Raw genomic sequence first — 41187 nt, 5'->3', positions numbered from 1 at the left:
AAGGTCCCTTGGGGAACGATTCCAGCGGCGCCCCGCGAGTCAGCGGGTCGATCTGTCCGTAAAGAGAGTCCGGACGACGCGTTTCCGCTGAGGGTGCTTTTGCACCTCGGTTCCACCTCGCGGTTTTTTTGCAGGCTGACCGGTCGAAAAGGGGGGATGCGGGAACGGGGTTGTCGAGCTGGACGGGGACGCTACGACTTTTTCCTCTCGGCGCGGCCGTGGTCGTCTTGAAGGCGCACCACGTCGTCGAGGTGCGGCGTCGAGACCTCAAAAAGCACGCAATCTTCAAGCGCCGTGATGCGATGCACTTCGCCCGGCGCGACGCGCTGGGCGTCCCCGGCGGACATCTCCATTTCGCTTCCGCCTTGTTCATCCGCGCCGAGGTAGAGCATCAGCCGCCCCGAGTATAGGTAGAGGGTTTCGTCCTTGCGTTCGTGATACTGCAGGCTCAGGCGCTCTCCCTTGCGCACCGCCATAATTTTTCCCGCGTAATGCGGCGTCTCGGCGAAAAGGATTTCGTGGCCCCAGGGCTTTTCGATTTTTTTCATGGGATGACGCCCGCCGTCCCCGGCCGGGCCGCTCCGGGCCCTGAAGGGGCGGGCTGAGCACCGTCGGCGGCCGAGGCCCTTTCGGCAAGCAGGGCGCGAATCTCCGAAGCGTCGCTTTTGGAAAGAACCTCCCGGGCAAGCGCCTGCGCGTCCGAGATACGGATGCGGCGTACGGCGGCCTTGACTTCGTGGATGCGGCGCGCGTTCATGCTCAGATTCCGATACCCGAGTCCCACCAGGAGTTCCGTGAGGGCGGGATCGCTGGTCATCTCTCCGCAAAGGTGGAGGTCGATGCCCGCCGTGTGTGCGGCGCGGGCCACGCTGTCCAGCAATCTCAAAACGGATGGGTGTAGCGGCTCGTAAAGATAGGACACCGTGTCGTTTCCGCGCTCGATGGCCAGGGTGTATTGGATGAGGTCGTTTGTGCCGACGCTGAAGAAATCCGCTTCGCGCGCGAATGTATCCGCGGCCAGCGCCGTGGCCGGCACTTCGACCATGATTCCGAACGGGATGCGCTCGGCCACGGTTTTTCCTTCAAGACGCAGGTCTTTCCGGACGCTCTCGAGGAGAGCCTTGGTGCGCCGAATTTCGTCCAGGTTCACCACCATGGGGACCATGATGAGGCAACGACCGTGCGCGCTCGCGCGCAGGAGGCCCCGGAGCTGGGGCAGGAACACGGCTTCGTTTTGCAGGCAATAGCGGATAGCCCGGAGGCCGAGCACGGGATTGAAATTATCTTTTTGAAGGATGCTGTGGAAGAACTTTTCTCCGCCCAGGTCGAGCGTGCGGATGACGACGGGTTTTTCCCCCATGCTTTCCAGAACGGCCTTATAGGCCTGGTAGTGGTCCTCCTCGGTGGGAAGATTGGGCGATTTGTTGAGGTAGAGGAGTTCCGTGCGGTAAAGCCCCACGCCTTCGGCTCCGTGTTCGAGTGCTCCCTCGACATCGGAGGGAAACTCGATGTTGGCGGCGAGGTGCACCCGTTCGCCGCTCCGCGTCTCGGAAACGACATCCCGCAGAGCACGGTAAGCCTGCGAGCGGTCCGCGAGCTCCGCCTTTTTCGCCCGGTAGGCGTTCACGTCCGCCTCCGAGGGGTTCAGGATCACCTGTCCTTCGTCGCCGTCCAGTAGAACGGGCGTCTGGTCCACGACGGCGGCGCTCAGGTTGTGGAGGCCGATGACGGCCGGAATGGCGAGCGAGCGAGCGATGATGGCCGTATGCGACGTGATGCCGCCCACGTCGAGCACAAGGCCCAGAACGCGGTCGCGATGGAGTTGAATCGCATCCGAAGGCGCAAGCCGCGAGGCCACCAGGATGTGCGGCTCTTCGAGCGTCGAGAGGTCACGCGGCTTGGCGCCCATGAGGTTCCAGACAATCCGACGCGTCACATCCTCGATGTCCTTGGCGCGCTCGCTGAGATAGGCGTCCTTCATCTCGGCGAAACGCCTCGCAATCTGACCCGCGGAGTGATGGATGGCCCACTCGGCGTTCACGCGGTGCTCCCGGACGGTCGAGGCCGCGCGCTCGACAAGAAGCGGATCATCGAGAGCGCAAATTTGCGCATCGAGGAAATACGCGTGGTTTTCGCCGAGCGTTTTCGTGACCTTTTCCCGAATGACATTGAGCTGCCGCTTCGAGGAAGCCACGGCGTTTTGGAGGCGTTTGACTTCGAGGGGCACGTCGGATTCGTGGAGGCTTACGTGGAAGATGGAAATTTCTTCGTCGCGCAAAAGGAACGCCTTCCCGTAGGCGACGCCGCCCGAGGCGGCAATACCGCGCGCCACAAGCCGCGTGCTCATGAGTGAACCTCTTTTCTTAAAATGAGAGGTTTTCGGCTTCCATGCATGTTCTCAGCTAGGTAATGGCGGCGTTATTCCGCCTCCTCGAATCGGTTTGCAATGAGGGCCGCGAGGGAGTCGCAGGCTTCCTGCGCATCGCTTCCCTCGCAGAGAAGAGAGAGCTTCGAGCCATGGGCGGCGGCGAGGGAGAGGATTCCCAAAATACTCTTCGCGTTCACCCGCTCGCCGTCCATCGAGAGGTAAATGTCGCAAGCAAATTGGCTCGCGAGCCGAACCAGCCGCGCCGCCGCCCGCGCATGCAGCCCCAGCTTGTTGACGATTTCGACCTCACGCTCCACCATGCGGTTTGCTCCTCATGGGCTTTCCCGATTGCGGCTTCGAGCGCTGCTTGCGGTCGTATTCGGAAAGTAGATGAATGCTGTTCACGCCCTTGTCGACCAGGGAGCGCGCGATGTCGCGCACCGTGGCGTCGTTTCGATTTTGATGCGTTGCGAGTTTCACGAGGATGGGCAGGTTCACGCCCGTGACGACCTCGATGTTCGGACGCTTGCGCACGAAGGAAAGCGCGACGTTGGAGGGCGTGCCGCCGAGCAGGTCGGTCAAGACGAGGACGCCGTCACCGCAATCGACCGCATCGATGGCTTCGCCCACCTCGCGGCGGATGTCTTCAAATTGCCGGTTCCATCCGATGGTGAGGGTTTTGAAGGGAAGCGGCTCACCCGCAATGTTCTGAGCCGACTCGAGGAGCGCCTTCGCCAGATCGCCGTGTGTGATGATGAGAATACCTATCATGTCGTGCCTTCAGCATAGTTTAGCCGAATCGCGCGTAAAAATCATCTAAGGAAGGGCTTCTTTATGGGCAATGCGGGTATTTTGAACTTTTTTCGGGTTCTTGGGTTATCATGGAAAGATGAGCCTTGCCCTGAAGCGCGCGTTCTTTGCCTTTGCGGCGATATGGCTCGCGGCGGGAGCGGCCGTCCAGGCGGCGGATCCCGACGAGGGCGTCCCCGCCGGGCGGGAAGCCGCTGAGAGCGACCGTCTTCAAGACGAGCAGCCCATGGCCGACGAGCGTCTTGTCAATCCCGTCTGCCCCGAGGCCAAGCGTGACAGCCTTACCACCCCCGACATGACGCTCTGGGACAAGGTCGTCAAGGCGCACGTGCGGCGCGGCATCGTGAACTACCGCGCCATAGCCGAGGAAGCGAATTTCAAGAAATTCCTGGCTTCCTGGGACTGCATCAATCTTTTGGCCGCGCGTGAGCTCGGAAAAAAGGAGCGCGCCGCCATGTGGCTTAACATATACAACGCGCATGTCGTGGCCCATATTTTGAAGCACTATCCCGTTTCGAGCGTGGAGCGGATTCCCGATTTCTACAAGCAGCGCGTTGCCCGCATCGGGGGCCGCCACACCTCCGCGCTGCACCTCGCCGACGAGGTCAGATATTTATTAGAAGATGCGCGCGTCGGCTTCGCGCTGTGCCGTGGATCGCTCGGCGGCCCAACGCTGCGTGAGGAAGCCTATACGGCCGAGCGCCTGGATGCCCAGCTCGAAAACCAGACCAGGCGATTCTTTGCCGACCGGAACAAATTCCACCTAGATAAACGGGGGAAGTTTATGCGCCTTTCTAAGGTTTTCCGATGGGAGCAGCGGCACATCGTGCGCATCGAAGGCGCCATCTTGAAATTCTTCGCCCGTTACGTGCCGCCGGAGGACGCCGAGCTGGTGCAATCGGGAACGCTTTCCATCCGATTCTCCCCCTACGATGCTGACCTCAATGGTGAGACCTTGTATTGATTCGCCGAAGGGGGGCAGGAAACCGTGCGCCGTTGACTTAACGGCGCTCAAAAGGTATCTTTTCCGGACAACGTCAGTTGGAAAGCAGATGCATAATAGGATGCGTTCGAATCGGCACCTTCGATGGTGGGGCTTGCGCTTCTTGATGGGCAGGATCTTCCTGCTTGCGCCGCTTGCGCTGGTCGTGGGCCTCCTGGGGGCTGCGCGAAGTGTCGAAGCGGCGCAGCCGGACGGGACGATGCGGGCCTCCGATATCCTCTTCCGCTTCGACGCGGCGCAGCGAGGCACGACCACGCTGCGTGTCCGCTTTACGCAGGAGAAGCGGTGTTCCTTGACAAAGAGCGAGACGGACGTGTCCCGCGGCACGTTCTATCTTGAGAAGCCCAACCGTCTCCTTCTCTACTACGAGGAGCCGAAGCCGGCCTACTATCTCCTGACCGACGGCCGCCTTCTCGTCTACTACCCCGAGCTCAAGATCGCGCAGGAAACAAGACTTCCCAACCGCAGGGTCTTCAAGCGTTTTATGCGGTACTTCGGCATGGGCGAGGCGAGCGATCACATCGCCAAGTTCTTTGATGTGGCCGTCAAGGAAGGCAACCCCCTGCCCGGTACGTTCTACCTCGAGATGACGCCGCGCAAGCGCCGTATTGAAAAACGCGTCGCCGAGGCGCGCCTCTGGGTGGACCGCGAAACCTATCTGCCCCGTCGCGTGGAGATGGTTGAGGAAGCGGGAGACCTCCTGCGCATCACGCTCGATCACACGGAACGCAACGTGGATTTGCGCGACGCGTTCCTTCTCGAAATCCCCCCCGACGTCAAGGTCGAAAGAATCAAGGCAAGCGAGTTCGAGGGACTGTAGCCTCCTCACTTGTAAGGCTCTCCGTACGGTTCCTGGCATGTCCCCTGGCCTGCTCGCCGGGGCAGGCGCTAGGACAAGCTTGCCGGCGAGGAAGCTTACACAGGAGAAGCGAGGCCTGGGACCGCCCTGGTTTCCCGTTCATTCGAACCATTTTAGGAATTTCTTTTTCGATCGGCTGGCGCAGAATTCTTCAAGATGGCGCAGGCGCTTGCCCACCTGCCCCAGGCTCGCCTTGAGCATCTTGTTGTCCTTGGCGAGCTCCTCGCTCACCTTGAGCAGCAAATCGAGATCCTTGCGCATACGTTGAGGGTCATTGTCCGCCATGAGCGCATCGCGCACCGTGCTCAGGGAAAGACCCTGCTCGTGAAGCTGCTCTTTGAGGTATCGAAACTGTTCGATGTTGTAGTCGGTGTAACGGCGATGCCCGCCCGCCGTCTTTTCAATCCGAAGAAACGTCGGAAACTGACTTTCGTAGTAATAGAGGGTAGAGCGGGGAAGCCCAACCGCTTTTTCCACATAGCCGATGGAGTGGCGTTTCTCGTTTGCGGGCATCCCGGGGGCTACAGCCGGAAACGATGACCCTCGAACTTGTGCTCGCGCTGCAGGTTGTAGACGAACCCTGCCAAGTCAATGGGAACCGCGTATTTGACCTCGACTTTGAGACGCTTGGCGGTCAGCCGAATGCGGATGTCTTCGCCGCGAACGGGAAGATCGAGACGCTCCGCTTCCTTGAGAAGTCTTTTGCGTATGTCATCCTCCGTCGTCTGGCCCAGGGATGCCCCCCGGCGTGACAGGGTCTCGACCTTTTCCGCGAAATCGTACGTTTTAACGAGTACGGGAATGACCTTGAAAGCGGTGTACAGAATGGCCACTGCGATGAAGAGAGCGATCACCGCGCCGGTCTTTCCTTCTCCGCGCATGCTGGAATGCTTCTTGAACATTGCTTTTCCTTTTGGAGAAACAGTCTACCAAGGCCCGGAAGGCGAGTCAAGTGCAGCGCCTTGAAAAGTGTTGAGCGCTGCGCGGCTGTGTGCTACCCTAGGGTGAAATCCGATTTTTGTTTGTGTGGTTTTTGCAATTTCCAGACAGGAGGTTCGTATGGCGAAAAAACTCGAAGGTAAAAGAATTCTGATGGCCATCGCGAAGGAAAATTTCCGCGACGAGGAACTCCTCACCCCAAAGCGCATCTTCGGGGAGGAAGGTGCCGTGGTGGCCGTCGCATCGAACGAGCGCGGCACGTGCAAGGGCATGCTGGGCGCGGAGGCGACGGCGGAGCTTGCCATCCGCGACGCGAAGGCGGACGATTACGACGCCCTCGTCATCCCGGGCGGCCTGGGCTCGCCCGAGTACCTGTGGAGGAACGGCGACCTGCACGCGCTCATCAAGGCGTTCCGCGAAAAAGGCAAGCAGACGCACTCCATATGCCTCTCGCCGGCCGTTCTCGCCATCACAGGCGTTCTGAAGGGCCGCAAGGCGGCCGTCTATGCCACGCCCGAGTCGAAGGCCGAGCTCGAAAAAGGCGGCGCCGTCTATGTGGACGAGCCCGTGGTCGTGGACGGTGACGTGGTGACGGGGCGGGATCCGGACGCCGCCGAGCCCTTTGCGCGAAAAATAGTGGAAGTTCTCGGTAAAAAATAGTTATTTTTCAATAAGTTACGGTCGTCTTTCTAGAGTAGTTTTCAACAAGAATTTTTTGTTTTTCAACAGGGAGAAAAAATTTTTTTACCTATTGACTTTCACTTTATTTTCACCTATGCTGGGTTTTGTGATGACACCCAAGCGGAAGGCTGTTCTGGACTTTATTGGGCGCTACATGGCGCGCGAGGGCTGTGCGCCTTCGTACCACGAGATCATGAAAGAATTCGGTTACCGCTCGACGAATTCGGTGTTCAAGCATGTGCGGGCGCTCGCTGAGGAAGGATATCTCAAGCGCGCCTGGAACGCCCGCCGCGGAATAGTTCTCACAATGGATGCAGAGGATTCGGGGAACCTGCCCGACGACCACATTCACCCCCTTCCGGGGCAAGTTCCCCTCCTCGGCTCCATCGCCGCGGGGCGGCCGCTCGACGCCGTCGAGCACCGCGAGGAGGCGCCGCTTCCTGCGGGCAATGACAAGACCTACGCCCTGCGCGCTATGGGCGACTCGATGGAAGGGGAGGGCATACTCGACGGCGATTTTCTGCTTGTCGAGCCGCGCGGGGAGGTGCGCGACGGCGAGATTGTCGTGGCGCTCCTTTCTGGAGGCGAGGCGACGGTCAAAAAATTCTTCCGCGACCCCGGGCGCCGCAAGATTCGGCTCGAGCCCGCAAACGCCGACTATGAGCCGATCTACGTCGACGAGACCGACGTGCGGATCCAGGGCGTGGTCACGGCGGTGTGGAGAATGTTCCGGCGGGGCGGAAGGGGCGTATAATGGACATCATGGCGACGCGGTCTTCCATCGAGTGGACGGACTCTACTTGGAATCCGGTCACGGGTTGCACCAAGGTCAGCCCGGGCTGCAAGAATTGCTACGCCGAGCGCATGGCGCACCTGCTTCGGCTGATGGGCCAGCCCCGCTACCAAAACGGCTTTCGAGTAAAGCTACAAGAGGATATTGTCGAAGCGCCTCTATCTTGGCGGGGACGGCGCACCATCTTCGTCAACTCCATGAGCGACCTCTTTCACGAAGAGATTCCCCTCGAATTCATCCAGCGCGTGTTTGCGACCATGAACAAGGCACGACAACATATTTTTCAGATTCTCACGAAGCGCTCCGGGCGCCTTCTTGAGCTCCGCCATGCCGTCGAGTGGACGGAAAACATATGGATGGGCGTCTCCGTGGAGAGCGCGAAATACACATTTCGCGTTCATGACTTGCAGAAGGTGCCGGCCAAGGTTCGTTTTCTGTCCGCCGAGCCGCTCTTGGGGCCTATTCCGCAACTACCACTCTCCAGGATTCACTGGGTCATCGTGGGAGGGGAATCGGGGCCTCGCGCCCGGCCCATGCGTCCCGAATGGGTGCGGCAGATCCGCGACCGTTGTCGGGATTACGAGGTGCCGTTTTTCTTTAAGCAGTGGGGGGGGGTTAATAAGAAGAAAAATGGAAGAAAGATAGACCGACGTTACTGGAATCAACTCCCTCGTGTTGGAGGATATGAGCAGGCACCAAACTTGTTTCAATTGCATCTGTAAGATTTGCCAGCATGGCTGTTCCGACAACAAAAATTTGGAAAATCGAACCACATACTAAGGCAAAGCATGAGATCCTGCGCCGCTACCTAGGTGCCTGGTTTGGTATAGTCGGAAGCAGATTTCCTCGTTGTATGTACGTTGATGGATTTTGCGGGCCAGGAGAATATGAAAAAGAAGAAAAGGGATCGCCGATTGTAGCCCTTGAGGCGGCAGAACCTCATAGCAGGCGTCTGAAGGGCGAAGCAGTTTTCTGGTTCATTGATGAGGATGAAGACAGAATTCTTCATCTAAGGGAAAAGATTGCCAGTAGGAAATGGCCTGATTCTTTTACAATCAGGCCTCCAGAGTGCGGGAAATTCCATGAGAAGTTTTTACCCTTGCTGGAATCCATGGAAAAAAACGGGCTTGGATTAGCCCCCACGTTTGCTTTTATTGATCCTTTTGGCTTTTCTGGTATTCCTTTAAAGATAGTACATGGTTTATTAAAACACCGAAGTTGCGAGGCTTTTATAAACCTAAATGTCGATGGAATAAATCGTTTTCTTGAGCATCCAGAAGAAAGCATTGCTCGACATATAAGTGAGACGTTTGGCACCGAAGAAGTTATAGAGATTGCTCACTCCAGCGGAGATAGGAGGACTGCGTTACGAAAGCTTTATCAGCAACAACTCATGAAACAAGCAAAATTTGTGCGTTATTTTGAAATGAAAGATCATCGAGACAGAACACAGTATTATCTGTTTTTTGCGACGAACGATCGCCTTGGCCATGTCAAGATGAAAGAGGCTATGTGGACAGTGGATCCCAAGGGTGAATTTCGTTTCTCGGATGCTACGGATCCTAATCAAAGCATCCTTTTTGATGATAGCTATGTGCCGACCTTGTTAAAAATTCTGATAGCAAGATTTGGTGGAAAAACTGTGAATGCGCGGGATGTAACCCAATACGTGGAAGATGAGACTGCTTTTTTACGAAAACACAGGAACCGAGTCTTAAAGGCAGAAGAGGAGCGGGATAATGGTAAGGTCGAAGTTGCATCGCGAAAGCAAGATGGTAAGGTGCGGAAGAAAGGAACATTTGCTGATGGGACAATGGTGACTTTTAGGAGATGATGTATCTTGATCGAAAAAATTAATCTCCTCCTCCCCGAGACCCTGCCGCCGCCGCGGAGTGCAATGGCGGAGCGGGGAGCGGAGCCGAAGGACACGAGTGCCCGCAAACACCCCTAAATGAGGTCAACTCATGGACGTGAAAAAAGCAATAGAAGAAAGAGGCAGCGTAAGGAAATATGAGAAAAGAGAGGTACCGGACCGTTTACTCAGAAAATTGATTGATGCGGCAAGACTGGCCCCTTCCGGAAGGAATGCTCAGCCGTCGAAATATTTTATTGTAAAGGACGGTGAGACAAAGGCTAAATTAAGAAAGAACAAAGTTTTCGCGCAAGCTTTTGTTTATAAGGCACCGGCGATTATAGTATGTTGTGCAGAACCCGGTGCATACACGGAGCATGATGAAGAATGGGATGCGCCTAGAAAGATTCGTGCAATTAGGGATTTGTCGATAGCCTCTTCTTTCTTGGTATTGAGAGCGACGGAATTGGGCTTGGGAACTTGTTATATCGGTTGGGTTAAGAAGGAAAAAATAAAGGAAGTTCTCGGCATTCCGACAGAGAATTTTGTTCTGTTTGTCATAACGGTAGGTTATCCCGCCGAACAACCTGAGCCGACATCGAGAAAAAGCATAGAAGAAATTCAGTTGCAGCCTCACAAGTATTAAGAGAATTTGAGTGTGTCTGAAGCGCTGAAGCCCCTCATTCCCGAGGTAATGCCGCCGCCCGTCGTCGGGGGCGTCGTCGCGGAGAAGCACCGCTACCTGAAACCTGTCCTGAGCGGAGCCGAAGGAGACGTCTCGCGCGAAACGCTCGCGCCGCGCGACGTGACCTACGTCCAGATGAACGCCCGCTCCGTGCTCAACTGGTCCGCCGAGGGCGCCTTTGAGGGCTGCTACACCGTCAACCCCTACCGCGGCTGCGAGCTCAACTGCGCCTACTGCTACGCCCGCTACACGCACGAGTTCCTGGAGCACCTCGACACGAACGACTTTTCCCGCGTCATTTACGTGAAGCGGAACGCGCCGAAAGTTTTGCGCCGGACGCTCAGTCCCCCGCGCGTTCGGGACAAACGGATCGCCGTCGGCACCGCGACCGACCCGTACCAGCCGGCCGAGAGGAAATTCGAGATCACGCGCGGAATCCTGAAGGAGCTCGCCCGGCACGAGGGGCTGAACGTTTCCGTCACGACGAAATCCACGCTCATCACACGCGACCTCGATGTGCTGCGGGAGCTCGACCGTCGTTCAAGCTTGACGGTGTACCTGTCCCTCGTCAGCCTTGACCGCGCAAGAATCGCCCGGCTCGAGCCGAACGCTCCCACGCCCGAGGCGCGCCTTCGCGCCGTCGAGACACTCGCCAGGGCGGGCCTCCATGCCGGCATCCATATGATTCCCCTGCTTCCTCTTTTGACCGACCACCGCGCCAACGTGGAGGCCCTCGCAGCGCGCGCCCAGGATGCCGGAGCGGTATTTGTCCACGCAGGTTTCCTGTCCCTTAAGTCAACCACGAAGCGCCATTTCTTCTCGTTTCTTCAACGCGAGTTCCCGCACCTCCTGGCCCGCTACCGCCGCGCCTACGGGAGCGCCTCCCAGCCCCCGGAGGCCTACACGCGCCGCGTCCGCGCGATGGCGGACGCCGTGCTCGCCCGATACGGCTTTGCGGACGTTTCTGATGAGGAGGAGGAAACGTACGAGCCTGAGGAAGCGGGTGCGGAGCCGGCGCTGCCGTTCGGAAGGGCGGACTGAGGAAAAAGCATCCGGGCCGAGCGGGGGCGCCCCGCTGGGCCGAAGCGCGCCGCCTAGGGCTTGGCCGACTTTAGGTACTTGTAGAAGTCGCTGTCCGTGGTGAGGATGAGGCGGGAATTGCCCTTGACGGTGGTGCGGTAGGACTCGAGCGTCTGCAGGAAGGAATAAAACTCGGGCGCCCTGTTGTAGGCCGAAGCGTAGATGCGCGTGGCCTTGCCGTCGGCCTTGCCCTTGATTTCCTGCGCTTCGCGGTAGGCCTCGGAGGTGATTTTCTTGAGCTCGCGGTTCATCCCTCCCACGATCTCCGCGTGCTTGCCTTCGCCCTCCGAGCGGTAGCGCGCCGCGATGCGCTTCTGCCCGCTGATCATGCGGTCGTACACTTTCTGGCGCACCGACTCGATGTAGTTGATGCGCTTGATGCGCACGTCCAGGAGTTCGATGCCCATGGCCGCCACGAGAACCCTCGCGTTCTCCAGAATTTTCCGCGCCAACTCCTCCCGCCCGACGGAGATTTTTCCCACCTGCTCGGGGTCCAGATCGAAGCGCGAGTCTTCTTGATGGACTTCCAGGATGCGGTCGCTCGTGCGCACGGCGTCGATGAGCACGTGGCTCGCCACCATGTCGCGCGCCGCCGCGTCGATGATGTCGTCGAGGCGCGACTGGGCGCGGCGCTCGTCGCGCAGGCTCTGCAGGAAGAGGAGCGGGTCCACGATGCGCCACCGCGCCATGGTGTCGAGGTAGATGTACTTGTTGTCGTTCGTGGGAATTTGCTCCGGGTAGCCGTCCCATTCGAGAATGCGCTTGTCGAAGCGGAGCACCTGCTCGATGATCGGAATTTTTATTTTAAGGCCCGGCTCGAGCACGGTGCGCACGGGCTCCTGGAAGCGCGTCACCACGGCCTGCTCGTATTCCGACACGACGAAAAAGCCCCCGAACACCAGTACCAGGAGCACCACGAGCGCGATGAGAATAGCCGCGGGGTTCTTCATTTTGCCTGTCCCTCGCGCCCCAGGAGCTGAAGGAGCGGCACCAGCCCCTTTTGCGATTCGTCAATAACGTAGATGTCCTCGACGTGCGGCAGGATCTGGGACATCGTTTCCACGTACATGCGGCGGCGCGTGACGTCGGGCGCCTTGCGGTATTCTTCGTGGATGGAGAGAAATTTCGCGGCGTCTCCGCGGGCGCGGTTGACGCGGTCGGTGGCGTAGCCCTCGGCTTCGGCGATGACCTGCTGGGCCTTTCCCTGGGCTTTCGGAATTTCCTTGTTGTACATCTCCCACGCGTTGTTTATCATCCGCTCCTGTTCCTGGCGCGCCTCGTTGACCTCGTTGAACGAGGGCTTCACGGGGTCCGGCGGGTGCACGTCCTGCAGCTTGACCGTCACGAGCTGGATGCCCGTCTCGTAGGAGTCGAGAATCTCTTGCATCCGCTCATGAACCTTGACGGACACCTCGGCGCGTCCCTGCGTGAGCACCTCGTCCGCCGTGTAGTCTCCGACGGTGCTTCGCATCACGGCCTCCGACACGTCGCGCAGGGCTTCTTCTGGATTCCGGTTCTTGAAGAGGTACAGGTAGGAATCCGAGATCCGGTACTGCACCGCCCACTGCACCTCGGCGATGTTCAGGTCCCCCGTCAGCATGAGCATCTCCTCCTCGTAGCGCTTGCCCGGCTCGTACTGGGTGCGGACGCCGGCTTCCTGGGTGCGGTAGCCGAATTCCTGCTTGCGGATCTGCCGCACGGGCACTTTGTAGACTCGGTCCACGCCGAAGGGGATTTTGAAATGGAGGCCCGGCTCGACCGTTTTTATGTATTTCCCGAAGCGCAGCACCACGCCCACCGACTCGGCTTTCACGGTGTAGGCGGCCGTGAGGATGAGAAACACCAGGAGCAGCACGCCGATGAAGCCGCCAACGCCCCTGGCGAGCTTCCTGGGGTCGGGCATGTTGGGCAGGTGCTCGCGTATGTCCTGTATGTCGCGGATGTTGTTCATCGAGGCATCAGTTTATAGGAAAGCGGCAAGCGTATCAACAAGGGAGGGGCGGTTTTGCTTTGAGGCGGCACTCGCCGTGAAGCGGGCAGCTTAGCCGCCCCGCCCGTTGAACGGGCACCGCTTCCCGGTGATGTGCGCCTCGAACTCCGGGCGCCATTTGCGGATGAGGCTCTCGGGGGCCATGCAGGCACCGTCGCCGAAGGCGCATATGGTGTTGCCCTTCATGTTGTCCATGATGTCGAGGAGCAGATCCAGGTCTTCTTTTGCGCCCTTGCCCGCCTCGATGCGGCGGAGGATTTTCAGCAGCCAGCCGCAGCCCTCGCGGCAGGGCGTGCACTGGCCGCACGATTCGTGGTGGTAAAACTCCATGACGTTCACGGCGGCCTGCACCAGGCAAACCGTTTCGTCGAGGACGACGATGGCCGCCGAGCCGAGCATCGAGCCCGCCTCCATGACGGAGTCGAAGTCCATCGGCGTGTCGATCTGGTCCGGCGTCATGAACGCCGACGATGTACCCCCGGGGCAGACGGCCTTCAATTTTTTGCCGCCGCGCACGCCGCCGCCGTACTCTTCGATGATCTTGCGGAGCGGGATGCCGAGCTCGTCCTCGTAGACGCCGGGGCGCTCGACGTGGCCGCTCAGGCAGTAGAGCTTGGGGCCGGTGTTCCGCTCGTTGGTGCCGAGGCTCTTGTACCAGTCGACGCCGCGCTCGACGATGAAGGGCACGTTCGACAGGGTCTCGACGTTGTTCACGGTGGTCGGGTGGCCGTAGATGCCGCGCTGGGCGGGGACGGGCGGCCTCAAGCGCGGCATGCCGCGGTTGCTCTCGGTGGACTCCATCAGGGACGTTTCCTCACCGCAGATGTAGGCGCCCGCGCCCTTATAAAGAATCATGCGCAGGCTGTAGCCGGAGCCGAGGATGTTTTCGCCGAGGTAACCCGCGCGCTCGGCCTCGGCGATGGCTTCTTTCAATATCTTGTAGCCGTCCCAGAATTCTCCCCTGATGTAGATGAAGCAGGTGTCGGCCTGGATTGCGTAGGACGAGATGGCGCAGCCTTCGATGACGAGGTGCGGGTCCTTGTTCATGAGAACGATGTCCTTGAAGGTGCCGGGCTCGCCCTCGTCGGCGTTGCAAGCGAGGTAGTGCGGCCCCTTCTTCTCCTTCGGCATAAAATTCCACTTGACGCCGCACGGAAAGCCCGCGCCGCCGCGCCCGCGGAGCCCGGACGCTTTGACGGCGTCGATAACGTCCTGCGGCTTCATCTGCGTGAGCGCCTTCTTCAAGGCCTGATAGCCGCCGTTAGCCTCGTACACGGAGAGGCGGTGGCTGTCGGGGGTGTTGATGTTTTTTGTGAGGACGGGTTGCATTTATTTCAGTTCCTGAATCAGCTTCTCGGCTGCCTCCGGCGTCACCTTGCCGTACTGCGTCTTGTCAACGTGGACGACGGGAGCTTGGTCGCACGCCCCGAGGCACTCGACCACCTCAAGGGAAAATTTTCCTTCCGGCGTCGCCTCTCCGAGCTCTACGCCGAGTTTTTGTTTGAGGTGCTCGGTCACTTTTTCGGCCCCCAGGAGCCAGCACGAGAGCGTCTTGCAGACGCGAATCTGGTGCTTGCCCATGGGCTTTTTGTAGAACATCGTGTAGAAGGAAAGCACCTCCTTCACGTGGGCCGCCGTGCAGTCGAGAAGCGCCGCCAGCTCTTCGCACGCCTCGGTGGAGATGTAGCCGAACTCCTCCTGAACGCGCCAGAGGGCAGGGATGAGGGCGGAGCGTTTCTCGGGAAATTCGCCTTGCAGATTCCGTATGTCTTGTTTAAGCGCTTCGGGAAACATGTTACCGATCACAATCCCCCATCACGGGATCGAGGCCTGCGATGCAGGCGACGGCGTCGGCGATCATCCGGCCGCGCACCAGATGCGGAAGCGTTTGTATATTCGCGAACGAGGGCGAGCGCACGTGAAGGCGGTAGGGCTGCACCTCGCCGTCGCCCACGAGGTAGAAGCCGTGTTCGCCCTTGGGGTTTTCGATGCTGAAATAGCACTCGCCCGTCGGTTTGATGCCGTCCGTAATGACCATGAACAGGTGGATAAGCTCCTCCATCTTCGTGAGGACGCGTTTCTTGCGAGGGAGGAAAATCTTGTGGTCGTCCACGCCGATATCGCCTTCCGGGAGACCGTCGATCGCCTGAGCGATGATGCGGGCTGACTGGCGCATCTCTTCAAGGCGCAGGAGGTAGCGGTCGTAGGAGTCGCCCTTCGTGCCGACTGGCACGTCGAAGTCGAACTCGTCGTAGCAGTTGTAGGGACGGGCCTTTCGGATGTCCCAGCGCACGCCCGAGGCTCGGAGGTTCGGTCCCGAAAGGCTTAGGTTGACGGCTTCCTTGGTCGAGATGACGCCCACCCCTTGGTTGCGCTCCATCCAGATGCGGTTGTGCGTAAGCAGTCCCTCGACCTCGTCCAGGACCTGATTCACGCGCGGCAGGAATTGGGAAATTTCTTGAATCACCTGGGGCGAGAAATCGCGGGCGAGGCCCCCGATGCGTGAATACGAGGTCGTGAAGCGCGCGCCGCAGATGTTTTCGATGATGTCGTAGAGGTATTCGCGCTCCTGGAATGTGTACAGGAAAACCGTCATCGCCCCCAGGTCGAGCGCGTGGCAGCCGAGCCATAGATAATGCGAAGAGATGCGTGCGAGCTCACAGCACACCGTGCGCAAGTATTGAGCGCGGCGCGGAATCTGATCGGTGATGCCCATGAGCTTCTCGACGGCCATCGTGTAGCTGATGTTTTGTGCAAGGGGCGAGATGTAGTCCATTCGGTCGGTGTAGGGAATGAACTGGTGGTAGGTCTTGTGCTCGGCGATCTTGGCCATGCCGCGGTGAAGGTAGCCGACGTGCGGGACGCAGTCGACGATGGTCTCGCCGTCGAGTTTCAGCACCATGCGCAGCACGCCGTGGGTCGCGGGGTGCTGCGGTCCCATGTTGATAGTGAGAATTTCAGTTTCCGGGTCCAGGCGTTCGGCGGTAATGGGCATGTCAGCTGTCTGCTCTCCGTTGCCAAAGGGCGGCAGGGGCCGGCGGGCTTTCCTGCAAGGCCATGGTTCCCTTGAAGTTGCGTATTCCGAGTCGAAAGGAGTTGTGCATATCCTGAGCCTACTATTCTATCGATTGAAGCCGCCCTCGTCAAGATGCAGCACCTTTACATTTTTTCTCCGGCCCCCTATACTGAAATACACGTAAACCCATGCGACCGCTTACGGTTTTTTCGCTTCCCGCTGTCCTCCTCGGGGGGGCCGTTTTAGGGCAGGTGCTCGGCCACGGCGTTGCCGCGACGGCGGAACGCACCTATTCCTACACGGGGGAAATGGCCGAAGTGCTCTCGGTCATCGAGACGCGCCACGTTTCCCCTCCTCCTCCGAAGGATCTTCTCTATGCCGCCATCCGCGGGATGACCGATGCCCTTGATCCCCACAGCAACTTCCTCACCCCCGATCTCTATCGCGACATGCAGGAGCGCCAGGAGGGCTCTTTCTACGGCATCGGTATTGTGATCTCGCGCCGCGCCAATCGTCTTACGGTGATTTCTCCCATCGAGGGCACGCCCGCCCACCGCATGGGCCTGCACGCGGGGGACGTCATCGCCGCCATCGAGGGGCGCCCGACCGACGATATGAGCATGGGCGAGGCCGTGAATCTACTCCGCGGCCCGAAAGGAACCACGGTCAACATCTCTGTCGAGCGCGCCGGCGTGGAGGGGATGCTGGAGTTCGCCCTGACGCGGGAGGAGATTCCGGCCAGCGGCGTCGCGGCCCGTTTCATGCTTTCTAAAGACATCGGCTATGTTCGAATCCGCGACTTCAACAAGGCTACGGGCTCCGAGGTGGCCGACGCCCTCGAAGAGCTCAAAACGCAGGGGATGAAAAAGGTTCTTCTTGATTTGCGCGATAACCCGGGCGGCCTTCTGCAGCAGGCCGTCGAGGTGGCCGAGCTTTTTCTGGACAGGGGACAGGAGGTGGTTCACACGAAGGGGCGCATATACGGCTCGACCGAGGAATTCCAGGCGCGGCGCGACTCGCCCGTGGCCGGGATGCCGCTCGTCGTGCTCGTGAACCGCTCGAGTGCTTCCGCGGCTGAGATCGTGGCCGGTGCCGTTCAGGACCATGACCGCGGACTCGTGGTGGGTGAGCGCACGTGGGGCAAGGGCCTTGTGCAGAGCGTCTACGGCCTGCGCGACGGCTCGGGCCTCGCCCTGACGACCGCGCGGTATTACACCCCAAGCGGCCGCCTCATCCAGCGCGACTACGAGGACGTCGATGAGTACTTTCAAAAGGACTGGGACAGTGACGAGCCGTATTCGCCCGACCCGGAGCGCGAGAGGCGCACGGACCAGGGGCGCGTCGTTTACGGAGGAGGGGGCATCGGCCCCGACGTGGAGGTCAGGAGCCCCCGGGTGGAAAACCGGTTCCTGATCGCCCTGCACCAGGGCGCTCTCTTTTTCCGGTTTGCCGCCTCCCGCGCCAACACCCATCCCGAAGCCTTCACGAAAGACACGCTTTCCGTGGACGACGAGATTCTTCTCCAGTTTCGCCGCTTCGCCGTGGAGGAAGGCGTCGAGGCGGAGGAAGGTGAGTGGAGCGAGCACGGCGGCTACATTGCTAGGCAGCTCCTTGAGCAGCTCGCCGCGGCGTATTTCGGCGGCGAGGCGGCGCGTCTCGAGGCCGCCGCCCGGCATGACCCCCAGGTCCAGGAAGCCATCCGCCAGTTCCCGAACGCCGAGGCCCTTCTTCTCGGGAAAGAGCTTCAACTGGCGAAGAAGGACACGGACGACGGCGCGTAAGTTCTCTTCCCGCCTTAGCCGCGCCCGTTGTCAAATTTTCGAAAAATTGCTACACTATTTTAGATGGCTAGCAAGGAAGCCCTTCGGTGGGCTCGCGCGGAGGCTAGAGGCGTGGAGCTTTCCGAGGAATTTTCGGATCTCTCTCTCATTCCGCGCCAATATCGGGGGGCGGGGAAAATCCCTTACGATTTCCTCACGCCCGAGGAGGGCATGGTGCTCGCCCGCCTCGACGCCCAGACGTCCATCGAGGGCGTTCTGGGCCTCACGGGGTTTGACCGCGAGACGACGCTACGCACTTTGTACGTTCTCCAGCGGAGCGGCATCCTCGAGCTGGTGGACGAAAAGCGCGTCCAGGACGAGCGGAAAGAGGTCGACGTGCTGGAGCGGGAGATCGGAGCGCTCGAAGAAAAATTCCCTCTTTTGGTGGACGATCCGTTCGCCTTTTTCGGCGTGCCGTCCGGCGCGCCCCTCGCGCAGATCCGCAAGGCCTACCGGGAGATTCTGGCGCGTTTTCATCCCGACCGGATGCGGCAGCACCGGCGCTTCAACAAACGCCTGGACGCCATACTGGAAGCCATGGTGGAGGCCTTCGACCGGATTGCCGGCTCCGCGGATCAGCGGACTGGGAGGACGGACAGGCGGTCCGGGACGGACCGGCGGGTGTATGTGCAGCCAATCGATTCCTTGGATCGGCGGAGCGGCAAGGATCGGCGGAGGGGGGATGCGGATCGACGGGCGCAGGTGGAGGAGGAGCCGGACTATTCCTTGGGCCCGCCTTTTCCCGAGCCCAAGAACGACCACGAAAAAGCGGAGAATTTCTGCGCCGAGGCTGTTCGGCTCCTGCAGCAGGGACGCGGCGAGAGCGCGGTTCCGGTCCTTCAGAAGGCGGTGGGCCTTGAGCCTCAAAACGTCCGCTTCCGCCTGCGCCTCGCCAATGCGATGCTTCCCATCAAGAATCTTTCGCACAAGGCCGACGAGCAGTATAAGAAAATCCTGAGTATGCAGCCCGACAACATAGATGCCCTGCTCGGTCTGGCCCGGCTCTGCATCCGGATCGGAAAGCGCCCCGCCGCCCTCGAGTGCATCGAGAAAGCCAAGAAGGCGCAGCCCGACCACCCCGCCCTTGAGCGCCTCGAGGACCGCCTCTCGGTCGTGAAGAAGAAGCGCTAACGCCTCGCGTTACTCTCGCGTCTCGCGGGATTGCCGGGGGGCTTCAACGAGACGCTCCGCAAGCGAGCGCAGGCCCTCCTTGTTCGAGTCCCAGCGGAGAAGCGAGAGCGCTTCCTCGAAGGTGCACCACCGGAACGCCTGGTGCTCGCGGCTGAGCGTCACGGGCGGCGGTGCGCCGTCGCGGGCCGCGGAAGCGCGGAGGCCGAATACACTCTCCCGGCGGTCTTTTCCGTAGGAGTGGAAATCGAACGCGTAGCCGGACTCGACCAGGTCTCCGGCGCGGCCCGTGACGCCGGTTTCCTCGCGCGCCTCGCGGAGGGCGGCGTCGCGAAGGCTCTCGTCCCCTTCGACGCTGCCCGTCACGGGCTGCCAGTAGCCGCCCTTTTCGTCGTGGTAGCGAAGCAGAAGGTAACGCTGCGGCTTCGTGTTCGTGAAAACGTAGACCTGGACCTTGAGGTGGGGCATCCCCGCAGGCGCTAGTCGGCGGAGCCGGAGCGGGCGGCGTAGTCCGGCCTCGGGCTCAGCGCGCGCACCATCTCCACGCCCTCCTCGGCGGCTTTCTCCTCATACACCTCTATACTTATCTGCGGCGTGTGGGGCAGGGCCTCCAGAGCCTTGAAGAATTTTTCAAATTTCAGCGTGCCGTTCCGCGGTGAAAGGTGCTCGTCCATCTCGCCGTGGTTGTTGTGGAGGTGGACGTGAAAGAGGTCTTTCCCGAGTTCCTTGACCCACTGCTCGATGGGAACGCGGGAGAAGAGGTTGGCGTGGCCCGTGTCGAAGCAGGCCTTGAAGCGCTCGGAGGGCACCGCGCGCAGGAGGCTCTGAATCATGGATGGGTTCTCCTCCCATAGATTTTCGAGCGTAATGGTCACTTGTTCCCGCTCGGCGAAATCCACGAGTTCTTTCCAGAAGTCCACCTGCCGCCTGACCCAGGAGTTGATGTAAGTGGAGTGTTTGATAAACGGGTTGAAGTGGGCGTGGAAGACGACGGTGCGCGCCCCGAGTCTCTTGCCGATTTCGAGGCAGCGCATGTAGCGGTCGCGGACGATTCTCTTGAGGCGCTTGTCCCGGGTGTGTGGAAAAGAGTCGTAAAACGCACCGTGGAGCGAGACGCCGCCTTCGAAATCCTTCAAGCGCTTTTCGTAGGTCTTGACGAGGCTCTTCCAGTTGTCGTCGAGCACTTCCGGACTCGTGAAAGACTGGATCTCGAGTCCCGTCCCTTGGCTCCGGGCGATGCTCAGAAAGGAGTCAAAGTTCTCTCGTTGCGTTGAAACAAGCAAGGAAGATGACATGGTGGAAGGTCTGTTTCGGTTACGCAGCTAGCATGACTCGCCTTCTCGGGAATGTCAAGCGAATTTTTGACGCTTCTGCACGCCTGTGCTATGCTAGCGTTTACCCCTTGGGGGCGAAAAAAATGATTCCTTCGCACGTGGATTTCGGGCGGGCGTTTACGTTCGCGTTTGAGGACAAGGACTGGCTCAAGAAGTTTCTTATTGGCGCCGTCGCCGTGCTCTTTGCACCGGTGCTCGTAGGCAGCCTGGTGCTTTTCGGCTACGCCAAGGCGCTGTTTCGAGGGGTAGCGCTCGAGGGCAAGGAGACGCTTCCCGAGTGGGATCGGGCGGGCGACTATCTGGCCGACGGCGTGCAGGTATTCATCATCGTGTTCGCCTATTCGATTCCCCTAGTGGCGGTCACCGTTGGGCCGTGGGCGTTCCTGCAGGCGCTCTCCACCGTTTCCCAGCTCTCGGCCGAGTCGGTGCGCATCGTGAGCTGCTGCTGTTCGTGGCCTTTCGCGGCGGTGGTGGGCCTGGTGGTTCTTTTTTCGCTCCCGGTGGCGCTTATGCGATTCTGCGCCACCGAGAATCTCGCGGCCGCTTTCGAATTCCAGACCATCGTTGACTTCGTTCGGAGTCACTTCTCGAATTATATTCTGTTGCTCTTCGTGCTCGTCGCGGCGGAGCTCCTCGCCTGGGTGGGATTCGTTGTTTTTGCCGTCGGGGTCCTCTTTACGGGATTCTGGGCCATGCTTGTCGCCACGCATGCCATGGCGCAGACCTGGCGCTTGGCGCGGGAAGAAAGCGGCGCGGGCGCGGACGAGCCCTTCGAGGGGTAGAAACGACGGCGCCCTTCGAAATTGCCGCCGAGCCCGACCTCCTACCGATTGAGCGTGTGAATCGCCCGGCCGAGGGCGTGCTTGGCGGCTTCCATGAGCGGCTCGCACAGGGTGGGGTGGACGTGAACGGTGAGGGCGATGTCCTCGAGCACGGCGCCCATCTCGAGCGCGAGCGTTCCTTCGGAGATTAAATTCGAAACCTCGGGGCCGACCATGCCGACGCCGAGCACTTGGTGAGAATTCTTGTCGGCGATAATTTTAACGAATCCGTCAGCCGGCTCGCCCATCGTGAGCACCCGCCCGGAGGCCGCGAGGGGGAATTTCCCAACGAATATCTCGTGGCCCTTGTCTCTGGCTTCGGCCTCGCTCAAGCCCACGCCCGCAACCTCGGGCGTCGTGAAGACGGCCCAGGGCATCGCCTTGTAATCGACGCTTGCGGCATGGCCCGCGATGGCTTCGGCGGCCACCTCGCCTTCGTAGGACGCCTTGTGTGCCAAAAGCGGCGGCGAGGAAACGTCCCCGATGGCGTGGATGTGGAAAATTTTCGTCTGGCAGCGCTCGTTGACGGGCAGGAACCCGCTTTCGTCGACCGAGAGCCCGGCTTTCTCTAACGAGAGTCCCTCCGTGCAGGGGCGGCGCCCCACGGAGACGAGCACGTGCGAAGCTTTCATCTCGCGCGGTTTTCCCTCGGTCTCCGTGACGAGCGAGACGCCGGTTTTGCTTTTCTCGGCTGATTTCACGACCGTCTTCAGATGGACGTCCGCTCCCCGCTTGCGCAGGGCGCGCTCGACGACGCGCACCAGATCCGGGTCGGTGCCCGGAAGAAGTTGCTCTGTCAGCTCGATGACCGTGAGCTTGGCCCCGAAGGACTGGTACGCCATGCCGAGCTCGAGGCCGATTTAGCCGCCGCCGACTACGACGAGGTGCTCTGGAATTTCCTTGAGGCGCAGGCCGCTGCGCGACGAGAGGACGCGCTCGTGGTCGAAGGGCAACTCCCTCAGTTCGACGCTCCGCGAGCCGGTGGCGACGACGGCGTTCTGAAACTCCACTTTTTCCAAGGCCCCCTTCGCGGTTTTCACCTCCAGCGAGCGGGCGGTGAGAAATGCCGCGCTCCCCTTGAGCACCGTGACCTCGTTCGCCTTGCAGAGTTTTTCGACGCCGCCCGTGAGCTTCGAGACGACGCCTTCCTTCCATGCCTGCACCTTCTTCATGTCGGCGCGCACGCGCTCGGCCATGATGCCCATCTCGGAGGCGCCCCCGATGCGCTCGAAAAGGTGCCCCGCCGTGATGAGCGCCTTCGAGGGGATGCAGCCGTGGTTGAGGCAGATGCCGCCGAGCTCGTCGCGCTCGATGAGGAGCGTCTTCTTTCCGAGCTGACCGCAGCGGATGGCCGCCACGTATCCGCCGGGGCCCGCGCCTATGACGGCCACGTCAAATTTCTTGGATGGCATGATTTTCTTTCGTTCGCTCGGAAGTGGCTTCTTTGTCTAAGAGCGCCGCGAACACCTCGTTCGATACGAGGAGTCCTTTCCGCGTGAGGCGGACGAGGCCGTTTTCCCGCTCGACGAGTCCCGCAGTGAGGAAACGCTCCATTTCGCGCGTGCGGCCTTCGAGGTAGGAAGAATCCTCCGGGCTGAGGGCGTGCCCCGAGAGCTTGCGCATGCCGAGGATTATGCGCTCCGCCGCGAGCCGCTCGCGGGACATGGGTTCCGGCGGAAGGGCAGGGGAGCGCCCGTGTTCCACCGCGTCGAGATATTTCCGTAGGTGCGCGGCGTTCGCCCAGCGCTTGCCTTCCGCGTAGGAATGCGCCGCGGGGCCGAAACCCAGGTACGGGCCGTCGCTCCAGTACTTCAGGTTGTGGCGCGAGGCGTGGCCGGGAAGGGCGAAGTTGGAAATCTCGTAGTGTTCGAAATTCTCGGCCTCCAGGGCGGCCGCGGCGGCTTCGAACATGCCCGCCGTCGCCTCGTCCGCGGGCGGGATGACTGCGCCGCGCGCGACCTTCCTCCCGAGGTAGGTGCGCTCGTGGAGCTCGAGGACGTAGAGCGAGAGGTGGTCGGGCTTGAGGGAGAGCGCCTGGCGGAGCGCCCCGCTCCATGAAGTGGCGGTCTCGCCGGGAAGGCCGCAAATCAGGTCGACGTTTATGGAGTCGAAACCGGCGCGCCGCGCCGCGCGGAACGATTCTTCGATTTGCCCCGCGTTGTGCGACCGCATCATGAGCCGCAGCGCGTCCTCGCGGAACGACTGGACGCCCAGGCTCAGGCGCGTCACGCCCGCTTCGCGGAACCCATGGGCGCGCGCGGGTGAGAGGTCTTCGGGGTTGGCCTCCAGGGTTATTTCCGCGTTCCGCTCAAGCGCGAACGCCTCGCGGCAGACGCCGAGAATTTTTTCGACCTCTTCCGGCTCAAGTAACGAGGGCGTCCCGCCGCCGAAGTAGACAGTGTTGGCCGGAAGAGGAGGCTCACGGCGCGCGGCGAGGATTTCCCGCCGCAGGGCCGCGACGAATCGCTCGCGCGTGCCGGACTTCGTATCAACGACGAAGTAAAAATCGCAATAGGAGCAGCGCGAGCGGCAGAAGGGGACGTGCAGATAGAGGCCGAGCATTTTTCCAGTGTAGCATGGGGGTGGAAAAGATTCGAACGGCTGGACAACCGTTCGTTTCACCGCAAGGGCGCAAGGGACGGTGGTGCATCGTATCTCTCGGCACATAATTTCGGTTGACTTTTCCGAAACCTCGGCTACCATAAGAGAACAGAGGAAAATTCCTTAACTGCGCGGGCGACTCCTTACGGGATTCCGGTGCAGGAGGAAATGCAGGTCACAAAAATTTATTCGGTTTTCATAAAGTTTCCCAAATGATTGCAGTCACGGGCGGAAGCGGTTTCGTCGGCTCGGCCGTTGTGCGGCTCCTAGCGGAGCGCGGAAAGATTGTCCGCGTCCTGAGCCGCTCCCCCCGGCGCGCGGCCGGAAAATTTCCCTCCCAGGTGGCGGTGGCCGAAGCCGACGTGGGCGACGCCGAGTCGCTCGAGCGGGGATTTGCGGGAGCGCAGGCGGTCGTAAGCGCCGTCCAGTTCCCGAACCACCCCGTAGAGCAGCCCTGGCGCGGGCGCACGTACGTCGAGGTGGACGGGCGCGGAGCCGAGCGCCAGGTCGAGGCTGCCCGGCGCGCCGGTGTCGAGCATTTCGTCTACCTGAGCGGCGCGGGCACGCGCGAGGGCCGGACGGAGCCGTGGTTTCGGGCGAAGGAGATGGCCGAGCGAGCCGTCAGGGAGAGCGGCCTCGCCTGGACGATTTTCCGCCCCTCGTGGATTTACGGCCCCGGCGACCGGAGCCTCAACCGGTTCGCGACGTTCGCGAAATTTCTTCCGTTCGTCCCCATCATCGGAAGCGGCCGCGAGCGAGTGCATCCCGTGTACGTCAAGGACGTTGCGCGCGCCGTCGCGGCCGCGCTCGACCGCCCGGAGGCGCACAATCAAATTGTGGAGATGGGCGGCCCAGCGATGACGATGCGCGAAGTGGTCGAGACGCTTCTGAAGGCTCTCAAGAGGCGCCGCCCCGTCGTGCCGCACCCGAAGCCCCTGATGAAGCTCGCGGGCTTCTTTCTGCAGTATCTTCCCAAGCCTCCGCTTTCGCCCGCGGCGGTGGATTTCGTCACCATGGAGGAGCCGGTCAACCTCGACGTCTACGAGAAGATTTTTTCCGACCTTCCGCTCATGCGGATGGAGCAGGCGCTGGGGGAGTATCTCAGCTAAGCCGCGCCGGGCGGCCAGCGGTCACTCGAACAGATTTTCCGGCTCGGGAAAGAGCTTTTCGAACTGCCACCACTGGATCCGGTAAATGGTGTCCCGGCCCTCGGCCTGCAGGTAGGCGTCTCCGTTCTCCTCCTCGGGGGCGGCAGCGAGAAGCACGGTCTCGCTTCCGTCGGCCAGGGCCACGCTGCACCGGTAGCGGGGCTCCGCGAGGCCGAGCTCCGCCGTTCTCGCCGGGTCTTCCACGTCGGTCGCAGTGAGCAGATCGAATCTATCCACGATGCCGTCGACACCGGACTGTTTGAATGTTTTCTTCCTTCCGCCCTCGGCGAGCACCCATTCCCAGGAAGCTTCCGCCACTTGGGGCGCTTCCGCCTCATCCGGCTGCGGCGCCGACTCCGTCGCGCGCTTCTCGAAGACGTACGTGTAGTCCGGCGTCGCAAGGGCGATGCGCGTGATCTGGTCCTTCTCCAAGTCCGCGACGGTTTTTTCGACCCACGGCGACGACTCGGGCGACTTGTCCGCCTCCTCGTCCCGGATTCCAGCTTCCGTGGCGAGGTTCGCGTTCCCGGCGAACACGCGGGATTCACCGGCCCTCCGCAGGAAGGAGCGGCCAAAAGTTTCCTGCCTGCCGACGAGCAGGTGGCTCCAGGTTTCTTCGCTTCCTTCCCGGTAGACCGCGACGTGAAGCGCGTTTTCGTCCGTCAGCCGGAAATCCTCGAGGACGGCCTCCTCGTCGGAGCGGAGCTCGCCCTGGAGGTTCTTGATCTTTTTCAGGAATTCGCCGACCTTGGTTTCGTTGGCCGGCGCGTTGTAACGGGTTGCGACGAACCAGGCGCCGCCCTCCCTCGCCAGAACGACCTTGTCGTCTTCCCTGGAGCCGCGGTAGATTTCGAGCCGGGAGGCGTCCAGAGTGCGAAAATCTTCGGGGGCGAGCGCCTCGAGGCGGAGCTCCTCGCGGAGGCTCGGCTCGGGAGAGAGAATTTTCTGAACGAGGAGGGCGACGAGCAGCAGCCCCGCGACGGCGCACAAAACGGCGAGCTGTTTCTTCGACAGCATACCGGCGGTTAGTCCTTTCGTCGAAGCGACGCGGCGTAGCGCTCGCGGGAGCGCCGCGCGAGGACGGCGCGCCCGATGCCTGCGGCGATGACGATGCAGGTCGCGAATCCCATGTCCATAAATTTCCAGAACGTGCGCGCCGCGCTCGACGGCTTGTCCATTGTGCGGTCTAGGGGCTTCTTCGAGCGGATGTGGATGAGCTCCTCGCCGAGGGTCAGGGCATCAACGCTGTTTAGGAAAAAGTCTAGGTTGCCGCGCATGAGAGTGCCTTTCTTGAACATCTCCGCGCAGCCCGTGAGGATGAGCATGCCCGGGTTGGGGCTTAGGGGTGCAGCCGGCGGCTCGTCGTCCCAGGCTTCGAGCTCCTGGGGCGGCATGCCGGGGCTTTGCTCCGGTGGCGGCCAAGCGGGCCGCTCCCGGCCCGCGAACGAGTCGGCGAATTGCCCCCGCGCCAGAACCGCTAGCGGATAGGCGTTGGTGACCGTGGGCTTCTGAAAGTTTGTCCGCGTCAGGCTGTAGCTCGCGGGCACCGTCCATGCCTTGTCGCTCGTCGAGAAAAGCGTCGTGACCTCGAGCTCGCGCTCGTCCAGCTTCTCCTCGTCCAGCGCAAGGCGGCTGCCCCAGAGATAGAAGAGCTGGCCGACGCGGTTCGTGATCGAGACCTCGCGGTTCATGGAGCTCGGGTTGACCGAGATGTGCATGGGCAGGTTGAGCGTGATGCCGCCACCGAAGAGACGCTCGAGCGGATTCGAGGGGTTCGAGATGGTCACGGACTGGTGGTTTGAGTCCATGAGGATGTCGTTTGCGATTTCGAGGCCGGACGGACTCAGAATGTCGTTTACGGCGGGCGACTCGTCCTGCCGCGAGATGTTGGCCACCTGGCCGCGGACCGAGTAGTCCCAGCGAAAGTTCTGGACGGCGAGGAACGTGGGTTTTCCCTCGACGAGAGCGCGGTTGATCTCCCACTGCTGCCGCTTGTCGAGGCTTCTGGGGTTGACGACGACGAGCGTGTCGTAATCTTCCGGAAGCGGCTCGTCTTTCGTGAACTTGACGCGGCGCACCGTGAATTTTTCGTGCTCCAAAAGCCGCTGCAGCATAACGAAGGGGTCATCCCGCTGGGGAGGTCTTTGACCCATTTGCGCGTACATCTGCATGATGTGGGGGGGAATCACGACGTCTTCGTAGGGGGCGACGAGCGCCACGGTAGGCTCTTTCTCGCGCGTGAGCTTGAAGACGGCGCTCATGAGGCGGTACTCGATCTCGGGAAGGTGGGACGGCAGGACTTGGGGGATGATTTCTTCCGGCTTCTCTTTGTACGCGACGCCGATGGATGAATAGATGAGTTGCGTCGTGGCCTGGTCCTCCCTCAAGGCGCGGACGGAGAAGGGGCGGACGCCCTTCTCGATGAGCCACTCCTCGAGCGATTTTTCCTCGTCGTCCTTCTTCTCTTCCTTGGTCGGGCCCAGCACGTTGGCCGCCTCCATGTGGACGACTTTCCATTCGAGCATTCTTCCGCTCGCGACGCTCAGCTCGCGGAGCTTGTCCACGAGGTCACGTTCGAGGGTTTTGAACTCCGCCGGCATCTTGTCCTTCGGGCTGATGTAGACGTTGGCCTGGACGGGCACCTTGAGATTTCCGAGAATGTCCTTCGAGGCCTCGGAAACGGTGTAAATATTGTTCTCAGTCAGGTCGAAGCGGGCCAGGCTCCTGTCGACGAAGACGAGGTTGAACAGCCCGCCGACGACGGCCACGAGCGCCGCAGTGCCTAGGAATTTAATGTGGACGTTGGGGCGGTTGCGGCCCTCAAGGTAGACGCCGTTGAGGAACAAAAGCAGCGCCGTCCAGGCGAGGAAGTAGAGAACGTCGGCCGTCTCGACGATGCCGCGGGTGAACGGCACGTAGTGGACGGTCATGCCCAGCATGCTGCGGAGGAAGGAGCCGAGCACGCCGAGGCTTCCTTCGAGGATGGTTACGAAAACGCTCCACCCGAAGAGCGCCGCCGCCCCGCACGCCAGAAACGAAAGCACGAAGGCCGTCACTTGGTCGCGGCAAAAGCCGGAGACGAACATGCCGATGGCGATGAAAAGCGCGCCCATGAGCGCCGCGCCGAAGTAGCCGCTCAGAATGGTGCCCCCGTCGGGATCGCCGAGCCAGGCTATCATCAGCGGGACCATGAGCGTGCTCGCAAGCGCGACGAGGTAAAACGCGAAAGCGGCCAGGAATTTTCCCAGCACCAGCGCTGGCGCGGGGACGGGAAACGTCAGGAGAAGCTCGATCGTGTTTTCCTTGCGCTCCTCGGCCCAGATGCGCATCGTGGCGGCGGGCGCGAAGACGCAGAGCACCGGCACGATCCAGCCGAAGAACGCCGTCATGTCGGCAACCGGATACACGAAGAACGGCGGGAGGAACAGGAAGAGCCCGGTGCTCACCTGAAGGAACACGATGATGAAGATGTAGGCCATCGGCGAGGCGAACTGCGCCGCCGCCTCGCGCCGAAATATCGTCCAGGTCGCCCTGCCTAGTTCCTTCATGGTGCGCCTTCCCGTAAACGCCGCTCCCTATGCCGTGCTGTCTTCCGCCTCCGTGAGCGCGAGGAACGTTTCCTCGAGCGTGAGCGGAACGTCTCGAAGCTGCTGAATCTTCCAGCCCTGCTCATGCATGAATTCGCGTATCTGGTGAAGGGTGTCCTGGCTCGGCTCCGTCTCGAGGTGAAACCACACGGTTCCGTTTCGCTGCTCCAGGAACGTGACCCGCCTCGCGGCGAGGAGGCCGGAGAACGCCTGCTCCACGTCCTCGCGCGCGGCCTCGACGGCGATTTCAAGGCGCTGCGTTTTCGCGGCCTTCTGGCGCAGCTCATCGATCGTGCCGTCCGCGATGATGTGTCCGCGGCTGATGATCACGATGCGGTCGGCGACGACCTCGACCTCGTGGAGGATGTGCGTCGAGAAGATGACGGTTTTCTCGCGCGCGAGCTCCCGCACGAGTTTCCTGATCTCGATGATTTGGTGCGGGTCGAGGCCCGAGGTCGGCTCGTCCAGGATGACGACTTCAGGGTCGTGCACAAGGGCCTGCGCCAGGGCCGTTCGCTGCCGGAAGCCTTTCGAGAGCTCCCGAATGGGCCTGCGGTAGACTTCTTGAATGCCGCACCGCTCGACGGTCCAGTCCATCCGCGCTCGTAAGGTGCCGCCGTCAAGGCCCCGCGCGTGGCCAACGAAACGGAGGTAGCGGCCGACCTCCATGTCCATGTAGAGGGGCAGGGACTCGGGAAGGTAGCCGATGCGCTTGCGCACCTCGGTGGGCTCGTCGAGCACGTCCTTGCCACAGATCTTCGCCGTGCCCGACGTGGGCCAGAGGTAGGTCGTGAGAATTTTCATGATGGTGGATTTGCCGGCCCCGTTCGGCCCCAGGAGGCCCACGACTTCCCTCGGGCGAACGGTGAAAGAGGCGTCTTCTACGGCGGTCACCGAGCCGTAGCGCATGGTGAGATTCTGGGCCTCAATCATGGCGATTTTAAACGCTTGTCGCTTGCCGCGAGTTCCACTTCATGGGGAGTCGGTGTGTCCAATTTGCAACAGAACATTTTTGTACTCCCATTCTACCATGCCGTCCTCGTCGCACCGGCGCTAAAGCTTCCGGCGGCTGTCGAGCGAGCGGGCGAGCGTGGCCTCGTCTGCGTACTCGAGCTCACTTCCCACGGGGAGCCCCACGCCGAGGCGGGTGACGCGCAGCCCGAGCGGCTTGAGCATCCGGGAGAGCGAGGCGGCCGTCGCCTCTCCCTCGGCGGAAGCCGGAAACGCAAGTAACACCTCGCGCGGCGGCGTTTTCTCGATGCGCGCAAGGAGCGCCTTGAGGCGGGGCTCCGTCCGGCGCGGCCCGGTACTGCGGGAAGACCGCGTGAGGGGCCCGCCCAGGATGTGGTAGAGGCCGCGGTAGCGCCCCGTGCGCTCGATGAGCACGGCGGCGCCCGCGTTTCCTACGACGCACAAGAGGTCGCTCGCGCGCCCCGGGTCGGAACATACGGCGCACGGGTCGCTCTCGCCGTAGCCGCCGCACTTGCGGCAGGCGACGAGGGCGCTCTTGAGGTCGAGAAGACTCTTCGAAAAACCTTCGATGTCCTTGGGAGGAAGGCTCAGGAGGTGATAGGCGAAGCGCTCCGCCGTTTTTCGGCCCACGCCGGGCAGTTTTTCAAAGTGCGCGACGAGGCGCTCGAGGGCCCTCATTCAAGCCCCGGCAGGAGGCCGCCTCCCAGCGAGCCCATCCTTTTCTTGAGGGTCTTGTCCACCTGGCGCGTGGCGTCGTTGACGGCCGCGCGCACCAGATCCTCCACCATGGCGTGGTCGCCCTCGGAAAAAAGCCCGGGGTCGATCGAAAGCGCCGTGACCGTTTTGTGCCCCGACATTTTCACGCGGACCAGGCCGCCGCCTGCCGAGGCCTCGACCTCCACGGAATCGAGCTCTTCTTGAAGCTTCTGTTGGATGGCCTTCGCCTGCTCGAAAAGCTGAAGGAACTTCATGCTATTGAATCACAGGTTCCGAAGGTTCTGCGGGCAATCATGGACTCTTTGCTGGTCAGGACGACGCATAGCGTCTTAATTACTCCAGCTTCTCGACCTCGACGACGCGTCCCTTGAAAAAGTCAAGCACGCGCCGCACCAAAGGCTCCTGCATGGCTTCTTCGCGCAAGTGCTCCTCCTGAATTTTCTTGTCCTCGAGTCCCGCGAACGCTTCGATGTCCTTGTCCGAGGGGTCGAGGGACAGAAAGAGCAGCTCGTAGGACTGTCCGAACGTTTCTTTCAAGCACTCTTGAAGCTCGGCCTTGTGAGTTTTTTCCAGGTTTTCCCGGATGGTCCCATGGCGCGGCGTGAAGCGAAGGGTGAGCGTTCCGTCGCTCCAGTCCCAGCGCGAGGCGAGGCTCAGGGCACCGGCCAGCGAGGGGCGCTCTTTTTCAAGGTACGTCATGAGCTTCCGGGTGAGGTCTTCGGAAGGTTCTTCTGAGGACGGCGCCTCGCGCAGCGTCGTCTTGACCGGCGTGAGCGACGTGACCGAGAGCGCCGGCGGGGTCTCCGCCTTGGGGGGCGGGCCCGCGACGGGTCGGGGTAAGTCCGCTCCGGTCGGCGTCTTCGCGGTTTTGGCGGCGGAAGGGTTGCTGCTCTCTCCGGGGCTTTGAAAAAGCGTCTTGGGCTTGGCGGGAGGCGTGGAAAGTTTCTTGAATTCCTCCTCGACCGAGGAACCGCCTGCGCCTTCCGGAAAGTTTCCGCTTTGGAGGCGCTCGATCGCCTCCTCGATGGACGTGAGGCGCTTGAGGTGCGCGAGCTTGAGGAGCGTCGCCTCGACGAGGAACCGGGGCTGGCGGCTCCAGCGCAGCTCCCGCTCCGCGCGCGCCGCGAGTTCCAGCGCACGGAGGAGATCGGGCTCGCTCAGGAAGCTCGCCATGGCCTTCATCTTCTCCAGGTCGCGCTCCGAGAGGCGAAGAAACTCTTTCGGCTCCGAGACGGTCTTGACCACCAGGAGCTCGCGCAGATACCACACCAGCTCGACCATCAGGCGCTCCAGGTTGACGCCCTCGCTCGCGAGGCGCTGGACGAGCGTGAGGATCTCGGAAGAGTCTTCCTTCGCGACGGCGCCCATCAGCGCGTGGAGCACCTCGCGCTCGATGGTTCCGAGGACGGCCGCGGCGTCGGCGTCCGATATGTCCGTGCCGACGAACGCCACGAGCTGGTCAAGGCTCACGATGGCGTCCCGCAAGCTTCCTTCGCTCTCGCGCACGACCAGGTCGAGCGCCGTGTCGGAAATTTTAATCTTCTCGGCTTCGGCGATGTGGCGCAGGTGCTTTGCGATTTCCGCCTCGTCAATGCGACGGAAGGAGAAATGCTGGCAACGGGAGAGAACGGTCTCCTCGATTTTGTGCGGCTCGGTCGTGGCGAGAACGAACAGAACGCCGGGAGGCGGTTCCTCGAGCGTCTTCAGGAACGCGTTATTCGCCTCCTTCGTGAGCATGTGCGCTTCGTCGAGGATGACCACCTTGTGGCGCAGGCTCCCGCGGTAGAGCAGGTGCTCCTGGAGGCGGCGGATGTCGTCGATGCCGCGGTTCGAGGCGGCGTCCATCTCGACGACGTCGAGCGAGCGTCCGGAAGAAATTTCCCGGCACGGCCCGCACGCGTCGCAGGGCCCGTCCGCGGGGCCGCGCTCGCAATTGAGGGCTTTCGCCAGGATGCGCGCCATCGTGGTCTTGCCCACGCCGCGCATGCCGGAGAATAGATAAGCCTGCGCGACGCGGCCCTGGGAGACGGCGTTCTGGAGCGTCCGCGTCACGACGGGCTGTCCGACGACCTCTAGGAAAGTCTTCGGACGCCACTTGCGAGCCAGCACGAGGTAGGACATGGGTCAGCAGAAGAGCATAGCATGCCCGAAGGCAGAAGGCATAGGGCGTCGTTTAAAATTTTCCGAAAGAAGTATTGCCGCGTCAAAACGAAACCTTACCCTTCGGCTCTCGCCTTCGCGCAGGCAGGCTGCAGAGGACGGGCGCGGCGGTTCTTCTTGCCGGGTCTGAGCGCGGCCCTTCTACGGCCGCTCCACGAGCATGGCCATCGCCAGCCCTCCGCTCGCGCACAGGGTGGCGAGGCCGCGCCGCGCCCTGCGGCGCTTCATTTCATGGAGGAGCGTCGTCATGATGCGCACCCCGGCGCCGCCGATGGGATGCCCGAGGGCAACGCCGCCGCCGAGAACGTTCAGGCGCTCCGGATCGATGGTGATTTCCCTCAAGCAGGTGAGTACATGGCATGCGAAAGTCTCGTTCAGCTCGATAAGCCCGATGTCGTCGAGTTCGAGCTTCTGTTGGTCAAGAAGCAGGCGGGTCGCGGGAACGGGGCCGATTCCGATCATCGCGGGCTGTACGTCCACTTGCGTCCAGTCCACGATGCGCGCCAGGGGCTCGAGGTCCTTTTCCTTAAGGAACGCTTTGTCCGCCACGAGGACGGCCGCCGCGCCGTCGGCGGACCCCGAGGCGCTCCCCGCCGTGATCAGGCCGTCTTCGGCGAAGACGGGCTTCAGCTTAAGAAGCGACTCGAGCGTCACGCCGTCGCGCGGGTACTCGTCGGCTTCGACCCTCGTCGTTTTTGCCGCGACCTCGATCGGGGCGATCTCATCCCGAAAGCGCCCCGCCTTGCGGGCCGCTTCGCAGAGCCGCTGGCTTCGGGCGGCGTAAGCGTCGGACGCCTCGCGCGAGACCTCGCGGGATTTTCCAATCGCCTCGACCGTCTCGCCCATATCCATATCGGGAATGGGACAGCTGAAGCCCTCGGGGAGTGTTTGGCGTCCTGGACGACGGTCCCCGCGCGCCTCCGGCTCGGGCGGCACGCTCGACATGCTTTCCGCTCCGCCCGCCACGACGCATCGCGCCTCCCCGCGGCGCACCGAGGCGGCCGCAAGCGCAACGGCCTTGAGCCCCGAGGCGCAGGCCATATTGACCGTATGGGCGGGAGCATCCTTGGGAATTCCCGCGGAGCGAAGAATCTGCCGCGCCGGATCGGAGCCACCTCCGGCCTGCCGCGCGGTTCCAAGAAAAATTTCTTCCACGTCCTCCGGCGCAACCTTGGCGCGGCCCAGAAGGGCGCGCACGACGTGCGCTCCGAGCTCCGCCGCGGTGAGCGGCGCAAGCGCGCCGCCGAGCTTTCCTATGGGGGTGCGGACGGCGTCCACGATGTAGGCTTCATTCATGGCAGGCAAGCGGCTTTCTGTTCTTCATTAATCCGCGAAAAAGCCGAGCGCGGTAAGATTCTCCAAGAATGTCTTGGTCGCGGGCACTGCGCTGCGGCTGGAAATGCCTTGCCCTTCGACGAAGAGCGCCCACGCGACGCGCGGCTCCTCGTACGGCGCCCACCCGAGCGTCCAGGCGCTACCCGTAGCGGGACTTCCGAAGCTTCCGGTCTTGATGGCGCACGCGAGCCCTTCCACGCGTGCGCCGCGCGCCGTGCCGCGCCGGTGCTCCACCGAGGCGCGCATCGAGCCGCGCGCGAGCTGCACCGCCTGCCTCGGGCGAAACGTCCGCCAGACCTGCGGCTTCGCGTGCTCGTAGACCTCGTCAAGGAGATTCGTCTTATGGTGTATAAGGTAGGGAGCGGGAACGTCGCCTTCCATGGCAAGGCCCGCGGCGAGCGCCGCGAGATACACGGGACTTGTGCGCACCCCGTCGAGCCCCAGCGCGAGGCGCCCGAGCGCGTAGGGGCCGAGCGGCTCCGCATCGAGTTTGCCAGTCGGGACGCCGCGCAGGGGATAGACCGCAATGCGGGGGCCGAGCCCCGCCTCGCGCCACATCTCCCGGAGCGCCTGCTCGCCCATATCGAGCGCGAGGCGCGCAAAGACGGTGTTGCACGAGACGGCCATCGCCTCGTCGAGCGTGTCGAGCCGCCCGTGCGCCACGAGGCAGATGATGGTTCCTCCCTCCGCCCGCAGGCGCGCCGTGCAGGTCCAGGGAAAAAGGGCCTCCACGGGATGTCCCAGGGCTAAGGCCTTGGCCACGAGCAGCGGCTTGGCGGTCGAGGCGGGAGGATGCAAGTCGAAAAAGGCCCGGTTCTTGAGCGGCGGTTGATATGTGCTCCACTTCGTGGGATGGCTTACGGCGGCGAGGACGGCACCCGTGCGCGGATCGAGCGCCACGAGGGCGCCCCGGCGCTTCCCCATCGCGTCGCTTGCGGCCTTGGCGATGTCCAGATCGAGCGCCATGTGCATGCGGTTTCGGCGGTCGAAATAGGGAAGCGCGTCCCACAGGGTGCCCGGCCATTCGGGTTTTCCGATGAGAGGAAGCACCTCGAAAGCGGACGAGACCGGGTGCGAGGTAATCAAGTTCTCCGCCGCCACGGTGCGTCCGCGGCGGTCGAGGTAGCGCGGCGCCAGGCGCTTCGCCTTCTTGAACGCGATGTAGCGCAGGTGGCGCTTCGCCGCCTCCCCGAATTCCGCGTCGTCCTCCACCGTCAGGAACCGCTTTTCGGCCTCGAGGTACACCTCGGCGGCGTTGAGCACATAGGCCCGGTAGTAGAGGAGGTAAGGGGAGTCCTCCGGCTGCCACTCCTCGAGGTAGTCGAGGTAGAGGCGGCACGCCGTGTAGTCGCCGCGGGCGATGAGCCGCCGGCAGATGTCCCCGGGCTCGAACAGCGTTCCGGGGCCCCCGGAAAGGGAATCTTCGAAGTGGCGGCGCGCCTCCTCGAATCTTCTCTGAAAAAGGCTCGCCACGCCCAGGCCGTCGTGGCACTCCGCCGCGCGCCGGCGGAGCAGGAGCGCCGACTGGAACTGGAGCTTCGCCTCCTCGTAATTCTCCGAAATCACCAGGCCGCGCCCGGTGCGCAGGTAGGTTCCAGACCAGAGTATCCAGAGCATGAAGATCGCCGCCAGCATGGCCGCGAAGACCGCGAGCTGCACCCAGCCGCGGCGAGCCCTTCGTTCATGCTCCTCTCGAAGCGAATCGAGCAAACCCATGTGACGTATCTAGAACCTCGGAAAAGGTATTATGCCACGCCGGGGAGGGGATTTCGAGGGAGGGGGTAGTGGGTGGCAGACCTCGCTCCGCCGACCTCGCTACGCCGAAGCGGCTACGCGAAGGCGAGAGGAGTATGGAGTATATAGTATGGCGTATGGAGCAAGTCCGCCATCTGCTATCCGCCATCTGCCAACTGCCATCTGCCAACTGCCATCTGCCATCTGCTATCCGCTGCGAGGGCTTGACACGTCGGGCAAGGCGGGCATAGGATGAAGTTCTGGACGCGATTAGGAAAATGGCCAACGCACTCATTCGATTCGGCATTACCGTCGTTGCGCTCGATGCGTTTCTGCTTCTCTTCGCCGAGATGGTCCTGCACGAGCGGCCCTATCGCCTCGTGCAGGGCATCGCCCTGGCGGGGGTCGCCTTGCTCGCGCTGGGCGTGGTATTGCGCATCGTCGGGCGCGCCGGCGATCGACTCCGCATGCAGGCCGCCAACCGCTGCCTGAAATGCGGCGCGGCCATCCCCCGCGGCCAGGTTTATTGCTACCGCCATACGCAGGAGCTGCGCGAGGGCGGCGCCCCCTGACCGGGTTTTTTTCAAAGAATCGCGGAATGCCGCAGAAAGATCCGTCCCCCCTGGTGGTGCTCCTGGGCCCTACGGGGACGGGAAAAAGCGAGAGCGCCGTTCATCTCGCCGAGGCGCTCGGGGGGGAGGTCGTAAACGGCGATTCGCGCCAGATCTACCGCGGCCTCGACCGCGGCACGGCCAAGCCTTCATCGAAGCTCCGCTCCCGCGCGCCGCACCACCTCTACGACATCGTCGAGCCCGGCGAGACGTTCTCGGCCGGGGAATTCCTCCGCCGGGCCGACCGGGCGATTCGGCAAATCCGCGCGCGCGGCCGCCTGCCCGTCATTGTGGGAGGTACGGGGCTCTACGTGCGGGCGCTGCTCGAAGGGCTGTTCGAGGCGGGGCGTTCCGACCCCGTTGTGAAGGAGCGGCTTCGCAAACTCCTGAAGCGCAAGGGGCGGCCGCATCTTCGCCGGATGCTCGAGCGCGTGGACCCCGCGACGGCGGAGAGCCTTTCACCGCGCGATACGCAGCGCACCGTGCGCGCCCTCGAGGTTTGCTTTGCCACGGGACGTCCGTTCTCGCGCCACGTGGCCGAGCACCGTCCCGCGGCCCGTTACGCGAGCGTGAAAATCGGCCTTACCATGCCCCGTCCCGTCCTCTACCGCCGCCTCGACCGCCGAGTGGAGGAAATGTTCGCCCGTGGATGGCTCGAAGAGGTGCGGGGGCTTCTTGCGCGCGGGCACGACCCTTCCTGCAAGGCCTTCGAGGCGCTCGGCTACCGGGAAATCTCCCGCCTCCTGCGCGAAGGCGGCGATCTCCACGCGGTCGTCGCCGACATCAAGAAAAAGCACCGCCGCTACGCCAAGCGGCAGGAGACATGGTTTCGCCGCGAGCGGGACACCGCGTGGTTCGACGCTTCCCGGGACGGCGCCCTCGCGGCCATCGAAACCCATGCCAGGAAGGCCCTCGGAGCTGCCGAAGCTTAAAAAGAAAATGCCCCCGCTCGGGGGCATTTAATCGGAGCGCAGAACGGCACTCTCTATATTCCGATGAAGCCGAACTGTTTTACGCTCCCCGTGATAAAAAAACCCGGCGGCGTCCTACTCTTCCACCCAGTTGCCCGGGCAGTACCATCGGCGCGGGAGGGCTTAACTTCCGTGTTCGGAATGGGAACGGGTGTTTCCCCTCCGCTATGGCCACCGGAAATCCCAGTATACCAGATCAGGGGCGGGCTGTCAACGCCCGAAGGTGTAGCGAACCCCGACGCCAAAATGCCAGATGTCCAATCGGATTTTCGGAGGCTCGATGCGCATAAAATGAAGCCAGTCGTTAAGACTTACATGGTTTACGTTGAGCCCGCTGTATGAATCCATCACAAATATGTGGTTACCGCCATGCGAAGGGGGGGTGCACGGCAAATCATTCGTTTCATCATCGTCCTCGTCTATAAACTCGCAAAGCTTGGGATAGACAAGGAACGTGGTACCGGTCTTTCCGTTGAACGTCGAGCGCACCTGCTTGTCGTACCACGTGAAGCCTACCTTCCCCACAAAATCCCACCGCCGCGAAAGCGTCCAGTCAAATCCGCCCTGAAAACCCCACGTAAGAGAGTCATCCACCTCGGTCTGCCAGTTCACTTGGGTGATTTCCTCCACACCTTGAATAAAAAATGGACCCGAGCCTGCCTCCTCACCGCCGTAAATGAGACCCGGCACTATGTTGCCGTCGGACCGGTGAAACCCATCGCAGAGAAGATAGTTCGTGTTTAAGTAGTCACATAAAAATTGTGTACCGGTCTTTACGTCGGGCCCCAGCCTTCCGTCGGTATTATAAACGTCATCGACAATCTCCTGGAGCACAGCCGCCGTGGAGTTGGCGTCCGTGTAGGAATTACGCGTGTAGCCGATGCCGAAGATCACCCAGGGACGCCAGCGCGTCTTGAGCATCAAATCGTAACGCGCCGTGATCATAAGAGGAATTTGTGTTAAGTCGCCCAGCTTCCCTGAAAGGTTAGTCTCTTTGAGGGCGGTGACTCCCTTGAAGTTGTCCTCGTTGAGTTCGACGACCTGCTTAATCGCGGGAGAGACGGAGTCCGAGAGATCCATGTCAACGCAACCCTCGACCAGCGTCATACCCTGAGGATCCGCGATTTTTTCGGTGCATTCGATCACGGCTCTGGCGAATGGATTAAAGCGGTTGAACAGGGCGGGAGAGGAAAACACAAGAGGGTTCTGCATAGAGGTTTCCGTGTAGCCTAGGCTCACGCCCGCGGAAAAGCGCCGCGTGAACTGGTACTGCCCATGCAGGGTGAACTGGAACTCTCCCTCGATGGAGGTTTTGGCAAAGTCGCCCCCCAAGAACATTTCTTCGAACTCGCCATGGCCAAAGGACTCGTCATGATACTCCGTGCGCGAAATATCAGCTCCAACGGCAAACTTTCTTATGCGAGCTTCCGGTTCATGAGAGACCTGAGGCCAGAGCGGAATCGCTATGGCTCCGAACAGAACCCCCCCCACTGCCAGCCGCCGCAATTGGATCGCGTTGGATGCTATCATGAGAGGCGCATCTTAGCACGCAGCCCCTCCATGTGTCAAGGTTCCGGGTCAAAGCATATGGAAAGCAACCTGTTTTTCACCCGCGAATACGCCATCCGGCGGTCCGCTGCCCGGTCAGGGATGGCTGAAGGGAAAGGTCAAGCCAGCGGCGGCAAGTCATGTTTCGCTTTATAATGAAATGGGGGCAGCCTCACGCCGACGTAGGACGGAGAGCAAATTCTTTCCAAATTTTCCTTGACAGGCAGAACTTGCGTGCTATAATGTCCTAGGGACGAATGTCCCGTCCCTGTCTCAAACGTGAACTCGGAAGGCGTATTCCGTCTGGAGGTTCGCGTTGGAGAATTGCTCTTTGACAATTTCATAGGTGGCGTTTTTCGCCGGCTCACGCGACGAAAAACGGTGAAACACCGCAAACAAGTTTGGCGGTCGGGGTCGTGTGGGCGCCAAGCCGAAGGCAAAGCGTTGCGATCCTTGAATCGTGGAATAAGTTTGTGGTCAAGCTAGAACGGGCTTACGGTGGATACCTTGGCATCGAGAGGCGATGAAGGACGTTGTAAGCTGCGATAAGCCCCGGGGAGCGGCAAACACGCTTTGATCCGGGGATGTCCGAATGGGGAAACCCGACGCCGTTCATACGGTATCGCCCCGTGGCTGAATCCATAGGCTGCGGGGAGTGAACCCGGGGAAGTGAACCATCTTAGTACCCGGAGGAAAAGAAAGCAACCGCGATTCCCCAAGTAGCGGCGAGCGAACGGGGAACAGCCTAAACCGCGCAAAGGCCAAGCCTGCAGGCGTTCTTTGTGCGGTGTCGCGGGACGGAGCGAGAGGGTGCTGCAGAGCCCTCGGGAAGTTACCAACCGCTTCCTTAGCCGAACGGTCCTGGAAAGGCCGGCCATAGGGGGTGAAAGCCCCGTAGGCGAAAAGGACGGCGGCTTCCTGCGCTTCGTTCCCAAGTAACACGGGACACGGGAAATCCTGTGTGAATCCGCCTCGACCACGAGGTAAGGCTAAACACTCCTCGATGACCGATAGCGAACCAGTACCGTGAGGGAAAGGTGAAAAGAACCCTTTTGAAGGGAGTGAAACAGAACGTGAAACCGTGGGCCTACAAGCAGTGGGAGTCCCGATAGCAATATCGGGATGACCGCGTGCCTTTTGCATAATGAGCTGGCTAGTTGCTGTGCGGAGCTTGGCTAAGCGATAAGCGAGCCGGAGCGAAAGCAAGTCCGAACAGGGCGTGCTCCGACTTTCGTCGGGGCGATGTTCCGTGCAGCAGACGCGAAGCCGGGTGATCTACCCTTGGCCAGGATGAAGTCCCGGTAACACGGGATGGAGGTCCGAACCAGTGTTGGTTGAAAACAGCTTGGATGAGCTGAGGGTAGGGGTGAAAGGCTAATCAAACCCGGTGATAGCTCGTTCTCCTCGAAATGTCTTTAGGGACAGCCTCGGGGTGTTTGACCGCGGTGGTAGAGCTACTGGATGGACTAGGGTCCGTGACAGGATACCGAATCCAACCAAACTCCGAATGCCGCGGATCTTGACCCCGGGAGTGAGTCTGTAGGGGATAAGCTCTATGGTCAAAAGGGAAACAACCCAGATCGCCGGCTAAGGTCCCTAAATGGACGCTTAGTGGGAAAGGATGTGGGGTTGCCCATACAGCCAGGAGGTTGGCTTAGAAGCAGCCATCCTTTAAAGAAAGCGTAACAGCTCACTGGTCGAGCGGCCCTGCGCCGAAAATTTAACGGGACTCAAGCGTCCTACCGAAGCCGCGGGCCCCGATGGCAACATCGGGACGGTAGAGGAGCGTTCCATTCGAGCTGAAGTTCCGCCGCGAGGCGGGGTGGATTGGATGGAAGTGACCCTGCCAGCATCAGTAGCGAAAAGGTCGGTGAGAATCCGACCCGCCGGAAGTCTAAGGTTTCCTGAGGAAGGTTCGTCCGCTCAGGGTTAGCCGGCCCCTAAGCTAAGGCCGAAAGGCGTAGGCGATGGGAAGGGGGTCAACATTCCTCCGCCACCTGCAGTGCGTTTGAGCGCCGGAGGGACGCAGTAGGATAGGTCCACGGGCTGCTGGACGTGCCCGGCCGCGAACGTAGGGGGAGTCTTCCAGGCAAACCCGGAAGACTCAACACCCCGAGGGAAGCGGGGAAGTGCGTCTTCGGACAAACCAACCGACCGATTCCACACTGCCGAGAAAAGCTTCGGCGTAAGTCCTGCAGGTGACCGTACCGTAAACCGACACGGGTAGACAGGGAGAAAATCCCAAGGCGCGTGAGTGTGAGCTTGCTAAGGAACTCGGCAAAATAGCCCCGTACCTTCGGAAGAAGGGGTGCCTCGGTAGGGTCTAGGGCCTCGCGCCCGAAGCCCGAGGAGGCCGCAGTGAAAGGGCTCCCGCGACTGTTTACCAAAAACACAGGGCTCTGCAAACGTCAAAACGGACGTATAGGGCCTGACGCCTGCCCGGTGCCGGAAGGTTAAGGAGAGGGGTTATCCCGATGCTTGCATCGGGAGAAGCCCTGAACCGAAGCCCCGGTAAACGGCGGCCGTAACTATAACGGTCCTAAGGTAGCGAAATTCCTTGTCGGGTAAGTTCCGACCCGCATGAATGGCGTAACGAGTTGGGCGCTGTCTTGATGATAGACTCA

General features: G+C 61.5%; 37 protein-coding genes, 2 rRNA genes and 1 pseudogene. 15 read left to right on the top strand and 25 right to left on the bottom strand.

Annotated elements, in window-relative coordinates:
- Window positions 1-191: 191 nt before the first annotated feature.
- The 4 genes from JSV08_02570 to JSV08_02555 all read right to left on the bottom strand — a co-directional run bounded on the left by JSV08_02570 (window position 192) and on the right by JSV08_02555 (window position 3139).
- Window positions 192-548 carry a cupin domain-containing protein gene (locus JSV08_02570; protein UCF81315.1) on the bottom strand — a complete coding sequence of 119 codons (357 nt, stop codon included), beginning with the start codon at window positions 546-548 and terminating at the stop codon, window positions 192-194.
- Window positions 545-2347, bottom strand: coding sequence for a phosphoenolpyruvate--protein phosphotransferase (gene ptsP, locus JSV08_02565; GenBank protein UCF81314.1), 1803 nt, complete (start codon window positions 2345-2347; stop codon window positions 545-547). Before ptsP ends, JSV08_02570 begins: the two co-directional genes overlap by 4 nt.
- A 71-nt stretch (window positions 2348-2418) precedes the next feature.
- Window positions 2419-2688, bottom strand: coding sequence for an HPr family phosphocarrier protein (locus tag JSV08_02560; protein ID UCF81313.1), 270 nt, complete (start codon window positions 2686-2688; stop codon window positions 2419-2421).
- On the bottom strand, window positions 2675-3139 hold the full coding sequence (locus JSV08_02555) for a PTS sugar transporter subunit IIA (protein ID UCF81312.1): 465 nt from the start codon (window positions 3137-3139) through the stop codon (window positions 2675-2677). The genes JSV08_02560 and JSV08_02555 overlap by 14 nt, the downstream gene beginning before the upstream one ends.
- A 118-nt stretch (window positions 3140-3257) precedes the next feature.
- On the opposite strand from JSV08_02555, the gene JSV08_02550 reads away from it, so the two are divergent.
- Both JSV08_02550 and JSV08_02545 read left to right on the top strand, forming a co-directional pair.
- Window positions 3258-4142, top strand: a complete 885-nt coding sequence (locus tag JSV08_02550; GenBank protein ID UCF81311.1) for a DUF547 domain-containing protein — start codon at window positions 3258-3260, stop codon at window positions 4140-4142.
- 145 nt (window positions 4143-4287) lie between these two features.
- Window positions 4288-5001, top strand: a complete 714-nt coding sequence (locus JSV08_02545) for an outer membrane lipoprotein carrier protein LolA (protein ID UCF81310.1) — start codon at window positions 4288-4290, stop codon at window positions 4999-5001.
- A 138-nt stretch (window positions 5002-5139) separates the two neighbouring features.
- Here JSV08_02545 and JSV08_02540 read toward each other — a convergent pair whose 3' ends face one another.
- Together JSV08_02540 and JSV08_02535 are read right to left on the bottom strand one after the other, a co-directional pair.
- The gene (locus JSV08_02540; protein ID UCF81309.1) at window positions 5140-5553 is read right to left on the bottom strand and encodes a MerR family transcriptional regulator; all 414 of its coding nucleotides are present in this window, start codon (window positions 5551-5553) and stop codon (window positions 5140-5142) included.
- 8 nt (window positions 5554-5561) lie between these two features.
- Window positions 5562-5942, bottom strand: coding sequence for a DUF4845 domain-containing protein (locus tag JSV08_02535; protein ID UCF81308.1), 381 nt, complete (start codon window positions 5940-5942; stop codon window positions 5562-5564).
- Between the two features lie 157 nt (window positions 5943-6099).
- On the opposite strand from JSV08_02535, the gene JSV08_02530 reads away from it, so the two are divergent.
- From JSV08_02530 to JSV08_02505, 6 genes are all read left to right on the top strand, one after another.
- Window positions 6100-6639, top strand: a complete 540-nt coding sequence (locus JSV08_02530; GenBank protein ID UCF81307.1) for a DJ-1/PfpI/YhbO family deglycase/protease — start codon at window positions 6100-6102, stop codon at window positions 6637-6639.
- A gap of 127 nt (window positions 6640-6766) precedes the next feature.
- Window positions 6767-7414 (top strand): transcriptional repressor LexA, encoded by a 648-nt coding sequence (gene lexA / locus JSV08_02525; GenBank protein UCF81306.1) that lies wholly within the window; start codon window positions 6767-6769, stop codon window positions 7412-7414.
- A gap of 8 nt (window positions 7415-7422) precedes the next feature.
- A complete protein-coding gene (locus tag JSV08_02520) occupies window positions 7423-8175 on the top strand; it encodes a phage Gp37/Gp68 family protein (GenBank protein UCF81305.1) in 753 nt (250 codons plus the stop codon).
- An 11-nt stretch (window positions 8176-8186) separates the two neighbouring features.
- Window positions 8187-9287 (top strand): three-Cys-motif partner protein TcmP, encoded by a 1101-nt coding sequence (locus JSV08_02515; GenBank protein UCF81304.1) that lies wholly within the window; start codon window positions 8187-8189, stop codon window positions 9285-9287.
- Window positions 9288-9417: 130 nt separating this feature from the next.
- Window positions 9418-9951 (top strand): nitroreductase family protein, encoded by a 534-nt coding sequence (locus tag JSV08_02510; protein UCF81303.1) that lies wholly within the window; start codon window positions 9418-9420, stop codon window positions 9949-9951.
- A 12-nt stretch (window positions 9952-9963) separates the two neighbouring features.
- On the top strand, window positions 9964-11031 hold the full coding sequence (locus tag JSV08_02505) for a radical SAM protein (GenBank protein ID UCF81302.1): 1068 nt from the start codon (window positions 9964-9966) through the stop codon (window positions 11029-11031).
- 53 nt (window positions 11032-11084) lie between these two features.
- Here the strand turns inward: JSV08_02505 and hflC are convergent, their stop codons facing one another.
- The 5 genes from hflC to JSV08_02480 form a co-directional block, all read right to left on the bottom strand.
- Window positions 11085-12020, bottom strand: coding sequence for a protease modulator HflC (gene hflC / locus JSV08_02500; protein UCF81301.1), 936 nt, complete (start codon window positions 12018-12020; stop codon window positions 11085-11087).
- On the bottom strand, window positions 12017-12973 hold the full coding sequence (gene hflK / locus JSV08_02495; GenBank protein ID UCF81822.1) for an FtsH protease activity modulator HflK: 957 nt from the start codon (window positions 12971-12973) through the stop codon (window positions 12017-12019). The genes hflC and hflK overlap by 4 nt, the downstream gene beginning before the upstream one ends.
- A 138-nt stretch (window positions 12974-13111) precedes the next feature.
- Window positions 13112-14389, bottom strand: coding sequence for an NADH-quinone oxidoreductase subunit NuoF (gene nuoF / locus JSV08_02490; GenBank protein ID UCF81300.1), 1278 nt, complete (start codon window positions 14387-14389; stop codon window positions 13112-13114).
- The gene (gene nuoE, locus JSV08_02485; GenBank protein UCF81299.1) at window positions 14390-14854 is read right to left on the bottom strand and encodes an NADH-quinone oxidoreductase subunit NuoE; all 465 of its coding nucleotides are present in this window, start codon (window positions 14852-14854) and stop codon (window positions 14390-14392) included.
- Window position 14855: 1 nt separating this feature from the next.
- Window positions 14856-16055, bottom strand: a complete 1200-nt coding sequence (locus JSV08_02480) for an NADH-quinone oxidoreductase subunit D (protein ID UCF81298.1) — start codon at window positions 16053-16055, stop codon at window positions 14856-14858.
- Between the two features lie 209 nt (window positions 16056-16264).
- On the opposite strand from JSV08_02480, the gene JSV08_02475 reads away from it, so the two are divergent.
- Together JSV08_02475 and JSV08_02470 are read left to right on the top strand one after the other, a co-directional pair.
- On the top strand, window positions 16265-17857 hold the full coding sequence (locus tag JSV08_02475; protein UCF81297.1) for a S41 family peptidase: 1593 nt from the start codon (window positions 16265-16267) through the stop codon (window positions 17855-17857).
- A 63-nt stretch (window positions 17858-17920) separates the two neighbouring features.
- Window positions 17921-19027: a tetratricopeptide repeat protein gene (locus JSV08_02470; GenBank protein UCF81296.1), complete on the top strand. Its 1107-nt coding sequence runs from the start codon at window positions 17921-17923 to the stop codon at window positions 19025-19027.
- 9 nt (window positions 19028-19036) lie between these two features.
- Here the strand turns inward: JSV08_02470 and JSV08_02465 are convergent, their stop codons facing one another.
- Both JSV08_02465 and JSV08_02460 read right to left on the bottom strand, forming a co-directional pair.
- Complete coding sequence (locus JSV08_02465) at window positions 19037-19492, bottom strand: NUDIX pyrophosphatase (protein UCF81295.1); 456 nt, start codon at window positions 19490-19492, stop codon at window positions 19037-19039.
- An 11-nt stretch (window positions 19493-19503) separates the two neighbouring features.
- Window positions 19504-20319 carry a sugar phosphate isomerase/epimerase gene (locus JSV08_02460; protein ID UCF81294.1) on the bottom strand — a complete coding sequence of 272 codons (816 nt, stop codon included), beginning with the start codon at window positions 20317-20319 and terminating at the stop codon, window positions 19504-19506.
- A 122-nt stretch (window positions 20320-20441) separates the two neighbouring features.
- Between JSV08_02460 and JSV08_02455 the strand changes: the two genes are divergently transcribed.
- Window positions 20442-21140, top strand: coding sequence for a DUF4013 domain-containing protein (locus JSV08_02455; protein UCF81293.1), 699 nt, complete (start codon window positions 20442-20444; stop codon window positions 21138-21140).
- Window positions 21141-21181: 41 nt separating this feature from the next.
- Here JSV08_02455 and lpdA read toward each other — a convergent pair.
- Together lpdA and hemW are read right to left on the bottom strand one after the other, a co-directional pair.
- Window positions 21182-22591, bottom strand: a pseudogene (gene lpdA, locus JSV08_02450) (dihydrolipoyl dehydrogenase).
- Window positions 22572-23801, bottom strand: a complete 1230-nt coding sequence (hemW, locus tag JSV08_02445) for a radical SAM family heme chaperone HemW (protein ID UCF81292.1) — start codon at window positions 23799-23801, stop codon at window positions 22572-22574. The pseudogene lpdA and the gene hemW overlap by 20 nt, the downstream one beginning before the upstream one ends.
- A gap of 191 nt (window positions 23802-23992) precedes the next feature.
- On the opposite strand from hemW, the gene JSV08_02440 reads away from it, so the two are divergent.
- Window positions 23993-24889 (top strand): complex I NDUFA9 subunit family protein, encoded by an 897-nt coding sequence (locus JSV08_02440; protein UCF81291.1) that lies wholly within the window; start codon window positions 23993-23995, stop codon window positions 24887-24889.
- A 21-nt stretch (window positions 24890-24910) separates the two neighbouring features.
- Here JSV08_02440 and JSV08_02435 read toward each other — a convergent pair whose 3' ends face one another.
- The 8 genes from JSV08_02435 to JSV08_02400 form a co-directional block, all read right to left on the bottom strand.
- A complete protein-coding gene (locus JSV08_02435) occupies window positions 24911-25945 on the bottom strand; it encodes a DUF4340 domain-containing protein (GenBank protein ID UCF81290.1) in 1035 nt (344 codons plus the stop codon).
- An 8-nt stretch (window positions 25946-25953) separates the two neighbouring features.
- Window positions 25954-28476 (bottom strand): Gldg family protein, encoded by a 2523-nt coding sequence (locus JSV08_02430; GenBank protein ID UCF81289.1) that lies wholly within the window; start codon window positions 28474-28476, stop codon window positions 25954-25956.
- Between the two features lie 27 nt (window positions 28477-28503).
- Window positions 28504-29448, bottom strand: a complete 945-nt coding sequence (locus JSV08_02425; protein ID UCF81288.1) for an ATP-binding cassette domain-containing protein — start codon at window positions 29446-29448, stop codon at window positions 28504-28506.
- A gap of 120 nt (window positions 29449-29568) precedes the next feature.
- Window positions 29569-30165, bottom strand: a complete 597-nt coding sequence (gene recR, locus JSV08_02420; protein UCF81287.1) for a recombination protein RecR — start codon at window positions 30163-30165, stop codon at window positions 29569-29571.
- The gene (locus tag JSV08_02415; GenBank protein UCF81286.1) at window positions 30162-30458 is read right to left on the bottom strand and encodes a YbaB/EbfC family nucleoid-associated protein; all 297 of its coding nucleotides are present in this window, start codon (window positions 30456-30458) and stop codon (window positions 30162-30164) included. The genes recR and JSV08_02415 overlap by 4 nt, the downstream gene beginning before the upstream one ends.
- Window positions 30459-30537: 79 nt before the next feature.
- On the bottom strand, window positions 30538-32325 hold the full coding sequence (dnaX, locus tag JSV08_02410; GenBank protein UCF81285.1) for a DNA polymerase III subunit gamma/tau: 1788 nt from the start codon (window positions 32323-32325) through the stop codon (window positions 30538-30540).
- A gap of 180 nt (window positions 32326-32505) precedes the next feature.
- A complete protein-coding gene (locus JSV08_02405; protein ID UCF81284.1) occupies window positions 32506-33660 on the bottom strand; it encodes a thiolase family protein in 1155 nt (384 codons plus the stop codon).
- A 27-nt stretch (window positions 33661-33687) separates the two neighbouring features.
- Window positions 33688-35415, bottom strand: a complete 1728-nt coding sequence (locus tag JSV08_02400) for a hypothetical protein (GenBank protein UCF81283.1) — start codon at window positions 35413-35415, stop codon at window positions 33688-33690.
- A 296-nt stretch (window positions 35416-35711) separates the two neighbouring features.
- Here JSV08_02400 and JSV08_02395 point away from each other — a divergent pair, with 296 nt between their 5' ends.
- Together JSV08_02395 and miaA are read left to right on the top strand one after the other, a co-directional pair.
- Window positions 35712-36005, top strand: coding sequence for a hypothetical protein (locus JSV08_02395; GenBank protein ID UCF81282.1), 294 nt, complete (start codon window positions 35712-35714; stop codon window positions 36003-36005).
- 26 nt (window positions 36006-36031) lie between these two features.
- Window positions 36032-36976, top strand: coding sequence for a tRNA (adenosine(37)-N6)-dimethylallyltransferase MiaA (gene miaA, locus JSV08_02390; GenBank protein ID UCF81281.1), 945 nt, complete (start codon window positions 36032-36034; stop codon window positions 36974-36976).
- Between the two features lie 101 nt (window positions 36977-37077).
- On the opposite strand, the gene rrf is transcribed toward miaA, so the two are convergent.
- Together rrf and JSV08_02380 are read right to left on the bottom strand one after the other, a co-directional pair.
- Window positions 37078-37194, bottom strand: a 5S ribosomal RNA gene (gene rrf / locus JSV08_02385).
- Between the two features lie 31 nt (window positions 37195-37225).
- The gene (locus JSV08_02380) at window positions 37226-38545 is read right to left on the bottom strand and encodes a hypothetical protein (protein UCF81280.1); all 1320 of its coding nucleotides are present in this window, start codon (window positions 38543-38545) and stop codon (window positions 37226-37228) included.
- A 507-nt stretch (window positions 38546-39052) separates the two neighbouring features.
- On the opposite strand from JSV08_02380, the gene JSV08_02375 reads away from it, so the two are divergent.
- Window positions 39053-41187, top strand: a 23S ribosomal RNA gene (locus tag JSV08_02375).

This window comes from Acidobacteriota bacterium, from assembly GCA_020349885.1.
GTDB lineage: Bacteria > Acidobacteriota.
This window is presented reverse-complemented; position numbering and strand designations above follow the sequence as displayed.

Coding starts and splice junctions, on each gene's coding strand:
- JSV08_02570 (UCF81315.1), bottom strand. CDS start 548: ATGAAAAAAATCGAAAAGCCCTGGGGCCACGAAATCCTTTTCGCCGAG.
- ptsP (UCF81314.1), bottom strand. CDS start 2,347: ATGAGCACGCGGCTTGTGGCGCGCGGTATTGCCGCCTCGGGCGGCGTC.
- JSV08_02560 (UCF81313.1), bottom strand. CDS start 2,688: ATGGTGGAGCGTGAGGTCGAAATCGTCAACAAGCTGGGGCTGCATGCG.
- JSV08_02555 (UCF81312.1), bottom strand. CDS start 3,139: ATGATAGGTATTCTCATCATCACACACGGCGATCTGGCGAAGGCGCTC.
- JSV08_02550 (UCF81311.1), top strand. CDS start 3,258: ATGAGCCTTGCCCTGAAGCGCGCGTTCTTTGCCTTTGCGGCGATATGG.
- JSV08_02545 (UCF81310.1), top strand. CDS start 4,288: ATGGGCAGGATCTTCCTGCTTGCGCCGCTTGCGCTGGTCGTGGGCCTC.
- JSV08_02540 (UCF81309.1), bottom strand. CDS start 5,553: ATGCCCGCAAACGAGAAACGCCACTCCATCGGCTATGTGGAAAAAGCG.
- JSV08_02535 (UCF81308.1), bottom strand. CDS start 5,942: ATGTTCAAGAAGCATTCCAGCATGCGCGGAGAAGGAAAGACCGGCGCG.
- JSV08_02530 (UCF81307.1), top strand. CDS start 6,100: ATGGCGAAAAAACTCGAAGGTAAAAGAATTCTGATGGCCATCGCGAAG.
- JSV08_02520 (UCF81305.1), top strand. CDS start 7,423: ATGGCGACGCGGTCTTCCATCGAGTGGACGGACTCTACTTGGAATCCG.
- JSV08_02515 (UCF81304.1), top strand. CDS start 8,187: ATGGCTGTTCCGACAACAAAAATTTGGAAAATCGAACCACATACTAAG.
- JSV08_02510 (UCF81303.1), top strand. CDS start 9,418: ATGGACGTGAAAAAAGCAATAGAAGAAAGAGGCAGCGTAAGGAAATAT.
- hflC (UCF81301.1), bottom strand. CDS start 12,020: ATGAAGAACCCCGCGGCTATTCTCATCGCGCTCGTGGTGCTCCTGGTA.
- hflK (UCF81822.1), bottom strand. CDS start 12,973: ATGCCCGACCCCAGGAAGCTCGCCAGGGGCGTTGGCGGCTTCATCGGC.
- nuoF (UCF81300.1), bottom strand. CDS start 14,389: ATGCAACCCGTCCTCACAAAAAACATCAACACCCCCGACAGCCACCGC.
- nuoE (UCF81299.1), bottom strand. CDS start 14,854: ATGTTTCCCGAAGCGCTTAAACAAGACATACGGAATCTGCAAGGCGAA.
- JSV08_02480 (UCF81298.1), bottom strand. CDS start 16,055: ATGCCCATTACCGCCGAACGCCTGGACCCGGAAACTGAAATTCTCACT.
- JSV08_02475 (UCF81297.1), top strand. CDS start 16,265: ATGCGACCGCTTACGGTTTTTTCGCTTCCCGCTGTCCTCCTCGGGGGG.
- JSV08_02470 (UCF81296.1), top strand. CDS start 17,921: ATGGCTAGCAAGGAAGCCCTTCGGTGGGCTCGCGCGGAGGCTAGAGGC.
- JSV08_02465 (UCF81295.1), bottom strand. CDS start 19,492: ATGCCCCACCTCAAGGTCCAGGTCTACGTTTTCACGAACACGAAGCCG.
- JSV08_02460 (UCF81294.1), bottom strand. CDS start 20,319: ATGTCATCTTCCTTGCTTGTTTCAACGCAACGAGAGAACTTTGACTCC.
- JSV08_02455 (UCF81293.1), top strand. CDS start 20,442: ATGATTCCTTCGCACGTGGATTTCGGGCGGGCGTTTACGTTCGCGTTT.
- JSV08_02440 (UCF81291.1), top strand. CDS start 23,993: ATGATTGCAGTCACGGGCGGAAGCGGTTTCGTCGGCTCGGCCGTTGTG.
- JSV08_02435 (UCF81290.1), bottom strand. CDS start 25,945: ATGCTGTCGAAGAAACAGCTCGCCGTTTTGTGCGCCGTCGCGGGGCTG.
- JSV08_02430 (UCF81289.1), bottom strand. CDS start 28,476: ATGAAGGAACTAGGCAGGGCGACCTGGACGATATTTCGGCGCGAGGCG.
- JSV08_02425 (UCF81288.1), bottom strand. CDS start 29,448: ATGATTGAGGCCCAGAATCTCACCATGCGCTACGGCTCGGTGACCGCC.
- recR (UCF81287.1), bottom strand. CDS start 30,165: ATGAGGGCCCTCGAGCGCCTCGTCGCGCACTTTGAAAAACTGCCCGGC.
- JSV08_02415 (UCF81286.1), bottom strand. CDS start 30,458: ATGAAGTTCCTTCAGCTTTTCGAGCAGGCGAAGGCCATCCAACAGAAG.
- dnaX (UCF81285.1), bottom strand. CDS start 32,325: ATGTCCTACCTCGTGCTGGCTCGCAAGTGGCGTCCGAAGACTTTCCTA.
- JSV08_02405 (UCF81284.1), bottom strand. CDS start 33,660: ATGAATGAAGCCTACATCGTGGACGCCGTCCGCACCCCCATAGGAAAG.
- JSV08_02400 (UCF81283.1), bottom strand. CDS start 35,415: ATGGGTTTGCTCGATTCGCTTCGAGAGGAGCATGAACGAAGGGCTCGC.
- JSV08_02395 (UCF81282.1), top strand. CDS start 35,712: ATGGCCAACGCACTCATTCGATTCGGCATTACCGTCGTTGCGCTCGAT.
- miaA (UCF81281.1), top strand. CDS start 36,032: ATGCCGCAGAAAGATCCGTCCCCCCTGGTGGTGCTCCTGGGCCCTACG.
- JSV08_02380 (UCF81280.1), bottom strand. CDS start 38,545: ATGATAGCATCCAACGCGATCCAATTGCGGCGGCTGGCAGTGGGGGGG.